At 46.6% G+C, this 57,671-nt stretch carries 59 protein-coding genes and 1 riboswitch (1 of these 60 running past the window's edge); of the genes, 46 read left to right on the top strand and 13 right to left on the bottom strand.

Features of this window, described 5'->3' with window-relative positions; genetic code table 11:
• Nucleotides 1-397 carry the end of a YcdB/YcdC domain-containing protein gene (locus BUA17_RS27190; RefSeq protein WP_072735557.1) on the top strand. Its footprint begins 2,003 nt before the window's first position, so the window shows 397 of its 2,400 coding nt (coding positions 2,004-2,400); the start codon falls outside the window, past its left edge; the stop codon is at nt 395-397.
• 198 nt (nt 398-595) lie between these two features.
• Nucleotides 596-1,723 (top strand): transglutaminase domain-containing protein, encoded by a 1,128-nt coding sequence (locus BUA17_RS27185; RefSeq protein ID WP_072735556.1) that lies wholly within the window; start codon nt 596-598, stop codon nt 1,721-1,723.
• Nucleotides 1,724-1,889: 166 nt separating this feature from the next.
• Here the strand turns inward: BUA17_RS27185 and BUA17_RS27180 are convergent, their stop codons facing one another.
• Together BUA17_RS27180 and BUA17_RS27175 are read right to left on the bottom strand one after the other, a co-directional pair.
• Nucleotides 1,890-3,356 (bottom strand): amino acid permease, encoded by a 1,467-nt coding sequence (locus tag BUA17_RS27180; RefSeq protein ID WP_072735555.1) that lies wholly within the window; start codon nt 3,354-3,356, stop codon nt 1,890-1,892.
• A 114-nt stretch (nt 3,357-3,470) separates the two neighbouring features.
• Nucleotides 3,471-3,688: riboswitch (Lysine riboswitch) on the bottom strand.
• Nucleotides 3,689-3,830: 142 nt separating this feature from the next.
• Nucleotides 3,831-4,973 (bottom strand): virulence factor, encoded by a 1,143-nt coding sequence (locus BUA17_RS27175; protein WP_064640596.1) that lies wholly within the window; start codon nt 4,971-4,973, stop codon nt 3,831-3,833.
• A gap of 225 nt (nt 4,974-5,198) precedes the next feature.
• Here BUA17_RS27175 and BUA17_RS27170 point away from each other — a divergent pair, with 225 nt between their 5' ends.
• Nucleotides 5,199-5,639 carry a hypothetical protein gene (locus BUA17_RS27170; protein WP_064640595.1) on the top strand — a complete coding sequence of 147 codons (441 nt, stop codon included), beginning with the start codon at nt 5,199-5,201 and terminating at the stop codon, nt 5,637-5,639.
• Between the two features lie 40 nt (nt 5,640-5,679).
• On the opposite strand, the gene BUA17_RS27165 is transcribed toward BUA17_RS27170, so the two are convergent.
• Complete coding sequence (locus BUA17_RS27165) at nt 5,680-6,378, bottom strand: response regulator transcription factor (protein WP_064640594.1); 699 nt, start codon at nt 6,376-6,378, stop codon at nt 5,680-5,682.
• Between the two features lie 380 nt (nt 6,379-6,758).
• On the opposite strand from BUA17_RS27165, the gene BUA17_RS27160 reads away from it, so the two are divergent.
• From BUA17_RS27160 to BUA17_RS27135, 6 genes are all read left to right on the top strand, one after another.
• Entirely contained in the window at nt 6,759-9,569 is a 2,811-nt protein-coding gene (locus tag BUA17_RS27160; RefSeq protein WP_072735554.1) for an ATP-binding protein, read from the top strand.
• Between the two features lie 327 nt (nt 9,570-9,896).
• Complete coding sequence (locus tag BUA17_RS27155) at nt 9,897-11,243, top strand: cytochrome ubiquinol oxidase subunit I (RefSeq protein ID WP_063566586.1); 1,347 nt, start codon at nt 9,897-9,899, stop codon at nt 11,241-11,243.
• Nucleotides 11,240-12,274 (top strand): cytochrome d ubiquinol oxidase subunit II, encoded by a 1,035-nt coding sequence (locus BUA17_RS27150; protein WP_063566587.1) that lies wholly within the window; start codon nt 11,240-11,242, stop codon nt 12,272-12,274. The genes BUA17_RS27155 and BUA17_RS27150 overlap by 4 nt, the downstream gene beginning before the upstream one ends.
• Before the next feature lie 8 nt (nt 12,275-12,282).
• A complete protein-coding gene (locus BUA17_RS27145) occupies nt 12,283-12,480 on the top strand; it encodes a cytochrome bd oxidase small subunit CydS family protein (RefSeq protein WP_063566588.1) in 198 nt (65 codons plus the stop codon).
• A gap of 71 nt (nt 12,481-12,551) precedes the next feature.
• The gene (locus BUA17_RS27140) at nt 12,552-13,616 is read left to right on the top strand and encodes an MBL fold metallo-hydrolase (RefSeq protein ID WP_064640592.1); all 1,065 of its coding nucleotides are present in this window, start codon (nt 12,552-12,554) and stop codon (nt 13,614-13,616) included.
• Nucleotides 13,617-13,831: 215 nt separating this feature from the next.
• The gene (locus BUA17_RS27135) at nt 13,832-15,457 is read left to right on the top strand and encodes an ABC-F family ATP-binding cassette domain-containing protein (protein ID WP_063566590.1); all 1,626 of its coding nucleotides are present in this window, start codon (nt 13,832-13,834) and stop codon (nt 15,455-15,457) included.
• A 167-nt stretch (nt 15,458-15,624) separates the two neighbouring features.
• Here BUA17_RS27135 and BUA17_RS27130 read toward each other — a convergent pair whose 3' ends face one another.
• Nucleotides 15,625-15,813: a hypothetical protein gene (locus BUA17_RS27130; RefSeq protein WP_063566591.1), complete on the bottom strand. Its 189-nt coding sequence runs from the start codon at nt 15,811-15,813 to the stop codon at nt 15,625-15,627.
• Nucleotides 15,814-16,105: 292 nt separating this feature from the next.
• Between BUA17_RS27130 and BUA17_RS27125 the strand changes: the two genes are divergently transcribed.
• A complete protein-coding gene (locus tag BUA17_RS27125) occupies nt 16,106-16,996 on the top strand; it encodes a cation diffusion facilitator family transporter (RefSeq protein WP_063566592.1) in 891 nt (296 codons plus the stop codon).
• Nucleotides 16,997-17,101: 105 nt separating this feature from the next.
• Here BUA17_RS27125 and BUA17_RS27120 read toward each other — a convergent pair whose 3' ends face one another.
• Entirely contained in the window at nt 17,102-17,605 is a 504-nt protein-coding gene (locus tag BUA17_RS27120; protein ID WP_090954767.1) for a hypothetical protein, read from the bottom strand.
• 397 nt (nt 17,606-18,002) lie between these two features.
• A complete protein-coding gene (locus BUA17_RS27115; RefSeq protein WP_017692264.1) occupies nt 18,003-18,167 on the bottom strand; it encodes a DUF1328 domain-containing protein in 165 nt (54 codons plus the stop codon).
• A 219-nt stretch (nt 18,168-18,386) separates the two neighbouring features.
• On the opposite strand from BUA17_RS27115, the gene BUA17_RS27110 reads away from it, so the two are divergent.
• The 11 genes from BUA17_RS27110 to BUA17_RS27060 all read left to right on the top strand — a co-directional run bounded on the left by BUA17_RS27110 (nt 18,387) and on the right by BUA17_RS27060 (nt 30,675).
• Nucleotides 18,387-18,899, top strand: coding sequence for a DUF948 domain-containing protein (locus BUA17_RS27110; RefSeq protein WP_063566593.1), 513 nt, complete (start codon nt 18,387-18,389; stop codon nt 18,897-18,899).
• A gap of 66 nt (nt 18,900-18,965) precedes the next feature.
• Entirely contained in the window at nt 18,966-19,499 is a 534-nt protein-coding gene (locus BUA17_RS27105) for a hypothetical protein (RefSeq protein WP_072735553.1), read from the top strand.
• Between the two features lie 93 nt (nt 19,500-19,592).
• A complete protein-coding gene (locus BUA17_RS27100) occupies nt 19,593-19,937 on the top strand; it encodes a YflT domain-containing protein (protein WP_064640589.1) in 345 nt (114 codons plus the stop codon).
• Nucleotides 19,938-20,328: 391 nt separating this feature from the next.
• The gene (locus BUA17_RS27095) at nt 20,329-21,498 is read left to right on the top strand and encodes a PP2C family protein-serine/threonine phosphatase (protein WP_063566596.1); all 1,170 of its coding nucleotides are present in this window, start codon (nt 20,329-20,331) and stop codon (nt 21,496-21,498) included.
• The gene (locus BUA17_RS27090; protein ID WP_072735552.1) at nt 21,495-25,214 is read left to right on the top strand and encodes a response regulator; all 3,720 of its coding nucleotides are present in this window, start codon (nt 21,495-21,497) and stop codon (nt 25,212-25,214) included. The genes BUA17_RS27095 and BUA17_RS27090 overlap by 4 nt, the downstream gene beginning before the upstream one ends.
• 71 nt (nt 25,215-25,285) lie before the next feature.
• A complete protein-coding gene (locus tag BUA17_RS27085; RefSeq protein ID WP_063566598.1) occupies nt 25,286-26,158 on the top strand; it encodes a CheR family methyltransferase in 873 nt (290 codons plus the stop codon).
• 16 nt (nt 26,159-26,174) lie between these two features.
• On the top strand, nt 26,175-27,851 hold the full coding sequence (locus BUA17_RS27080; RefSeq protein ID WP_072735551.1) for a response regulator: 1,677 nt from the start codon (nt 26,175-26,177) through the stop codon (nt 27,849-27,851).
• Nucleotides 27,852-27,937: 86 nt separating this feature from the next.
• On the top strand, nt 27,938-28,276 hold the full coding sequence (locus BUA17_RS27075) for an STAS domain-containing protein (RefSeq protein WP_063566600.1): 339 nt from the start codon (nt 27,938-27,940) through the stop codon (nt 28,274-28,276).
• Nucleotides 28,277-28,294: 18 nt separating this feature from the next.
• Nucleotides 28,295-28,747 (top strand): anti-sigma B factor RsbW, encoded by a 453-nt coding sequence (rsbW, locus tag BUA17_RS27070; RefSeq protein ID WP_063566601.1) that lies wholly within the window; start codon nt 28,295-28,297, stop codon nt 28,745-28,747.
• Nucleotides 28,744-29,517, top strand: a complete 774-nt coding sequence (locus tag BUA17_RS27065; RefSeq protein ID WP_024631358.1) for a sigma-70 family RNA polymerase sigma factor — start codon at nt 28,744-28,746, stop codon at nt 29,515-29,517. The genes rsbW and BUA17_RS27065 overlap by 4 nt, the downstream gene beginning before the upstream one ends.
• A 129-nt stretch (nt 29,518-29,646) precedes the next feature.
• Nucleotides 29,647-30,675: a magnesium transporter CorA family protein gene (locus BUA17_RS27060; protein ID WP_240321509.1), complete on the top strand. Its 1,029-nt coding sequence runs from the start codon at nt 29,647-29,649 to the stop codon at nt 30,673-30,675.
• Between the two features lie 25 nt (nt 30,676-30,700).
• On the opposite strand, the gene BUA17_RS27055 is transcribed toward BUA17_RS27060, so the two are convergent.
• The 4 genes from BUA17_RS27055 to BUA17_RS27040 form a co-directional block, all read right to left on the bottom strand.
• A complete protein-coding gene (locus BUA17_RS27055; protein ID WP_063566638.1) occupies nt 30,701-31,051 on the bottom strand; it encodes a DUF5665 domain-containing protein in 351 nt (116 codons plus the stop codon).
• A gap of 96 nt (nt 31,052-31,147) precedes the next feature.
• Nucleotides 31,148-31,555: a YtxH domain-containing protein gene (locus tag BUA17_RS27050; RefSeq protein ID WP_063566603.1), complete on the bottom strand. Its 408-nt coding sequence runs from the start codon at nt 31,553-31,555 to the stop codon at nt 31,148-31,150.
• Between the two features lie 65 nt (nt 31,556-31,620).
• Nucleotides 31,621-31,878 carry a GlsB/YeaQ/YmgE family stress response membrane protein gene (locus BUA17_RS27045; RefSeq protein WP_063566604.1) on the bottom strand — a complete coding sequence of 86 codons (258 nt, stop codon included), beginning with the start codon at nt 31,876-31,878 and terminating at the stop codon, nt 31,621-31,623.
• Nucleotides 31,879-32,012: 134 nt separating this feature from the next.
• On the bottom strand, nt 32,013-32,708 hold the full coding sequence (locus tag BUA17_RS27040) for a phosphatase PAP2 family protein (protein ID WP_072735550.1): 696 nt from the start codon (nt 32,706-32,708) through the stop codon (nt 32,013-32,015).
• 179 nt (nt 32,709-32,887) lie between these two features.
• Between BUA17_RS27040 and BUA17_RS27035 the strand changes: the two genes are divergently transcribed.
• Complete coding sequence (locus tag BUA17_RS27035; RefSeq protein WP_064640583.1) at nt 32,888-33,907, top strand: asparaginase; 1,020 nt, start codon at nt 32,888-32,890, stop codon at nt 33,905-33,907.
• Between the two features lie 143 nt (nt 33,908-34,050).
• Nucleotides 34,051-34,776, top strand: a complete 726-nt coding sequence (locus BUA17_RS27030) for a pirin family protein (RefSeq protein ID WP_063566607.1) — start codon at nt 34,051-34,053, stop codon at nt 34,774-34,776.
• 122 nt (nt 34,777-34,898) lie between these two features.
• Here BUA17_RS27030 and BUA17_RS27025 read toward each other — a convergent pair whose 3' ends face one another.
• Nucleotides 34,899-35,123 carry a DUF1128 domain-containing protein gene (locus BUA17_RS27025; protein ID WP_063566608.1) on the bottom strand — a complete coding sequence of 75 codons (225 nt, stop codon included), beginning with the start codon at nt 35,121-35,123 and terminating at the stop codon, nt 34,899-34,901.
• A 160-nt stretch (nt 35,124-35,283) separates the two neighbouring features.
• Here BUA17_RS27025 and yyaC point away from each other — a divergent pair, with 160 nt between their 5' ends.
• The 5 genes from yyaC to BUA17_RS27000 all read left to right on the top strand — a co-directional run bounded on the left by yyaC (nt 35,284) and on the right by BUA17_RS27000 (nt 41,441).
• Nucleotides 35,284-35,826, top strand: coding sequence for a spore protease YyaC (gene yyaC / locus BUA17_RS27020; RefSeq protein ID WP_083584881.1), 543 nt, complete (start codon nt 35,284-35,286; stop codon nt 35,824-35,826).
• 76 nt (nt 35,827-35,902) lie between these two features.
• Nucleotides 35,903-36,694, top strand: a complete 792-nt coding sequence (locus tag BUA17_RS27015; RefSeq protein WP_072735549.1) for an alpha/beta fold hydrolase — start codon at nt 35,903-35,905, stop codon at nt 36,692-36,694.
• A gap of 240 nt (nt 36,695-36,934) precedes the next feature.
• Nucleotides 36,935-37,624, top strand: coding sequence for a DUF6483 family protein (locus BUA17_RS27010; RefSeq protein ID WP_063566640.1), 690 nt, complete (start codon nt 36,935-36,937; stop codon nt 37,622-37,624).
• 90 nt (nt 37,625-37,714) lie between these two features.
• Complete coding sequence (locus tag BUA17_RS27005; protein WP_072735632.1) at nt 37,715-38,992, top strand: class I SAM-dependent methyltransferase; 1,278 nt, start codon at nt 37,715-37,717, stop codon at nt 38,990-38,992.
• Nucleotides 38,993-39,266: 274 nt separating this feature from the next.
• Nucleotides 39,267-41,441 carry an O-antigen ligase family protein gene (locus BUA17_RS27000; RefSeq protein WP_072735548.1) on the top strand — a complete coding sequence of 725 codons (2,175 nt, stop codon included), beginning with the start codon at nt 39,267-39,269 and terminating at the stop codon, nt 41,439-41,441.
• A 186-nt stretch (nt 41,442-41,627) separates the two neighbouring features.
• On the opposite strand, the gene BUA17_RS26995 is transcribed toward BUA17_RS27000, so the two are convergent.
• Nucleotides 41,628-41,975 carry a dehydrogenase gene (locus BUA17_RS26995; protein WP_072735631.1) on the bottom strand — a complete coding sequence of 116 codons (348 nt, stop codon included), beginning with the start codon at nt 41,973-41,975 and terminating at the stop codon, nt 41,628-41,630.
• A 160-nt stretch (nt 41,976-42,135) separates the two neighbouring features.
• Between BUA17_RS26995 and BUA17_RS26990 the strand changes: the two genes are divergently transcribed.
• The 17 genes from BUA17_RS26990 (at nt 42,136) to BUA17_RS26910 (ending at nt 55,769) form a co-directional block, all read left to right on the top strand.
• The gene (locus BUA17_RS26990) at nt 42,136-42,750 is read left to right on the top strand and encodes an undecaprenyl phosphate transporter UptA (RefSeq protein WP_063566612.1); all 615 of its coding nucleotides are present in this window, start codon (nt 42,136-42,138) and stop codon (nt 42,748-42,750) included.
• A gap of 2 nt (nt 42,751-42,752) precedes the next feature.
• Nucleotides 42,753-43,322, top strand: coding sequence for a thioredoxin family protein (locus tag BUA17_RS26985; protein WP_063566613.1), 570 nt, complete (start codon nt 42,753-42,755; stop codon nt 43,320-43,322).
• Nucleotides 43,323-43,328: 6 nt separating this feature from the next.
• Nucleotides 43,329-43,961: an MBL fold metallo-hydrolase gene (locus BUA17_RS26980; RefSeq protein ID WP_072735547.1), complete on the top strand. Its 633-nt coding sequence runs from the start codon at nt 43,329-43,331 to the stop codon at nt 43,959-43,961.
• Between the two features lie 341 nt (nt 43,962-44,302).
• Entirely contained in the window at nt 44,303-44,554 is a 252-nt protein-coding gene (locus BUA17_RS26975; RefSeq protein ID WP_139295747.1) for a hypothetical protein, read from the top strand.
• 107 nt (nt 44,555-44,661) lie between these two features.
• Nucleotides 44,662-45,189 carry an RNA polymerase sigma factor SigY gene (sigY, locus tag BUA17_RS26970; RefSeq protein ID WP_072735630.1) on the top strand — a complete coding sequence of 176 codons (528 nt, stop codon included), beginning with the start codon at nt 44,662-44,664 and terminating at the stop codon, nt 45,187-45,189.
• Between the two features lie 2 nt (nt 45,190-45,191).
• A complete protein-coding gene (locus tag BUA17_RS26965) occupies nt 45,192-45,527 on the top strand; it encodes a YxlC family protein (protein ID WP_072735545.1) in 336 nt (111 codons plus the stop codon).
• Entirely contained in the window at nt 45,520-45,756 is a 237-nt protein-coding gene (locus tag BUA17_RS26960) for a hypothetical protein (protein WP_072735544.1), read from the top strand. The genes BUA17_RS26965 and BUA17_RS26960 overlap by 8 nt, the downstream gene beginning before the upstream one ends.
• Before the next feature lie 126 nt (nt 45,757-45,882).
• Nucleotides 45,883-46,266, top strand: coding sequence for a hypothetical protein (locus BUA17_RS26955; protein WP_024631336.1), 384 nt, complete (start codon nt 45,883-45,885; stop codon nt 46,264-46,266).
• Between the two features lie 304 nt (nt 46,267-46,570).
• On the top strand, nt 46,571-46,858 hold the full coding sequence (gene gatC / locus BUA17_RS26950) for an Asp-tRNA(Asn)/Glu-tRNA(Gln) amidotransferase subunit GatC (protein WP_063566618.1): 288 nt from the start codon (nt 46,571-46,573) through the stop codon (nt 46,856-46,858).
• A gap of 27 nt (nt 46,859-46,885) precedes the next feature.
• A complete protein-coding gene (gatA, locus tag BUA17_RS26945) occupies nt 46,886-48,343 on the top strand; it encodes an Asp-tRNA(Asn)/Glu-tRNA(Gln) amidotransferase subunit GatA (RefSeq protein WP_063566619.1) in 1,458 nt (485 codons plus the stop codon).
• 26 nt (nt 48,344-48,369) lie between these two features.
• Nucleotides 48,370-49,809 (top strand): Asp-tRNA(Asn)/Glu-tRNA(Gln) amidotransferase subunit GatB, encoded by a 1,440-nt coding sequence (gene gatB, locus BUA17_RS26940; protein ID WP_063566620.1) that lies wholly within the window; start codon nt 48,370-48,372, stop codon nt 49,807-49,809.
• A gap of 120 nt (nt 49,810-49,929) precedes the next feature.
• On the top strand, nt 49,930-50,394 hold the full coding sequence (locus BUA17_RS26935; protein ID WP_063566621.1) for a GNAT family N-acetyltransferase: 465 nt from the start codon (nt 49,930-49,932) through the stop codon (nt 50,392-50,394).
• A gap of 32 nt (nt 50,395-50,426) precedes the next feature.
• A complete protein-coding gene (locus BUA17_RS26930; protein WP_063566622.1) occupies nt 50,427-51,137 on the top strand; it encodes an MgtC/SapB family protein in 711 nt (236 codons plus the stop codon).
• A gap of 146 nt (nt 51,138-51,283) precedes the next feature.
• Entirely contained in the window at nt 51,284-51,877 is a 594-nt protein-coding gene (locus BUA17_RS26925; protein WP_063566623.1) for a hypothetical protein, read from the top strand.
• 26 nt (nt 51,878-51,903) lie between these two features.
• The gene (locus BUA17_RS26920) at nt 51,904-53,304 is read left to right on the top strand and encodes a DUF4097 family beta strand repeat-containing protein (protein ID WP_072735543.1); all 1,401 of its coding nucleotides are present in this window, start codon (nt 51,904-51,906) and stop codon (nt 53,302-53,304) included.
• A gap of 174 nt (nt 53,305-53,478) precedes the next feature.
• Nucleotides 53,479-53,901, top strand: coding sequence for a peroxide-responsive transcriptional repressor PerR (gene perR, locus BUA17_RS26915; RefSeq protein WP_024631328.1), 423 nt, complete (start codon nt 53,479-53,481; stop codon nt 53,899-53,901).
• A gap of 137 nt (nt 53,902-54,038) precedes the next feature.
• On the top strand, nt 54,039-55,769 hold the full coding sequence (locus BUA17_RS26910) for a glycosyl hydrolase family 18 protein (protein ID WP_083584880.1): 1,731 nt from the start codon (nt 54,039-54,041) through the stop codon (nt 55,767-55,769).
• A gap of 124 nt (nt 55,770-55,893) precedes the next feature.
• Here BUA17_RS26910 and BUA17_RS26905 read toward each other — a convergent pair whose 3' ends face one another.
• Nucleotides 55,894-56,298, bottom strand: a complete 405-nt coding sequence (locus BUA17_RS26905; protein WP_053778954.1) for a YgzB family protein — start codon at nt 56,296-56,298, stop codon at nt 55,894-55,896.
• Nucleotides 56,299-56,420: 122 nt separating this feature from the next.
• On the opposite strand from BUA17_RS26905, the gene BUA17_RS26900 reads away from it, so the two are divergent.
• The gene (locus BUA17_RS26900; protein WP_244552237.1) at nt 56,421-57,302 is read left to right on the top strand and encodes a nucleotidyltransferase-like protein; all 882 of its coding nucleotides are present in this window, start codon (nt 56,421-56,423) and stop codon (nt 57,300-57,302) included.
• Nucleotides 57,303-57,671: the final 369 nt, after the last annotated feature.

Raw genomic sequence — 57,671 nt, 5'->3', positions numbered from 1 at the left:
TGCTGACATTACCCCGGAGAGCCCTTATTACCAAGCTGTGCGGACATTGATCGATCAGCGCTGGTTAGCGGGTGCTGATTCTGAAACGAAGCTAAGTCCAGAAGAGGAAATGACTCGTGAAGAGTTGGCAGTATTGCTCGTGCGCATTTTGCGCTATGAGAAACTGGCCGGATTCTACACATTGCCATCGGATCTTCCCAACCTGGCAGATGCCAGTGCAGTCAACAACAAGGGAGCGGTCTCCCTCAGCATCAAGCTGGGATTGTTGCCTTCGATTGAAGGACGATTCATGCCTGCACGCAAAGTGACGGTTGCCGAGGCGGCTCAGGTATTGGAACGTCTGGCCAAGCTTCAGGGCAAGACGGATACCTTTATGAGCGGCAATCGTTTATATTGATTGGAGTTTGTTGCATAAATGCCCGGAAGAGTCATATGATGAGGATAACGGGTAGGTTAGGGTGTTTTGCTGAAGACAGGGGGACCTTCTACGGAGGGTCTCTTTTGATGCTTTTCGACAAAACTAGAAGCCTGCCGTCAATCCCTTTTGTGATACAATGAGGCATGAGAACTTTGCAAAGAGAGGTGGTATCCTTTCATGGGCAAGCACGGAAAACGAGTGATAACCCTGCTATTGGCTGGTTGTCTTGTTGCTGTGGCACTGCCACATGCAGTCGATCTGGATCAGCTGTACGCGGCGTCGGGAACATCGGACATATCCACGAATACGGATCTGCGCGAGACGTTGCTGAATGCGATGTCCCAGCGTACGGAGGAACTTGTTTTTACATACAAAGGCAATGTGAAAGGCCTCAAAAAACAGTTGCAGAGCTCCATTGACGAAGCAATGACCAGTGATCCTTATATTCAATATACCGTTAAAAGCTATGCATTTAATTATAAAGGCTCCAATGTATCCGCAGAGGTGCATGTGAAGCTGGCATATCGGGAAACGAAGGAGCAAACCGACTACGTGAACCGCAAGGTGACCAACGTGCTCAAAGAGATTATCGTGCCTGGCATGACGAATCATGAGAAAGTTAAAGTCATTCATGACTGGATTGTACTTAACCTTTCCTACGATACATCCTTGCAGAAATATACTGCATACGATGGACTTGTTACCGGCAGTACCGTATGTCAGGGATATTCATTGCTGGCTTATCGCATGCTGGAGCAGGTGGGTATAGAGAACCGGATTGTGGAAGGAACGGCTGGTGAGCAATTACACGCCTGGAATCTCGTCAAGCTGGATGGCAAGTGGTACCATATGGATACGACGTGGGATGATCCTACTCCTGACCGTAAGGGCAAGGTAAGTCACAATTATTATTTGCTCAGTGATGATGAGATGGCACGTGACCATGTATGGACAGCTAAAGGCAAGTATCCTGCTGCATCTGCTCCCTATCGTGAAGCTTTGCAAACTTTGGTGAAGGCGGGAGGTAGCAAGGCAAACGCGTACCAGAAGCTGTATCATACACTGGAATACTCGCTCTACGACGAAAGTGATGCGATTAGTGGTCATTCCGCGCTGAAAACTAAAGTTCAGAGTGTGCTCAAGGATGGCGGAACCTCGCTGACTTTCAGATACAAAGGTACCGAGACGGGACTAGTAGAGGATTTGCAGGATCTGTATCAGCTTGGCATGAAGTCGATATCGTATTACGTATCCAACATGGAGGATACCGTGGATCTGCGTGTGAAAATTACCTGGACCATGTGACATCAAACTTTGTATGAATGATTATAATAGGACACACCTTATGGTGAACAAGGACGCTCATGGATGAGCGTTCTTTTTTTACGTGGATGATGGCTATCCCGAAACTTGGACGAACAAAAAAGGCAACCTTCTCTCCAGTGGAAAGAAGGTTGCCTGTGCAATATCGTTATTCGTTTGTAGTTGTAAAATCACATTCCTGTAATGGTACAACTTTTGTTTTCTTAATAAATTTATAACCCAGCCATAAGATCAGGAACAGTGGAACGCTCAAGTAAGCGACGAGGGCTCCGCTCCAATCGATCTGATCACCCGTGAACGCCTGATAGTTCTGTCCAATAATGACGATGATACATAACACAAAAGCAAAGATCGGACCAAATGGGAACCAGCGTGCACGGTAGGGCAGATCGTTCAAATCCCGACCTTGGGCCACATACGCACGGCGGAAGCGATAATGGCTGATGGCAATGCCGAGCCAGGTGATAAAGCCACACATACCGGATGCATTAAGCAGCCAGGTGTATACAATGCCATCACCGAAAAGGGAGGCTAGAAAGGCGAGCATACCTACCGCTGTGGTCAAGAGCAGGGCGTTCATTGGAATGCCCTTTTTGTTCAGCCGACCCAAGAAGCGAGGCGCTTTGCCATCCCGGGCAAGAGCATACAGAACACGACTTGAAGCATACATGCCTGAATTCCCGGCAGACAGTACAGAGGTCAGAATAACGGCATTCATGACGGAAGCAGCAATGGCCAGACCGGCTTTTTCAAAGACAAGAGTAAACGGACTAACTCCGATGTTGTTCAGATCACCTTTAAGCAGATTCGGATGTGTGTAAGGAATGATCAGACTGATGACTGTAATTGCCAGAATGTAGAAGATCAGAATACGCCAGAACACTTGCCGAATAGCACGAGGGACATTTTCACGCGGATTTTCGCTCTCACCGGCTGCTACGCCAATGAGCTCCGTTCCCTGGAATGAGAACCCGGCAGCCATAAATACACCGAGAACCGCAAAGAATCCGCCATGGAATGGGGCGTCTCCTATAGTAAAGTTACTGAATCCAACCGCTTCTCCGCCGATAATGCCGAAGATCATGAGCACACCAACGGTAAGGAAGATGATCACTGTAGCGACTTTGATAATGGCAAACCAGTATTCCGACTCTCCGTACCCTTTAACAGACAGTACATTTAGGGCAAAGATTAATACGAGGAACAACAGACTCCACAACATGGATGAACTGTCAGGAAACCAGTATTTGATGAGTACGGTTGCTGCAGCGAGTTCTGCTGCAATGGTGACGGCCCAGTTGTACCAGAAGTTCCAACCCATGGCGAACCCGAGGGCAGGATCGACGAAGCGGGCCGCATACGTATTGAATGAACCGGAGTCAGGCATGAAGGTAGCCAGCTCTCCGAGACTGGTCATAAGAAAGAAGACCATGATGCCGACGGCAACGTAAGCAATCAGTGCACCGCCGGGGCCTGCATTGGAAATAGCGGTTCCGCTTGCGAGGAACAGTCCTGTACCAATGGATCCACCGAGTGCAATCATGGTCATATGCCTTGCGCGTAGTCCTTTTTTCAGGGTAGGTCCTGTGTTAGTTTGGTTGTTGCGGTCTTGCATGGAAACACTCCTTCTTTCAGCGTACTAATGGGTTCAGAACAATGGAAATAACCAAAAGACCGCAGGCATTAGCCTGCGGTCTTTATTATCAATCGTCCGCACCTCGTCCCAGATGTTTAAGATAGCTCAACACAGAAGAAATCATACCCTCCGAGGAAGGCATCATACATCTGTGACAGTTCTGCACCTTTCGGCAACAGCCCCAGCCGCGCTGGACAACGTAAGGAACCGTCCTGCGAGCTTCGGCGGGTGCACCTTTCGGCTGAATTCATAAGCGGCTCCTTAGCGCCTCCTTCAGCGTACTGATCGCACCCGCGACCTCTACCTCATCATCATGGATGAGGTGTATCTATTGTCTATGAAATTATAAATCACAGAACGTAACACTCAATGTCCTGTTTAGTAAACAGACAATCAGTATAACCCCCATGGTATTCCAGTGCAATAACAATTGTTGGATATGAATCGAAAGGACTATTCCGACGTCTTGTTACGCCCAGCCATCTGCTGCCATACGGTTCCAGCTGCCTGTTCCCCGGATTCAATCCGTTCCAGTGCCATTTTGGCTTGCAGGCTGACTTCAAACTCAGGATCTTCGGCTGCCTTCCGCAGAGCTTGCTCTGCTTCTTCGGTTCCCACTTCGTACAGGAAGCGGGCCGCACGCCAGCGTACAAGCTTGCTCTTGTCGGATAACGTAGCTGTCATGGCTGCCGTTGCTGCAGAATCACCGATATCGGAGAGGGTATCTCCGGCAGTTCGACGTACAGCAGGCGAACTATCCTGCAGAGCTTCGTACAGCAATTCCATCGCTTCCGGTGTACGGATATCACCAAGATATACAACAGCCAGCCGGCGTATCTGCATTTTATTGTCATGGAGTGCATGAGCAACGAGTGGCAGCCGTTCTGCTGTAGGTTCCATGCCATCAAATGCAGCATAGCGAACATTCCAGTCCTCATTATGCAGAGCCTCTTCAAGCTCGGCACCATCCAGCTGGCGGCGACGTTCCACGAATTCTTCGGCATTGGAGCCGTGCTCAATGGCTTGTTGAATCACGCGTTCCAGACGCTCAGGCGGATATGCTGCTTCCAGCTCCTGTTCAACTTCCCTTGCGATTTCAGGCAATTCACCGTAGCGAACGCCATAGTCACTCAGTTTCCGTTCCTTGATCAGCGTTGCACTGGCGACTTCAGTAACGGCTTTGACGAATCGATCCGAGAGCGAAATGCGCTCTTCCTTGGCGCCGGCTTTGACCCGAATTTGCATCGGTACACCTCTGAAAAATTGAACGAATACCTGTGCTTCACCGAAGTGCTCGCCAGAGGCATCTTCAGATTCAATCCAGTCCAGATCAATTCCCTGTTGGCCAAGACGGCTTTGGACTTCGCCAAGTATGACGGACCAATCCGCATTTCCCTTGCGGTCAAGAGCTACGAAGTCGGTCGTGTGGAATACACTTTTTACTCCGGGAATATGAAGCATCTGGCGAATAAACGCCGGAGCAGACCGTTCGTTATCCAGTGTATATGTTCTGCGGATCCCGTCCTCCAGACGTTCGTCCAGATGCAGCATCATCGTATTGGGACTGGGTGTTGGTTCAATGGAAACAATATTCATCGGTTCATAACCTCCTGTACCGGATTCATTCTTAAAGTTCCCGCAATGGACACGGGCATATCCCTATTTTACATGAATTGCCGCAAACTGCGAAATGGGTAATGAACCTTACACAGTTTGTTAAGACGTACGAAGATAGTTAACACTTCTTTTATGTTCACACACGAACATTTTTAAATGAAGATTGGCACAATAAGAAGAGAGAATGAACTGGAGGTTATACCTATGGAACCCATTACCGTACTTTCGGACGGAAGTCGTGGTATTGATTATGACAATATGATTGAATTGTTGAATGAATGGATAACAGACGAGCAGAGGGAGCCCGCAATGAGGAGAGAAAAGAACGTGAATAACGAGGAGGGGGAGGAATGGGGCACAGCTCACTATTGTATTGTGGATTATCAGGACGCTGGACAAGCCGTATCAGCAGCCAATGCCATTCGGGCATTTATGCCTCAGATTCCTTTGCTGGTGATTACGGATTTTCAATCGTTGATTCGCAAGCGCCATTTGCAGCTTATTACGGGTACGGGCCTGATAAAGATGATCCTCTGGCAAGAGGAAGAACCAGATCGGCTGATCATGGAAATCCAGCGGTTGCTGCATTCTTTTGCATACAAAACAAAAACAGCTCAGCCCTCAACCCAGTCGATTAGACGATGACAGAGAGAGGACATGAGCCATTATTTCATTTCGGCGTGTACTAAATGACGTATTTATATCCCGTTCCCCAAACCGTCTTGATATACCTTGGATTTTTGGGGTCGGGTTCAATTTTTTTACGCAGGCTGGAGATGTGCACATCGATTGTACGGTCCAGATATGCCCGTTCTGAGCCTTTAATACGATCCATGAGTTCATTGCGGGTGAACACTTTGCCGGGATTTCGGTACAATTCCTTCATAATTTCAAACTCAATATGTGTGACCTCAATTTCAAGGCCATCCACAAACAAAGTTCTTCTGTACTCATTCACACTGACATGTCCGACAATTTCAGCCGGTTTGTCCTCTTTTATCGGCTTGTCCGGGTAGGAGATGGCCGATCTGCGCAATAATGCCTTAATTCGTGCGTCAAGCTCTTTTAGACTAAAGGGTTTACAAAGAAAATCATCCGCACCATTGTGCAATGCTCGGAGCCGATCATTCAGCATGGTGCTGGCTGAGATCATTAATATGGGTACAGTCGAGTGTTGGCGAAACGCATCAACCAGATCATTACCGTCTGTTTCAGGCAGCATCAAGTCAGTCACTACAATATCGGGCTGGAATCGTGGGAAAAGTTGAAGTGCTTCGCGTGCATGATGGACCCGTTCAGTTATGTAACCCTCCTCCTCAAGAAAGAAAGCAATCATGTCGGCCAGATTTTTCTCATCTTCTATAAGAAGAACTTTGATAGACATTGAGGTCACACTCCTGATGAAATGAATTTGTTAAGAAACTTCTTAGAAAAAGCCGTAATATGTGTGGAAATGCTGCAAATTTTTTAATGTTTGTATTCCAGAATATAGGATGCATATGTAGTAAGTTCTATAGGGTTTCAGCTAAACTTCAGTATTTTACCATGAATGCAGCTCAATTGCCGATCATTCAAAATTTCCCAAAGCTACATCGAGTAGTTATTACAGTATAATGTATCAGAACGGTTTGAGGGAAATAAAGTAGATCTTACGAGCTTTAATCCATAGGAGGTACCAACGTTGTTGTTGAATGCAAACATAGAAATCAGTCATAAGGCCAGCTGCCTATGGACTACATAAAGGTAAATAAGGTGTTGGAGTGGATGGTAATCAAACTCCGTATTCCGTGGTTGGGTACGGCCATTCTAATTATCCTTGGTACGCTGGGAACGATATTTCCGCTGACTCTGTTTTATGGGGTTCAGCTGTTGTTCGGCACAGCCGCAACTTTTATTGCCTTGCGCTTACATGGAGCCATATACGGATTCACTTCTTTGATAGCAATCTGTACCTTGGGTGTATTATTCGGGGGTCTAGTCCCAAATAGTTTTTTTATGATTGGCGCTCATACTATTGAATTAATCTGGATGCTGGGATGGCAGATCCGATGGAAGAATGGAAGTGTCATGAAGGCCAATGCTGCATTCTGGGTCGTGATGTTATTGCCAGTGACCTTTTATGGATATTTCATGATGAGCATGAATCTTGAAGAATTAAAGTATGGATATATGCATGTTGCTGTGACTAGCATGGTGAATGCACTAATTGCAGGTATTGTGGTGGACTTCTGGATTACCAATGGCGAGCTGAAGTCGAAACGGACAGGAACCATTCCGCTCACACGGATTGCTTTTAAATACGTCGTAGCTTTTGTAGTCGTTGTCTCTCTTGTTCTGTTATCGGCCGATAGCCGAAGACAGCTAGGTCAGATCAATGACACCATTGTATCTAATCTAAAACATGCTGCGAATGCTGTGATCAAGGATTTAAATGATCGATATCTAACCCAAGAGAACATGCATCAAAGTATTGAGCGTTATCATCATCTATTGGGTGTGAATGTCATCATTCTTGACCCAAATGATAAGGTCATTGCTTCTGGGTTGGATACGCTCCAAGTGGGAGAATACCTGGATATCAACAAATATCGTGTTCTCAAGCCAGGCGAGAACAGCATACTATTTCATTCCGGGGATGCTTATTATAGTGATGTGCTTACTCATTGGAAACAGGCATCATTCATGTACGAAGCAGATATGACCACAAGCACTCCATATCGAGTATTTGTTGAGACCAACTCAGCCAATTATTACACTCGGATTGAGGCGATCTACTTGACCACACTTCAATCTCTGTTCATCATTTTTGTGGCTTCCATGATTGTCGCCGCTCCTCTCAGCCGAAAAGTGATAAGTCCATTGAAGCGTCTTACACGCATGACTGGTTCTCTTCCGAGGCTGTTATTTCGTAATGGGGAGATGGAATGGCCAACCAGCCATGTAACAGAAGTACAGATACTGATTGGTAATTTGCGCAAAATGGCTGATGTGCTTCTAGAGCAATTCGAACAGATTCGTCAGGACAAGCTCACCCTGGAGGACAGGGTTAGAGAGCGAACTAAAGAACTGAAGAATAGTGAGGAGATCAAACGCGCCATTATTGATTCATCCATCGATGCCATTATTGCTGTAGATTCAAACGGACTGATTATCGAGTTTAATCCCGAAGCCGAAAGAATGTTTGGTCTGAAACGAGAAGAAGTAGTATTCGAGAAGGATGCCCCTTCCCTTTTTCAGGGAGCGAGCTGTATGGAAATCAAAGAAATGCTGGAAAGATTCGAATATATCCGGGGTAAACGGCATGTCATCGTGGAAGAGATCTCAGGTATCCGTTGGGATGGTTCGGTTTTTCCGATTGAGTATAAAATTGTAGAAATTCAATTGGGCAATAACGAAACGCTGTATAACTTGTTTATCAAGGATATTACCGAGCGCACAAGGGCTGAAGAAGATCGTGTACGTCATGCGCTGGCTCTGGAGAAGCTGAATGCGGAGCTGTTTCATGAAAAAGTTGCCATTCAGGAACAGCGTGACATCAGTGAGCATTTCATTGAATCCGTTCGGGAAGGTCTGGTCATGTCAGATCGTTCCGGCACCATCACAATAGTGAATAGAAGAATGGAAGAAATGTTTGGCCTCGGAGATTTTTCGGGCAGATCGATCGAAGATTTAGCCAATGCCATTGATACCCTGGTGTTAACCGCCGATTTCAATTTGGTTGAGCAGACTCGTGCTTTTCTGAACGGAGAACTGGCCTTTGTGGAGACTGAATTTATATTCAATGATGTGGAAAAGAGTGTATTTTCCCTGTACATGAAGCAAATGGATGTTCCCGGTAAAAACCATGGATTTCTTCTGGTATTCCGTGATCGTACGGAGGAAGAACGCCTGAATCGGATGAAAAACGAACTGATCAGCGTGGTGTCCCATGAGCTTCGTACCCCTGTAGCAACCATTATGGGCTATGTGGAACTAATGATGATGTATGATCTTCCCGCCTCACAGCGTCAGGACTTCATGGAGACCATTTCTTCGGAAGGCGCACGGCTGAGTAGTCTGCTGGATGATGTACTTGATATTCAACGTCTGGACAATGAAGGAATGACCTATCATAAGACGTATGTACCGTTGCTTGAGTTGGTTGAGGGTGTTGCTGAGCAATGGAATATGCAATCCATTCAGCGCATTTATGTACATGCGTTTAATGGAGACTTTTTTGCTTACGCGGACCAGAATCGGATGGTTCAGTTGCTGCATAATTTGGTAGGTAATGCAGTCAAGTACTCACCTGGAGCAGACCGAATTGATATTACGTTGTGGGAAGAAAAAGAATGGTTATGCATCGATGTACGTGATTATGGAATAGGTATTCCAGAGAACGTGCAGGACCTGCTATTTACGAAGTTTTATCGTGTGGACAATTCGGATCATCGTCAGATTGGCGGGACTGGACTGGGGCTTTACATTTCGCGCAAAATTGTAGAGGACCACCAGGGAACGCTTACCTTTATATCCGCGCCGCACAAAGGAAGCACGTTCAAGGTACGATTGCCTAAGCAAGACGAACTTTTGTAAGGCAAGAGAAGCCTTTATCTAATAGGATGCTTTTATCCTGAAATAGATAAAGGCTTTTTTTGTTTTTCAAAATTTCCCGGATAAAAAAACAACTTCTTTTGCAAACTGTCTATAGAGCCATAATTTGCATGCCATGCAAAAGGAGGACGGCAGGTCTATGTTCCGTAAACAAGAGAAAACCCTTATTATCGTCTGCCTGGTCGCAGCCGTGATCGTGCTGTATGCCGTTGTCAAAAGTATTATCCGGATCATGAGTTATTGAGGCATATCGTCACACAGGCGGTATGAAGTCGTACATAACGATTATGTGAAAGAGGAGTGTAACCCATGTCATCCCTGGATCCTGTTCTGCTCAGCCGGATGCTGACCGGTCTTACCCTGTTTGTGCACATCATTTTTGCTTCCATCGGTGTAGGCGTTCCACTCATGATCGCCTTGGCTGAATGGCGCGGACTGCGCACCAATGATATCCATTACACCTTGCTGGCGCGCAGATGGGCGCGAGGTTTCGTTATTACCGTTGCAGTTGGTGTAGTTACAGGCACCTCAATTGGTTTACAGCTCAGCCTGCTGTGGCCGATGTTTATGCGAGTAGCGGGGCAGGCGATTGCCTTGCCGCTGTTTATGGAGACGTTCGCCTTTTTTATAGAGGCCATCTTTCTTGGAATCTACCTTTACACATGGGACCGTTTCAAAAAGAAATATACCCATATGCTGCTGTTGATTCCGGTGGCTCTAGGATCCTCTGCCTCCGCGATATTCATTACAACGGTGAATTCTTTCATGAACCAGCCTCAGGGGTTTACCCTGATTAATGGCATCATGAAGGACATCCATCCAATTGCTGCGATGCTGAATCCGGCTACCCCGACCAAGGTATCTCACGTGCTCGCCTCGTCATACACATTGAGTGCGGGTATATTGGCAGGCATCGCCGCATTCAGCTTGCTTCGGGGTCGGGATCATGTGTATTACAAAAAGGCGCTTAAACTCACAACGGTATGTGCGCTCGTATTTGCGGTCAGCACCGTCATGATCGGAGATTCTTCCGGTAAATTTCTGGCGAAATACCAGCCGGAGAAGCTGGCCGCCGCAGAGTGGCATTTTAAAACGATGACGAAGGCGCCGCTAGTGTATGGGGGTATCCTTGATGAGAACAATGAAGTGAAATACGCCATTGAGATCCCCTATGCACTCAGCATACTGGCGGGAAACAGACCGGACACGGAAGTGAAAGGACTTGAAGAATTTCCGGCCGATCTGAGGCCACCGTTGTCCATTCACTATATGTTTGACCTGAAAGTAACGACCGGCGTGATCATTCTGCTGATTCCGGTGCTTTATGTGTTCCGACGCTGGCTGCCGGGGCGCAAGCCTTATCCCAAATGGCTCTTGCTCGGCATCGTCCTGCTTGGACCCCTGGCCATGATTGCCATTGAGCTCGGCTGGATGTTCGCCGAGGTCGGCAGACAGCCGTGGATATTGCGCGGGTACATGAAGGTGTCGGAAGCAGCAACAACATCATCCTCTGTAGGCTGGATGCTGGTTCTGTTTATTCTGCTGTACCTGATCCTTTGCTTTTCAGCGATTCGGGTACTCAGCAAGCTGTTCCGTAACAAGGAAGCAGAGAAGGAACTGGAGTCTCTTGGTCTGGAAGGAGGGATCGTGCATTGAGCTTTGAAATTGCAGGCATCGCGATCTTGTGGACGTTTCTGTTTGGATATCTGATCGTGGCTTCGATTGATTTTGGGGCCGGATTTTTCAGCTTTTACAGCATATTAACCGGACACGAGAACAAAATCCATAACATTATTCAGCGCTATCTCTCACCCGTGTGGGAAGTGACGAATGTGTTTCTGATCTTTTTTGTTGTTGGTTTAGTCGGATTTTATCCGGATAGCGCTTTTTATTATGGGACAGCGTTGCTTGTTCCAGGTTCGTTGGCGATTGTGCTGCTTGCGATCCGGGGCGTGTACTACGCCTATAATACCTATGGGAACAATGGTCAGAACAGCCGGATTTACATGGCATTGTATGGAGCGACGGGATTGCTGATTCCGGCGGTGTTTTCCACCATTTTGGCGATATCCGAAGGTGGAATTATTGAGCAGGTGGGAGATCAGGTATTTTTTCGCTGGCGTGAGTTTTTGACGAATCCGTATACCTGGTCTGTTGTATTGCTTGCACTGGTAAGTGTGCTCTATATCTCAGCGATGTTTCTTTCCTACTATGCCAAGCGGGCGGAGGATGAGACAGCGTTTGAAGTTCTTCGGGAGTATGCACTCTTATGGAGTCTGCCTACGATTTTTGCCAGCTTTCTGGCATTTTTACAGATTAACAAACAGAATCCCGCACACTTTGAGCAGATGTTAAATATCTCATGGATGTTTATCGCATCTTTTATCTGTTTTGTGATCGCCGTCTCGCTGGTATGGAAACGTAAATATTTGGGCTGGTGTTTTATCGCCGTCATGCTGCAATTCGCCTTTGCCTGGTACGGCTATGGGCGCTCGCATCTTCCATACATTCTGTATCCGTACATTAATATTTTCGACAGCTTTACGAACAAGACGATGGGTATTGCGCTCATTACGGCGTTCAGCCTGGGACTGCTGGTGCTCATTCCTTCACTCGTGCTCATTATGAAGCTGTTTCTGTTTGATGCCAATTATGTGCGAGGTAATGCTGGCAAAAAGAAAGGATGAGTCCGTTCATGCTTCCCAACAAGCTGTTCATCATGCTTCCACGGTTACTTCTCAGCTCTGACGAGGGAGTGAGGGGTATTCCCGGTATAACGGGATTAAGTTTTTTTGAGACCTTTACGATTATGTACGCCCCGCCACTGATTATCGTGGCTGCAATTGCGTTTTTGTTCGTCTACTTGGCGAAGTGCAAAAATCCAAAGGATTGATTCGTTGGTACGTACTTTCCAATTCGGGGTAATCTTTTGTTAAGATACGAGGAAGGGAGGAGGGCCCTTTCATGCCGAAAATCCGTTATAACAACATTGATAATGTAAGTACGGACAAAACGCTGAAGGAATTCAAGCAATGGAGGGAGCAACGGCGCAGCAAAGTTAAGGATTATTCCTACACCGTGCCCAAGCACCCACCTGAACTGGATTATCTGCACGCCAACCGGGCTGAAACCACGATTACCTGGATTGGTCATTCCACGTTTTTCATTCAATATCATGGACTAAACATCGTGACAGACCCGGTCTGGGCGGAAAAAATGGGGTTTCAGCGCAGACTCGGTGCCCCTGGCATTCCGATTCAGGATATTCCGCCTCTGGATGTCATTTTGATCTCGCATTCACACTATGATCATTTGCATCTCGCATCGCTGCGGAAGTTGGTCACAGCCAAGACACTGCTCATCGTTCCCGATGGTCTCAAGCGCAAAATGGTGCGCAAAGGTTTCCATCGGTGTCATGAGATGAAGTGGTGGGAACATATTACGCTTGGCGGGGTCAAAATAACCTTTGTACCCGCGCAGCACTGGACACGCCGAACCCTATTTGATACCAACACGTCCCATTGGGGCGGTTATGTATTGGAACAAAATCACCCGGCAGTCATTCCGTCGGAGGAGAGTGCCGCGACGAGCGAAGGACATGGTCATGAAATTTCCCGAGCAGCAGGAACGGATGAGTCAATAGAGGCATCGGCTGATCAATCTTCTGGCGGTCCGCCAATCATTTATTTTGTAGGGGATACAGGATACTTTCAGGGATTCAAAACGATTGGAGAACGCTTCGACATCGGTGTTACCCTGATGCCAATCGGTGCGTACGACCCGGAATGGTTCATGACATCCCAGCATGTGACGCCGGAAGAAGCGTTGCAGGGATTTGTAGAAACGGGTTCCCAGCTTATGGTTCCCATGCATTATGGAACATTTAAGTTAGCGGATGACACACCTAAGGAAGCGCTGGATCGAATGGAAGTTGAACGAGAACGACTTGGAATCAACGCAGAGCGCATTCGGGTGCTCGGACATGGGGAAACATTGCGTATTCGACACGAAGAAAGCAAACAGGACTAACAAAAGTGATCCAAATATGCTAATGTAAGGGTATATCCGCATGAATAAACGATTACCAAATCTTTAACGAGTTAAAAGCGGCCAATTTTCGAATTTGCCGCTTTTTTGTGTTATAATATGGTGCCAGAATAGGCATCGGGATATTGAATCCAAGATTAATGCAAGTTGCTATTCATGCAGTATGCAGATTAATAAATAAAGGATGGTAATGCTTAATGATCAGTACAAGCGGCATCACGCTTCGCTACGGAAAACGTGCACTCTTTGAAGATGTGAATATCAAATTCACACCAGGCAACTGTTACGGCCTGATCGGCGCCAATGGAGCCGGCAAATCAACATTTTTGAAAATTTTGTCCGGTGAAATCGAATCGAACTCGGGAGAGGTGCACATCACCCCGGGCGAACGCATGGCCGTATTGAAGCAAAACCACTTCGAATATGATGAATATCAAGTGCTCGAAACGGTAATTATGGGCCACAGTCGCCTCTATGCCATTATGAAAGAGAAAGATACGCTGTATGCCAAAGCGGACTTCACTGAAGAAGACGGCCTGCGTGCCGGAGAGCTTGAAGGCGAGTTTGCTGAGCTGAACGGTTGGGATGCTGAGCCGGATGCAGCGGCACTCTTGATCGGTCTGGGTATCGATCGTGATATGCATGAGAAGAAAATGGTTGAACTGAGCGGTAACGAAAAAGTTCGTGTCCTACTTGCACAAGCCTTGTTTGGTCGTCCAAACAACCTGTTGCTCGATGAGCCTACCAACCACTTGGATCTCGAATCCATTCAATGGCTGGAAAACTTCCTCATGGACTATGAAGGTACCGTTATTGTAGTATCCCATGACCGTCACTTCCTGAACAAAGTATGTACACACATTGCAGATATCGATTTCGGTAAAATCCAGCTGTACGTAGGTAACTACGATTTCTGGTATGAATCCAGCCAATTGGCACTTGCTTTGCAACGTGATGCTAATAAGAAAAAAGAAGAGAAGATTAAAGACTTGCAAGCCTTTATTCAACGCTTCTCGGCGAATGCTTCCAAATCGAAGCAAGCGACTTCGCGTAAGAAACAACTCGACAAAATCACGCTGGATGACCTTCGTCCATCAAACCGTAAGTATCCGTTTATCAACTTCAAGCCTGAGCGTGAAGCCGGTAAACAATTGTTGACCGTTGACCGTATCAACAAAACAATTGATGGTGTGAACATGCTGAATGATCTCAGCTTTGTGGTGAATAAAGGGGATAAGATTGCCTTTGTTGGCCCGAACGGTAATGCCAAATCATTGTTGTTTGATATCCTTATGGGTGAAACAGAAGCGGATAGTGGCGAATACACTTGGGGTATCACTACAACCCAGGCTTATTTCCCGAAAGACAACTCCAAATATTTTGACGGAGTAGATATGAGTCTCGTGGACTGGCTTCGTCAATATTCCAAAGATCAGGATGAAACGTACCTGCGTGGATTCTTGGGTCGTATGTTGTTCTCAGGCGAGGAATCCCTGAAAAAAGCAAGTGTACTCTCCGGGGGAGAGAAAGTTCGTTGTATGTTGGCGAAAATGATGCAAACAGGCGCTAACGCTCTGATTCTAGATGAGCCAACGAACCACTTGGATCTGGAGTCCATTACCGCACTGAACAACGGTATGATTGATTTTGACGGCACCATGCTGTTTACATCCCATGACCATCAGTTCATTCAAACCATCGCTAACCGGATTATTGAAATCACGCCAAACGGCGTTATTGATCGCCAAATGAGCTATGATGAGTACCTGGAAAGTGACGAAATTAAAGAATTGCGTAACAAAATGTATCCGGTAGAAGCTTAAGATAAGCTATTCTGTCTACATTGAGTATGGTTAACGTAGTTAACTATACGTTCTTATAAAAGATAAAAAGAACCGGAAGCTCTCCAGAGGAGGCTTGCGGTTCTTTTTTGGTCATACAGGGTGATCCTGTAACCATAGAAACATCTCATACAAGAGCTTCTTGCGGTCTAGGATCCGCCAGTACGGCGGCGCTGATTGTTAGGCTTTTTGTTGTTTTGGCTCTTCATTGCTTTAGGGCCGCCTTCAAAATAGGCACTGGATTGGTTACCCGTGTTTGCCTGTTCTTTCTTCTGTGCCAGTTTCTGGCGTATGGCATCCTGCAAACTGACCTTTTTCGGTTCGTTATTATCGCTCATCGTTATTTCCCTCCCGGTCTTACAGTAAGCCGTCCAAATTGGACGGGATGTACTCATTTTATACGTTTTACAAAAGCCCCACAAGGGCAACCTGATAAAATGCTGAAAACCTTCACTTTTTTGACTGAGCCAACATTTTTTCTCTTCACCTACAGCCCTGCGGTCTGGCAACTTTGTTTCGGCTTCCCTACAGCAATGCAGCTTGGCAACACTGTTTCTATAGACCCACACGGTACGCATTTGGTAACATGGAACAACCGTAATACGAAACGTTAAAGGAGTGTCGCCCGGTTTGAACGCCTACGAAGAAATACGCAAAGGAGAGCGCGGGGCTTGGGTCAGTATTGTGGCCTATCTGGTCTTGTCTGCTTTTAAATTGATCTGCGGATATTTGTTTGCTTCCAGCGCTTTGCTGGCGGATGGTTTTAATAACCTTACAGATATTGTTGCGTCGGTTGCTGTATTGATCGGACTTCGCATATCCCAGAAGCCACCTGATTCCGATCATGCCTATGGTCACTTTAGAGCGGAAACAGTCGCTGCCCTAATTGCTTCATTTATTATGGCCATGGTTGGCCTGCAGGTATTGGTTGAAGCAGTTCGTTCCTGGTATGAAGGAAACTTTGTAGCACCAAATCTGTGGTCAGCAGCAGTTGCCGTTGTCTGTGCGCTGGTAATGCTGGGCGTATATCGTTACAATCATCGTCTTGCCAAACAAATTAACAGTCAGGCCCTGATGGCTGCGGCCAAAGATAATCGTTCGGATGCCTGGGTCAGCATAGGGGCTGCGATCGGGATCATCGGTGCACAATTTGGCCTTCCTTGGTTGGACAAAGTAGCTGCAATTGCTGTAGGTCTGTTGATTTGTAAAACAGCTTGGGAGATTTTCCGTGATTCAACACATCGTCTGACAGACGGATTTGATCAGAAAGAACTGACAGACCTAAGATCCTCTGTGGCGCGGGTTCCTGGTGTAGAAATGATCAAGGACGTGAAGGCGCGTGTGCACGGCAGTCATGTACTGGTGGATGTGGTTATTGAGGTGGATGGAGGACTGAGCCTGATCGAAGGTCATCAGATCTGTGACCGGGTCGAAGAGCGCTTGAAACGTTCACATAACATTATGCATGTACATGTGCATGTGGAGCCGAAGATGGAAGAAGGAACGACGGAAAGTCCTTGAAATGGGTAGGGACAAACCGGAAATAAGCGCATTTTCAAATGAAAAGAGGACAGCCGCTGCCTGCGTGCTGTCCTCTTTACTTATCGTTAGAACGATTATACGATACTATTGAATAGCAACATGGATCCAAGCTTTACCTTTCCATGTATACACTTGTACCCATTGACCACCATCGAATCCATCTACAACTTCACCTGTCGTATCGATGACTTGGGAACCCAGTGCACCGATTGGTTTGCCATTAGGTGCATCGTAGAACCATGTGCGCTCCAACAGGTTGAGCAGCATTGTAGGGACCAGAACCTCATCTCCTGCTTTCACAACAGGCTCATCAAAGATTTTGTCATCCTTTGTTGAAGTTGTTGTTTCAGTAGTCGTTGAAGTACCTTCTGTACCCGTTGTGTCTACTGTTGTGCCAGTTACGGTCTCAGCTGTGCCTTCTACAGTGTCTACAGCAGGTTTGTTCACTTCAACAGCTGGCGTTGTTGTGGTTGTAGGAGTTCCTGTTTCTGGAGCTACCGTTCCGGTAACCGCTTCCTCAGCACCTGCGGCAGCAGCCATGGATCCCATCAAAGTCAGAGCAGCGGCAAAACTTACGATTTTTTTCATTTGTTTTTCCTCCTCGGTTAGGTATGTAGTTTGTTGTCCTGTGTTAAAAGTAACCAAGCAAGCTCACTTGTGAATCACAAATTATAACAATATTTTCTTGGATTCTCCAGTGTCAACTGGAGCATATGTGGGTATAAGGAGAGCCTGTAAATATCATACTTCGGTGGGAGAAAACCGGGTTGGCTATGTCATAATGGTCCTGTTTTTATGATGTAATCGGGGAGAAGCGATGAATAGACCAGAAGGGAGCGTAATACATAATAGAGAGAAGTCGTAATGTGCTTGGGGAAGAATTGTTGCAAAAAAGATATTATGAACGCACAAAAGCCTACCGGCTTTTGCAAGCGCGATAGGCTTTTGTATGTATCGAGTGCTGTTCATAATTGGGAAGCCCTATTCATCGCATTCGACTGCGTCCCGTAATCAGGGAGATGACGAACAGTACAACAAAGATGAAGAAGAGTACTTTGGCAATCGAAGCAGCTGCTTCAACAATACCGAAGAATCCGAAAATACCTGCAACAAGAGCAATAATTAGAAATAGTACCGACCATTTCAACATGTGTATCATCCTTTCGTTTATAGAACTTGGTAGCGAGAAGTGTTCGTCTCACTGCCGTGTGTAGTTGTTCTTTAACCGAGGCCTTTAGGGTTGAAACATTGCGATATTTTACCAGGAGGAGTTGTTTTTACAGTTCATATCCTATTTGTTTCGCCTCGGAATGGGTCGGGTAACTAAGCAATAACAAAACCGATTTATACTGGAAAGTGAGGTTCTTTTATGATCTATCAAATTAGTGTGGCTTTAATTGCAATTGCATTTGCAGTACTTGTATTCTTTTTAATTCGTACCTTGAAGTCCGCTCAGGGTTCACTCGACAATGTGTCACAGACACTGCAGGAAGTTCAGAAGACCATTGATGAGCTTAGTTATGAAGTTAAACAGACGGTAAGGCATGCCAATGATATTACAGTTGATGTGCAGCACAAAATGAAACAAATTGATCCCGTTATGGAATCTGTACAGAATCTGGGTGAAGTGCTGAACGAAGTGACGGAAGCAGCAAAGCAGGTGTCATCCACTTTGATGGCCAAGTTTCAGACGAAACGCAGCAGCACTGAACAGAACAAACGTTCAGAAGTAGCGAATGTAGTACAGACGCCGCCTGCTACACCGACAGATCGGACACTGCAATCCTATGAAGCTACATATCATGATGATGCCAAAGGAGGAAAAGGCTGGCTGAAATATGTGGATGTAGCCGCTAATGTATGGCAACGTATGCGGAAATAGCATGACCGTTTTGTAATGAATAGAAGTCTTCAGAGCGGTGATGAACCTGATGAAAGGGTGAGAATCATGATGAAACTACTGCTTGTTATGTTTAGCGTAATTTCTCCCTTTTCCGTTCAACCGGCAGCGGTACCCGCTGCTCATGATATGCAATGGACGGTAGTGGAAGAGGAGACACCAGAGATCATTCTGGCTGCTGATCGATCCGGACCTGTCCAGCACTTTCGGACTCTGAATGACATTTCTCTGGATGACAGCATAAATGATATTTTAGCCAATAAAGGCAAACCGGTTCATAAGGAACTTGATCCATACCTGGGTTGCCCTGAGTATCAATTCAAAGATGTAACGGTTGGGGTCTGCGAAGATACAGGAGTGGTCAATTATGTGCATATTGATGCTTCCGAGAAGCGTCTGAAGCTTAATCAGGAATGGATTGATATGAATATTGAGGCCATTCGAGATGTTTTGGGCAAGCCGTATTATGTAGCAGAGGATGGAGAAGTATTTCTTCGAGGAAGTCAGGCGCTGAAGGTATATATGAAGCCAGGCTCCAATCATATTGAAGGAATAGACCTTTTTGATGAAGCGGTTTCCTAGGATTGGTTAATCCAGAAACGTTTCAACCCGATATCGTATGGTTATATACTAAGTAGCTCGATAAAGAAGAATAATCAGAGGAGAGTGGAAACGATGAATTCAACCAATGCGCAAGCTTATGCAAAAGTGGTAGAAAACGGAGTCCAAGCGGTAGAAGCGGTGAAAGAATTGCAGATTACCGGATACCTTGCTGATCATATCTTCGTTCTAGCCCATGAAAAGGATCGTACAGATCGGATTGCCGATACGGCAGATGCCAAAGAGATTGGCATCAAGGAAGAAGGCGTATTTGATTCCTTGGCGAATCTGTTCCGCTCCCGCGGTGATGAACTCCGGGCCAAAATTGTTTCGATGGGCTTCACTGAAGCTGAGGCAGATTTTTACGAGAGTGAACTCGATAAAGGCAAAGTACTTGTGATTGCCAAAAAGAAAGAATAGCTTAGCCGATACAAACACGTAAGCTGGAGCCTTCTGAGAATGGACAAGCTTCAGAACCAAGTATTTTGCATCATTCAAAAGAGCTTTCAAGTTAATGACGCAGAATGCTTAACCAAAAACATAGATAAGGAATGGGGATATCCCCATTCCTTATCTATGTTTTTGCAAGTTTGGAAGCGGGATCAGGACGCAGCAAAAACAGGGTAACAAGCGGGTGAATTCTCCTGCGATGGTGCCATTTACTGATAGAAGTTTTTTAATAATACGATTATAGTTATACTAGGAATTATTATGTCTACCGCTGTGTTGTATGCGAAATTTGTATAATTAAGGTTGTTAGATGACCTGATAAGAATCGACAAACCCGGACGCCACAGATAAGGAGATAGAAATGAGAATACTTATTGTTGACGACAATCCGACGAATGTCATTATCATTCGAGAAATTCTGAAAAAAGAAAACTATCGTGACATTGTAACGGCAAGTTCTGCCATGGAGATGTTTGAAGTCCTTGGGATAGGTGAGGAAAACAATGAACTTCGTCCCAAGCCGTCGGATATTGACCTGATTTTGCTAGATATGATGATGCCAGAGATGGATGGAATCGAAGCATGCAGTATTGTGCAGAAATTTGAAAATCTCAAGGATATACCCATTATTATGGTAACCGCGATCGGAGATTCCAAGAAATTGGCCGAGGCGCTGGATGCAGGTGCATCCGATTATGTGACTAAACCTATTAACAAAGTCGAACTGATGGCTAGAATTCGTCTTGCGCTGCGTCTGAAACAAGAGAAGGATTGGCATAAAGAGCGGGATCAGCGGATTCAGGATGAACTGAAACTTGCGGCTATGGTACAGAATGCTGTGTTAAGCCCTGCTATTGAAGATCCATTGTTCCACGTTAATGCTATTTACAAACCTTCGTTTGAACTTGCGGGTGATCTGTATTCGTGGTACCCGCTTGGTGAAGGCAGATATGGAGTCCTATTGCTGGATATGATGGGGCATGGGATATCTTCATCCCTATTTACCATGTTCATTGCTTCCGTGCTGAAAGACACCGTTACAACGTATGTAGACCCGGAGAAGGTTATTCAGGAGCTGAATCGTCGCTTTAATCAGTTGCATCTGGAAAAACAGCTGGTGCAGTACTATTTTACAGCGATATATCTGGTCGTAGATACACGAATGAAGCGAATTGATTATGTTAACGCGGGTCACCCGCCAGCACTCTTTTTCCGCCAGGACGGAAGTGTGACAACGCTTGACAGCGTCTGCTGTCCTGTAGGCCTGTTCGACAAGATGGATATTGAACCACAGACCATTCACTATGAAGGCGAGGGGCATATCGCCCTTTATACGGATGGTTTGACTGAAGCCGTCCAGGGTGATCAGGAAATGCAGCAGGCATTTTTGAAGGAAAAACTGGCGGGTTCCCATCAGTGGGATGAAGCGGCCATGCAGGCGTTGTTCTTCGATGATGAGATTCCGCAGGAGCGGGATGATGATAAATGTTTGGTATGGATTACCTTAAATAAAGGGGTCGAAGCTGAATGAAGATCAGAAATAAACTGCTGATTGGCTTTACAGCTCTGATGGCCATTATGATTGTGCTTACGTTTGTGAGTTACGAACGGCTGAACAGCAGCAATAAACAGATCGATCAGATGTATCAGGAGCGGTACCTCAAAGTCAGATATACTTCTGCTACACGTGGAGAGGTCAATGATATAGCCAAAGTGCTGGCTAACTTGTTGCTGAATCCCAACAATTCGATAAGTGCTGCAGACGGCGATTTGAAGGAGATGCAGAAAAAAGGCGAAGGCTACCTTGAGGAAGTGCGGGATCGGGCGGACAGCGCACCAGAGCATCAACTGGTGGATCGTGTGAATACGGCCTGGGAAGCTTATAATGCTTATGCTGAAAGACAGGTCAGTTTGATGTCTCAGAATCGGGCAGAGGATGCCAATAACTACCGGAACTCAATCGGTTTGGCAGTGCAAAAGGAAGCTGTAGACAGCCTGAATGCCCTATCCCGTTATCAAGACCAGGAGATAGATACCGAGATTAAGGATGCGAACGCAGCCTATATGCGCGCGGTACAGATTACAGTAGCCATCATGATTGCCGGATTACTACTCGCGTTGGGTGTCATTATGTGGGTGCTGCCAAGTATTACACGCGGTCTGAATACCGTGTCCATGATGATTACCAGTTTTGGCAAAGGGCGTTATCGAACCATTCGCCGCATACAGGTGAAGTCTACCGACGAGATTGGTCAGATTGCCAGTGTGTTCAAGGATGTATCCAATGATTTGGAAGAAAAACTGGAAATCGAGAAAGCTTATTTACAAGCACAGCAAGATCAGAATTGGATGAGTTCGAACATTGCTAGAGTTCCAGAATTGTTGCGGGGTATAGGGTCGATTCGTCAGATCTCGCAGATGTTTATCAGCGAATTTACACCTGTGCTTGGAGCTCAACTAGGTGTCGTATACCTGATCGATGAAGAGAAACATCCAGACGAACTGAGACGTTATGGGGCTTATGCGTTTGAAGAGAATGAAGATGTTGGCAAAGAGGTTTACCGTATCGGCGAGGGGTTAATTGGTCAAGCCGCATTGGATATGACACCAATTATTCTGGAAAAAACTCCAGAGGATTATGTGAACATCGGGTCAGCAACGGGATCATCGCGTGCTTCTGGTGTGATGATCTATCCTGTCGTATTTGAGGATGAACTGATTGGCGTTGTCGAACTGGCTTCGTTTGAAGGGTTCACGAATCTGCATACACAGTTGTTCTCACAACTGATTATGAATTTGGGCGTTATTCTTAACAACGTTCGTCGTCGTTTGCGGGTGGAGGAATTGCTGCGTGAATCCCAGGCGCTCACTGAGGAATTGCAGGTGCAATCCGAAGAGCTACAGACACAGCAAGAGGAGCTGCGCCGTTCGAATGAGAATCTGGAAGAACAGACGGGAGCTCTCAAACGTTCTGAAGAGCTGTTACAGCGTCAACAGGAAGAATTGGAGCACTTCAATACTGAGCTGATTGCCAAGACTCGTGCACTGGAAGAACAGGTACGTGAAGTGGAAGAGAAGAACGACGAGATTGAGAAAACCAAAACTCAGTTGGAACAGCAAGCCATGCAATTGTCGATGACGAGTAAGTACAAGTCAGAATTTTTGGCAAATATGTCGCATGAATTGCGCACACCACTTAACAGTCTTCTGATCCTGTCCCAATTGTTATCGGAGAATAAGGATGGAAACCTGAGTGTTAAACAGCAGGAATATGCCCAGACGATCTATATGTCCGGTGCGGATTTGCTGAAAATGATTGATGAAATTTTGGATCTGTCCAAGGTGGATGCGGGCAAAATGGATATCAATTATGAGACGGTGCGCATGGAAGAACTGACCAGCTTTGTTCAACAAAATTTTGGCCCAATGGCGAACAAAAAAGAACTCAACCTGAACATTGAGTTCGACAGCAATTTGCCGGAATGGGTATATACTGACAGCCACCGCGTCAAACAGATTTTACGGAATCTGTTGTCGAACGCGTTCAAGTTTACGAACCGTGGATCTGTAAGCCTGATTGGGCGGAAGATGAAAATGGAAGAGCTTCCTGGGTACCTGAATACGAACCAGGAATACGTAGGCTTCACCGTGAAGGATACCGGCATCGGAATTCCATCGGACAAGACGGATCTGATCTTTGAAGCATTCCAGCAGGTAGACGGTACAACCAGCCGCAAATATGGCGGCACGGGCCTGGGATTGTCCATAAGTCGCGAACTTGCCCGCCTGCTTGGCGGTGCTATTCAGGTAGAGTCTTCTGAAGGTGTGGGCAGTAGCTTTACCTTGTTCCTGCCGGATAATCACGAAGAGGAGGTTCAGGTGGACGACGCGGCAAGAGAAGCTGCTGCTGCTTCTGAGATTGAAAGCTTCGGAAGAGAATCACATACGATGCGTTCAGGCAGACAGACCTTGCTGACACCTGATACGGAAAGCATTTCAATTATGGAGCTGCCTCAATCCGACTCCCCTGTACCTGTACAATTGGAGGATGATCAGGAAAACCTCTTGGAAGGTGACAAGATTCTCCTCATTATTGAGGACGATGTGAATTTTGCGCACATTTTGATGGATATGGCGAGAGGCAGAGGATTTAAGGCTATTGTGGCGCTTCAGGGAGACATAGGACTCGAAATGGCCCGTCAATATTTGCCGGATGCGATTATCCTCGATATCCAGTTGCCTGTGATGGATGGCTGGGCGATTCTGGGTGAGTTGAAAAGCAGCTCGGCGACACGTCATATCCCGGTACATGTCATTTCGGTTATTGATGATATGAAACAAGGTTTGATGATGGGAGCCATTGCTTATCTGAAAAAACCTTCCAGTAAAGATTCGCTGGATAAAGCTTTCTCGCATATCGAATCCTATACAGAGAATCAATTGAAACGCCTATTGATTGTGGAAGATGATGAAATACAGCGGAAAGCCATCATTGAACTGATTGGCCACGATGATGTTGCAATCACAGCAGTCTCCACTGGCAGTGAGGCCTTGAATGAATTGCATAGTCAACGCTATGATTGCATGGTTCTGGACTTGATGCTGACAGATATGACCGGATTCGAGCTGCTTGACCAGATTCGGGACGATCAGTACTTGAATGATCTTCCGATCATTATTTATACAGGCAAAGAGCTGGACAGCAAAGAAGAGATGAAGCTTCGCAAATATGCGGAGTCCATTATTATCAAAGACGTGAAGTCACCTGAACGTCTGCTCGATGAGACGACCTTGTTCTTGCATCGGGTAGAAGCTAACCTGCCGGAAGACAAGCGTCGAATTCTGCAGAAGCTGCATAATAAGGAAACCTTGTTTGAAGGCAAGAAAATATTGCTAGTAGATGATGACATCCGTAATGTATTTGCCCTTTCAAGCGTGCTTGAAGGCTATCGCATGGATGTGACATTTGCGGAGAACGGCCGTGAAGCTCTGGAGATTCTGGATAAGAACCCGGAGATTGATCTAGTATTAATGGATATGATGATGCCGGAGATGGACGGTTATGAGGCCATGACACGGATCAGACAGATACCGAAGTTTGAAAAATTGCCAATTATCGCCTTAACCGCAAAAGCCATGAAAGAGGATCGTGGCAAGTGTATCGAGGCTGGAGCGTCCGATTATGTAAAAAAACCGATCCAAACGGATCAATTGTTATCCCTAATGCGGGTATGGCTGTATTCGTAACCCGATAGTTTGGGTAATGAAGGACAATACATCTATTACGTAAGTAACAAATGAAGAAGTGGAGAGAAGATATGACACCGTGGGAACCTACCGAGGCGGAGGCAGAATCGATCCGCATGCCGCAAGATGAAGAGCGTGAACTGATCGAGATCGAGTTGCTATTGGAAGGTATGCACCGTTTATATGGATATGATTTCAGGAACTACGCGTTACCGTCGTTAAGACGTAGAATCTGGCATTATGTACATGCCGAAGGACTAAAGACCATTTCAGGTTTACAGGAAAAAGTGCTTCATGACCGTTCTGCATTTGATCGTTTTGTACAGAATCTGTCCATCCCTGTAACAGAAATGTTTCGTGATCCAACCTTGTTTCGGTTCTTTCGGGAACAGATTATTCCTGTACTGAGGACTTATCCATACATCCGGATATGGCATGCTGGCTGTTCTACAGGAGAGGAAGTCTATTCCATGGCGATTATGCTGCATGAGGAAGGACTATACGACAAGGCAAGAATATACGCAACAGATATGAATGATCGCTCATTGCAGCAGGCCAAGGAAGGCGTATATGGCATTGAGAAAATGAAATTATATACTACAAATTATCTGGAAGCCGGGGGCACCCGCGCTTTCTCGGAGTATTACACTGCGAAATATAATTCCGTTATATTTCATCCTTATTTACGGAAAAATATTATTTTTGCCGAACATAATTTGGCAACAGACCGGTCATTTAACGAGTTTAATGTGATTTTTTGCCGCAATGTCATGATTTATTTCAATGATGAATTGCGAAACCATGTGCACGGACTTTTTCATGAAAGTTTGAGCCACTTCGGCATCCTTGTTCTGGGATCTAAAGAATCGATACATTTTACGGAATTCAGCGATGCCTACGAGCCGTTAGACCGGACGGAAAAAATATACCGGAAGATTAAATAGGGGGTTAAGCTTAGTCATGGGGCTCAATGAACCAATCCACATATTATTGGTAGATGACCGCCCCGAGAACCTGCTCGCTCTCGAAGCGGTTCTGGAATCGGAACAGTACAAGCTCGTCAAGGCAACCTCCGGGGAAGAGGCACTTCGCTGTTTGCTGAAAGACGAATTTGCGGTCATTGTGCTGGATGTGCAGATGCCTGGGATGGACGGAATTGAGACAGCAAAGTTAATCAAGGCGCGTGACAAGTCCAAGGACGTGCCGATTATTTTCATCTCTGCAAATAGCAGAGAGGCAGAGCACTTATTTGCAGGTTATTCCGCAGGAGCCATTGATTATATGGTCAAGCCGTTTATCCCTCAAATTTTGAAATCCAAAATCGAGGGCTTTGTAGAAATGTTTATCACGAATAAACGTTTGAAAACACAGACGATGCTGCTGCATCAGAAGACGCAGGAACTGGAGAAAATGAACCAACAGCTCGTTCAGGCCAAAGAGGAAGCGGAAATTGCTGCAAATGCGAAGACCGAGTTCCTTGCCATGATGAGTCATGAGATTCGTACGCCGATGAATGGCGTTATCGGTATGGTTGATCTGTTGATGGAAACGGATCTGAAGGAAGATCAGAAGGAATACGCGGACATTGTACGTCGTAGTGCCGATGCACTCGTTACGGTGATTAACGATATCCTCGATTTCACCAAGATGGAATCCGGCAAAATGGAGCTGGAAGAGCATCCGTTCGAACTTGTGTCCTGTATACGTGAAGTACTGAGACTCTTCGCGGTTGAAGCTGGCAAAAAGAATATTGAGCTGGAATATTTCCTGGAAGATTCGGTACCCGAACTGATCTATGGAGATATGGCAAGGCTGCGCCAGGTTTTATTGAATCTGATTGCCAATGCCATCAAGTTCACGGACCATGGCGGCGTGTATCTGATCGTATCCGTTAATGAGGAAAAAGACGGGCGAATGACGCTGGAGTTTGCTGTAAAAGATACAGGGATAGGCATAGCGCCAGACAAAGTTGATCGTCTGTTCCAGCCGTTTTCCCAACTGGATACATCCATGACGCGTAAGTATGGTGGAACGGGTCTGGGGCTGGCTATATGCAAAACGCTCGTTGAAATGATGGGTGGAAAGATATATCTGGATACGTCGGAGCTGCGTGGTGCTACGTTTGTATTTACCATTCAAGCGCAGCGGTATGTCGAGACTGAGCTGACCACAGGTATGGGGGAAGATCAGCTTACGGACATTAAAAAAAATTATGAAATGCATCCAAGCGTATTAATCGTCGATGATCATCCTATTAATCAGAAACTAATGTCTATTATGCTGGGCAAGCTTGGACTCGTCGCAGATATCGCCGAAGATGGCAAGAAGGCGCTGGAGATGGTTTTGGCGAATCGCAATTATGATTATATATTTATGGATTTGCAAATGCCCGTGATGGATGGATTGGAGTGTACTCGCAGAATTCGTGAGAGCCTTCCTCAAGACCAGCAGCCAATTATTGTAGCGATGACCGCCAATGTCATGGATGGTATTCAGCAGCGATGTTCCACTGTAGGTATGGACGATTACATCAGTAAACCTGTGAAAATGGGCAATGTGAAACAGAAGTTGTCCCGATTTCAGGAAGAAAGACAAGGGTTCAAATCCAACGCATCGGCCATAAATCAGGCGAATTGAAATATTTGCTAATTCGATTACTGTTTCATATGTGCTGTAGATGGGTTATTAGGTAAAGAAACCATTGATCAGGAGAGAGATGTCTAATGAATACAAATAAAAATGAAAAATTCAATGCAAGAACAGAAACACTTGATGGCGTGTGCACGGTGTATCTGACTGGCGAACTGGATTTGTCGGTTGCTCCTGAATTCCGTTTAGTGATGGAGCCGCTTGTGGACAACAAGGAACAAGATTTGATTATTAACATGCAAGACTTGAAGTACATCGATAGTACAGGGATTGGTATCCTGTTATCTGTTCTGAAAGCACGGCATGGAATGGAAGCTCGCTTTGAAGTACAGGAAGTTCCTGCGCAAATTCAGAAACTTTTTGATATGACGGGTATTGCCAAATTCTTTGTCTCACAGAAGAATTCCCAATAGGAAAGGATCGAAAAAGGAATGAATGCAGAAGTTCAAAGAGTCACCCTTAATTTACCGGCGACAGCTGATTACGTTGATATTGTAAGACTCAATCTTTATGGTGTTGCGTCCAAAATGGGATTTTCTTATGAGGACATTGAGGATATGAAGGTTGCTGTATCCGAGGCCTGTAATAACTCTGTACTGTATGCTTACTCACACGAAGGCGGCATGGTTGAGGTTGTGTTCGAAGTGGATAATGACACGCTGGCTATTACCGTCAAAGATGAAGGAGCCAGCTTCGAGAACATTAACCCGGCGGTATCCCGTGCAGGCCTTCATGACAAAGAACTGACAGATGCCCAAATCGGTGGACTTGGATTTTACCTGATGCAAGCTCTGATGGACGATGTCAGTGTGGAAAGTGAGACGGGCAAAGGTACGAAAGTAGTACTCGTAAAACGTCTTGCAAGAAGTGAGGAGAAAGTATGAATGAAAAAGTGACTCCCCCAGAGTCCATGTCTGAAGCAATAGGTTTGATCTGGGAATACCAGCAAACCCAGGATAACGAAATTGCAACAGTTCTTATCCGCAAATATGAACCGATGGTGAAGATGGCAGCAGGTAAAATTGCGCGGAACCGACCCGATCTGTACGAGGATTTGTATCAGACCGGGCAGATGGCCCTAATTCGTTTGCTCAAGCAATACGATATTAATCTGGGTATTCCGTTTGAACCTTATGCCATGAAGAGCATGATCGGTCATATGAAGAATTATTTAAGGGACAAGTCCTGGTATATTCAGGTGCCCCGTAGAATTAAGGAAAAGGGAGCACTTGTCCAGCATGCCATTGATGAATTGACAGTGAAGCTGGAGCGTTCACCAGGTGTGAACGAGATTGCTGAATACCTGGATTTAACCCCTGAGGAAACCATCGAAGTCTTGGCTGGTCGGGAATGTTACCACTATGTGTCACTGGATTCTCCGCTATCACAGGATGAGAGTGCAGCCACTTTGGGCGAACTAATCAGTTCTGATGTGAATGACTTCGATTCGGTTGAGAAGCGGATGGACTTGCAGCAGGCATTGGGACAATTGAAGGAACAGGAACAAAAAGTGCTTATTTTGGCATTTCAGGATGGTCAGTCGCAGCGGGCAATTGCTCAGAAATTGGGAGTATCCCAAATGAGTGTATCTCGTATCCAGAAGCGAGCCACTGAGAAATTAAAACAGATTATGTCGAATGCTTCATTATTATGAAATGTAGATCGGTGACGATATTGAGCACGGCATAGAGAAGGACACGTGATTCCAATGGAATGCATACGTGTCCTTTTTTTGGGATCAATGATTTTCTAATGAACAGTATGAATGCAGGAGTGGATGTTTGTGATTGTGGATAAAGTCAAGCTGGAAGCGCGTCGGGACAAACTTACCTACTCAGACCATTGGGAATGGTGGGATTGGGTTGCACCTGATCAGGAGAGTATGGCTGATGCCTTGGAGGAACTAACGAACGCATTTCCAGAAATGCAGTATTGGCTTCGCAAAATACCGGAGGTAGAGTCCAACTACCTGTCCGTCCGCTTCATGAACGGCACGGAGCCCGTGATATTCGGGTCATTATTATATGCGGTCAAGAATGAAAGAAACGATCCACGTAAAGATAATCAGATGTTTTTCTATGTGGATCAAGAAAGACTGGTTACCTTGAATGTAGATGATAATACCAGAGGTATTATGAATACAGGTGAACGTGCAGCCATGTTACAACAGTGCAGTGAAGCAAGGGACGGCATGTTTGTGCTCTTTCGCGCGATATTGCATTATTACCATGTGGGTATGGACCATTTTGAGATGAACCTGAGGGATTTGGAGCGGACGATGGAATCCCGCAATGCACGCACGTTGATGGATCAGATTCTTGCGGCTAGATTTGAGCTGCTGTATTGGAGTAACCTGTTCATTCCGTATTCCGAATTGATGGCTGCTGCCAGGGAAGCCTACCTGGATGAATTGAAAGAGAATCGCTTTTTCCAGCAGCTCCAGCACCGGATCGAACGGATGGAGCGTTTGTTCAAACATTATGAGACAGAGATTGATACATTGATCTCCATCGATAATGCCATTTCAGGGGTGCGGGGCAATGAGATTATGAAGACACTGACCCTTGTAACCTCGGTATTCACGCCCGCAACGGCTGCAGGAGCCATATGGGGAATGAACTTCGAGAATCTGCCTTGGATCGACAAAACATGGGGTGTTGTACTCGTCCTTGCGCTTATAATCATTAGCATGATCGGCATGTATGTATGGATGATGATGAAGGGCTGGACAGGGGATCTGCTCAAAGTGAAGTCTTCCCAGCCGTCGGCCAAAGAAACAGAGAAGCATGCCAATGGCAAACGAAGGCGATGACTTTGTCAGCCTCACCCTGTGCCTTTTATTTTTTATAATCTTCAATATATCCCAGTAAGTCAGCAATATATTGTCCTACAATTGGCATGTTCACGAATTGACTGAGAATAAAAGCGAGCAGACCAAGAACGACGAAGGTACCTACCGTCAAACCCAAACCACGTGCCATACCAGCGGTGAAGTTGGTAATGATACGTTTTTTGGGACTGCTGTAGTTTTCGATAATATCCTTGATTTGAGATTTTTCCAAACTGTCTGCAATCTGATCCAGCCGAGTATTCAGACGTTTGACCTCATGTCGCAATTCAAAAGGGTGTTCTGTTGTATCATACTGTTGTGCGGGTTTTCCTCCGGTTATGGGCGTATTGCCGTTCATTGTGACTTTACTCATGTTCTTCCTCCTTTAATCTCGCCGTGGATAAAAAATAGCCAGCTGGAATACAGCTGGCTATTGGTCACTCGATCCAAAGCCTTACAGGCTGGTCGAGTTCAATTCTTTACGTGCATCTTCCTTCGCTTCTACAGAAGCGGTAGCCACTTCGTCCGACGCTTTGGATGCTTCATTCGCTACATCAGCGGAAGCTTTTCTTACGGAGTCCATAACGTCATTACGGCCTTGGTTTACCGTTTTTGCAATATCAGAAGTTTTGGAAGAGACCGTTTTAGCCAGTTCGGAAGCTTTATCACCGACAACCGCTGCAACTTCTTTTGTGCGATCTGTAACGATCCCCACTTTCTCGGAAAGGTCATCACGCAATTCGCGTCCTGGTTTAGGGGCAAAGAGTAGTGCTGCAGCTGCTCCCAGCAAACCTCCGATGAAAATACCTTTGGCGAAAGTGGAACCGCTTTGTACAGGATATTGTTCTTCTGCTTTATTCATGTCAAATCACTCCTTCTTCAAATTTAAGAAACGAATACGAAACAACGAACACCTTGTTGCACCGATCAGGCAGCCTGTCTGAACAGTCTGGACACAAGCCCCAGCAAAAAGACAAAGACTGCTGTTCCAATGATAGCAGGAATTACGGCAAAGTTACCGATGACCGGTCCCCAGTTACCAAGCAAGAGTGCTCCCAGCCAGGCTCCGGCAAATCCGGCAACCATTGCACCAATAATTCCTCCAGGCATGTTATGACCGGCAAGTGCATCACCGATTACACCGATAATGACTGCCATCACAATGCTGATAATAATACCCCACATAACAACCGCCTCCTTTGTACTTGATGTAGGATGGTGCCTGTTCGCGTTTGCTTACTTCGTATATAAACGCCGTGCTTCCAGGTGAAACAATCAATGTAGGGAGATCTATACTGGAAATTATAGGATAGTACAATTCAGACGGAACGTTGAATCCCTTTAATCATACAGAAGATCCAAGCCAGTCCTGCAGCAAATCCGGTGAAAACGTCGGTTGGAAAATGTACACCCAGCATGATGCGGCTGAGGCCGACCAGAAATATAAATGTGATTCCGCAAATGACAGGCAGTGCAACTCCAGACATACGTTGATGTCGTTCAATCGCCCAGATGACAAAGAGCATGCCATAAAACCCCATCGAGATCATCGCATGACCACTTGGAAAACTATATCCATGAACAACCAGCAGATGTTCCAGCTCAGGTCTACTACGCCTGAATATTTCCTTCAATAAGGTGTTGAGAATCCACATCATGGCAAAACTGCTGAGTAACGCATAACCATATATGAGGAAACGGGGACGACGCTGCCACAAGAAAAGAATTGAAAAACCGATAGCTGCCATGGCAGAAAGTCTGAAAGAACCGAGCGCAGTAATGAATGAAATGAAAGGCAACAGATGAAGACGTGAATCTGAGTTCAGATAAAATAACTGCTGGATCCTGTCATCCAATGAAAGGATAACATCGTTACCCAGCAACGCTCCCAGAGCCGCCAGCAAGAAGACGACCGAAACGCTGGCTATAATTCCGACACCAGCCCAGTTGAGCAGTGGACGTACTGAAGTTTTGCGAGCTAACCCGGAAGTGGGTAATTGCGTTTTGCGCAGCATAAATAAGTATCTCCTTCAGTAATGGTAGTAGGTAGATAAAGATTGATAAAGGATTACCCGAAATGTCTGTCGAAAAAACTGTAAAAACGTCGCTTTTGTACTATACTATTTAAGATATCCCATGCGGCGTCGTGACGCAAAGCAGAGATGAATTCGGGAGTATAAAGGAGAGAACTCGCATGGAGAGTGCCCTGTTAATTAAAGAATACCGTGCGGGCGTTATGGAATGCGCCCATTACGGACACATAAGCATTACGGATGAGAACGGCAATGTTGTATATTCAGCCGGAGATCCGCATTTTAGAGCGTTTACCCGTTCATCTGCCAAGCCCTTTCAGGCCATTCCGGGGATTCGTGCTGGTATTGCTGGGCATTACGGTCTGACAGCTCAGGAGATTGCCATTATGTCTTCCTCACACCGTTCGGAGCCGATGCATATTCAGGTGTTGGAGCAGATAGAAAGCAAAATAGGGTTGGGTGAAGAGTGCTTGATTTGCGCACCGAGTTACCCCCTCAATGAAGAAAGCCGAAATCAATGGCTACGATCTCAAGGAGAGAAGCGTCGTATTCTCCACAACTGCTCCGGTAAACATCTGGGCGTTCTCGCATACACTCAGATGAAACAGGCCGATTTGGGAAGTTATGCAGAACCAGAACATCCGGTACAGCGTGAAATTCTTGAGACCATGGCCTATATGGCAGGGATTGAACAGAAAGAGATTAAACTTGGGACGGATGGCTGCGGCTTTCCGGTATTTTCGTTGCCGTTATCGGCATTGTCGAACGCATATCTGAAGCTGGCTTGCCCGGATCTGATCGAGGACCCATCTACACGTTCGGCGGTAGAGACCATTACTGGAGCCATGAACGAATATCCGTTAATGGTAGGAGGAACGCAGCGTGTGGATTCCGTGCTGCTTGAAGACAGCAACATTGTAGCCAAAGGTGGCTTCAAGGGTGTATTTGGTTTTGCCCTGAAAAAGGAACGCCTCGGAATTACGTTCAAAGTGCTTGATGGTTCGGAAGAAGAATGGGCCTATATTGCCCAATCCATTCTGGAGCAGATTGGCTACAGCAATCGAAAAACCATCGAACGACTGGCAGAAGTATATCCACCTGACATTCGGAACGACGCAGGTAAAGTCGTAGGGCGGGCAGAGATCGAATTCAAGCTTCACTCATCTGAAGAAAGCGTATAACCATAAGCAAGGGGCGTGATTAGAATTCCCTGACCAAGGGTAAAGATGACATACCAACTGGTATTGATCTATAGAATTCTAAATATACACGCAAGAACTGCTGCGATAGTGCTGCAGCTCTAAACCCTTGGAGGTGGATGAACATGATTAAAGTAGTGACATCGGAAGAAAGGCACACGTCGGATCGAGGTTGGATACACAGTGAATTCAGCTTTTCCTTTGCGGACTATGATGATCCAAGCAATGCCCATTTTGGTTGTCTTCTGGCTCATAATGACAACACACTGATGCCGCAGGAAGGCTTTAAGCGACATCCACATCATGACTTAGAGATTGTTAGTTATGTCATATCAGGTACGTTGAAACATACGGATAGCATGGGAACGGAGCAATTGTTGGAACCGGGAACAGTTCAGGTCATGAGTGCGGGCACTGGCGTAGAGCATTCAGAGACTAACCCGTCAGAGGATGAACCGGTACGCTTTCTACAGATGTGGTTCCTGCCATCCCAGCGCATGTTGAAGCCCTCGTATACTAATCGTCGTGTAGAGGCTCAGGAGCATCTGAACCGTCTTTGTCCGATTGTATCGGGGCAAGGGGGAGAAGGAGCCGAGGGAGCATTGCCTATTTCACAGGATGTAACTTGTTATCTATCCCATCTGGAATCCGGTCAAAAATTAATGTACCCTCAACATGAAGATAGGCGTACACATCTCTTCCTGATTAGTGGCCATATCGAGATTGTATGTTCAGACGGCAATTTCAATCTCAAGCCGGGTGATGCTGCACGAATCCGCAAAAGCTGTGATCTGCAAATTACAGGTACAGGCAGCGAGACGGCTGAATTTGTATTGGTGGATTTGCCTTGACGAAAAAAACAAACGCAAGAGGACCTGTCTCCACTGTGATGTGGAGAACAGGTCCTTTTTGTACGGCTTGTTGTAGCTGCCTTCGTAAAAGAGTCTCTCAAAGTTTGGTGGGCGATGCCGCCCTAGGATTTGCGGAGATTACCCAGTTCGGAAGCGACAGCTTCCACTTCAGAGATACTCAGATGTTCCTTGCTTAGGACCATTTCATACAGGTCAAACAAATCTTCATACTTCGCAAGTGGGAAAGACGAAGCCTGCATGGCAGCTCCACTGGCCATCCGCAACTTCGTTTTGATTGCTTCAATCATATATTCCATGTTGGCTGCGCTTGCTTGCGTTAAATCCATCGTTATGTCCATCCCTTCCGTATCGGAAACTGTTGTCATTGTATCATGATTGGACAGGCTCAGGCCAATGCTTTTGCGACGAAATCAAGCATCGGGTAAAATGAGGAATATAACAATAGAGATTCAGGCAGGAAGTACATGTGTATAAGGAGGTAAGAGATTGGCCGTATATAAGCGGGAATTGGTTCGTCATCAAAGTAGGCAAGCCCGCCGCAATGTGCAGGGAGAAGACTTGGTATTATTTTTCAAGCACATCTATAAGCTTCATTCACCGGATGAAATCACCTTTGTCTGTATCGGGACGGACCGTTCCACCGGAGATGCTCTGGGCCCACTGACAGGCAGTCTACTGCAGGAGTATGGAGTGAATCACGTTGTAGGAACTCTGGCTTCTCCTTGTGATGCAGATACACTGGAGAAGAGGCTGGCGCTTGTCCCGTCACATCATGCCATCATCGCCATTGATGCTTGTCTGGGTCCAAAACAGGCAACAGGTACATACTATCTTGCGGAACATCCACTGATTCCGGCAAAATCGGTTGGAGGCAAGCTGCCGCCAGTTGGTCATTACAGCGTGGCTGCTGTAGTGAATGCTAATGGACCGAGACCTTATTCCATTCTACAGATGACCTCGCTTCATTTCGTTATGGGCATGTCCAGATCGATTGCAGAGGCGGTCGCCGAAGCAGTGAAATACAGATAAACGTTTCATTAATGATATGCAGGCTTAATAATATACAACTTGAATTAATTTAATTCGCGCAGAGAGAGGGATTTATATGGAAAAAGTGATGTGTGACGGAACGACGATTTGTTATGCCGAACAGGGTAAGGGAGAAGCACTCATTTTGCTCCACGGATACTGCGGCAGTTCATCCTACTGGGATGAAGTGGTGCCTGAGCTTGCACGCAGCTATCGTTGCATCGTACCCGATCTGCGTGGACACGGCAAAACGGACGCACCTGTAGGTAGTTATACCATTGATCAGATGGGCAATGACGTATTGCAATTAATGGATGAGCTAAAGGTCGTCAAGGCTTTCCTGCTCGGTCACTCCATGGGCGGATATATCGCACTTTCTATCGCACAGCGCCACCCAGAACGATTGAATGCCTTCGGCTTGATTCATTCCACAGCCTATCCGGATAGTGAAGAAGGCAAAGAAAAACGCCTTCGTGCAGTATCCACCATTCAGACGGAAGGCATTGTTCACTTTGTAGATGGGCTGGTTCCCGGTTTGTTTGCACAAGAACATTTGGAATCGCTATCGACGCAAGTGACTCGTGTGAAGGAAATTGGTTACCAGACTGCGCCACAAGGGGCAACTGGAGCTGCACTGGCTATGCGGGAACGACCGGATCGTCGTGATGTATTGTCCGCTACACCGCTTCCTGTCCTACTGGTTGCCGGAGAGAAGGATGCCGTCATTCCGCCGGAACGTACATTCACAAGTGACAAACCACATATTACACAAGCCGTGATTCCTGGGGCAGGACATATGAGCATGTATGAAGCTCCGGAAGATTTAATTCAGGTCATTAAACAATTTTTGACGGGATTATCGAAGTAATAATGGAACATGAATAGAGTATCGGATGATTTCGCCTCCTTGGCGGAGCGTCGGTATTTTGCTAAACCCCTGCAACGTTCGCTCAAGAACGGCAGGGGTTTTATTTGTTCAGGGCCAGAGCATAGGACGAGCCATAGACCATGTTTTGGCTTTTTGTCATGGCATGAATTAAAATGATGAGAATGGATCATGCAAGTGAAACTGGAATGTACACGATCGAATGATGAGGGGGCACATAGCATGTTCAGGAAAGATTATCTGCTCCGCATGATGGAGGAAATGACAGAAGCGATCGGCAAAGTATTTACACTTAAACAACAGCGAAAACACACGGAGGCTCTGTCCGAGCTGGACGAGCTGCTGCGTAGGCAGTTTGGACTGAATTTATCTCTGCTGAACTCACTGCCGGCCGAGGATGTCATTGAAATGTTCCGTTTTCGCGGCGTCATTGAAGTGGACAATCTGCAACAAGCCGCCAGGCTGATCGAAGAAGAGGCGTACATTTATAATGAAAAGGCCAAAGTAGAGGGCATAGATGACCAGGAAAAAATGGAGTCGGAGAATGAAGCACTTATTCGTCTGATGAGATCACTTCATTTTTACCTGTACGCACTGAATAATGGGGCTAATCCGAAGCTGCTGGATGCACCAGATCGTGTGGAGGGAATATTGGAGCAGACGAAACAATACGAACTTCCGGCACGAACGGAAAAGCAGCTTGCCCTGTATCGTGAACAGCAGGGGCGTTATGATCAGGCTGAGAATAGCTGGTACAGACTGCTGCAGGTAGATGACAGCCATCCCATTCAGTATCGGGGTGAGGTACAGGCTTTCTATGAAAGGTTAAGACAACTGGAAGATGAGCAATTGCAACAAGGTGGTTTGCCTCGTGAGGAAGTGGAAGAGGGGATTGCCGAGCTGAACCGTTAAACCGATGAATAGGCCGTTAACTTGGAGAGGGAACGGAATTGTGTTATGGTAACGGTTGACCAAACCAAACCGAAAGTGAGATGTACCCCCGTGGATTCATTGCGAAAGCTTATACAAGACATCTTTGAACAGAATTCGCTGATTACAGCGACCTGGAGCCAGCTGCGCAGACGGGACAATGTCTCGTATACGAAAGTGCAAGTCAAGCCGGTAACGCTCAAGAATCAGCTTCATTATCAATTCGCATTTCATTATACCAACAAAGTGCTGCACGAGAATTTGGCTCCGGATGAAGCGGCAGAGCGCATGACTTTGCTATGCGAAGAGACGTTTCGTCAAGGACTGCTCTGTACTACAGACGCAGACTATCAAATTTTGATCAGCAAAAAATATAAAGTGTCCATCTTGACCAAGTCGCCTTCCAAGACTGCGGTGGACCTCTCGCATAATCGCAAAAAGCAATATGTGCTGGAAGATGGAGTTCCCGTTTCATTTCTGGTGGAGCTGGGGATTATGAGCGAGGAAGGCCGCGTTTTGGCTCGCAAGTACGACAAGTTCAGACAGATCAACCGTTTCCTCGAAATGGTTCAGGACGTCATCCCGCATCTGCCGGAGGGCCGTCCACTTACCATTGTTGATTTTGGTTGCGGGAAATCTTATCTCACCTTTGCTTTATATCACTATTTGTCCGTACAGCAGCGCAGATCGCTTAAAATTATTGGCCTCGACTTAAAAGCCGATGTTATTGAACACTGCAATGATCTGGCAAACAAATTGCATTACGGTGATCTTAAGTTCCTCGTTGGAGACATTGCTGACTACGACGAGTTGAATGAAGTGGATATGGTTGTAACGCTGCATGCCTGTGATACAGCAACCGATGCTGCTTTGGAGAAAGCCGTTCGTTGGGGCGCTTCGGTCATTCTGTCTGTACCGTGCTGTCAGCACGAGCTGTTTGATCAGATTGAATCCAACGTGATGAACCCGTTGTTGTCACACGGTATTCTGAAGGAACGTTTCTCCGCTTTGGCAACCGATGCCATTCGGGCCAAGCTGCTCGATCTGATGGGATACAAAACGCAGCTGCTTGAATTTATCGACATGGAGCATACGCCGAAAAATATTTTAATCCGTGCCGTACGAGGCCAGGCTGGGCAGACTGCTGACATGTGGAACGAATATACCGCATTCCGTGATTTCATTCACGCAGATCCTTATTTGGAGCGGGCTTGTGCGGACTTGCTCCCAGGTGGTGGCAAGCTGAAAGAAGCTGCACCGAACCAAGGGGCAGATGCGAGCCAGGAGAATTCAAATGGAGAATCGACCAAAGGTGTCACCCAAGATGCCAGCCACTGTGATCACTGTTGAATGTGAATGTCTATGGAACAATGAAAAGTGATGCATAATGTTTGATGGCAGATGGCAAGAAGGATGATACATGATTGAGTTGCTTGATCCTTTGAGACGATGCAGTTCGTCTGCCATCGCCGTTGACGGGACATACTGATAAGAGGGTCCCGTGAAAATAAATATAATGTGCCAAAGGCATGAAATCAGGCAGAAGACCCTAATGGGGCTTCTGTCTTTTTTTGTTTGAAATTCATTAAGAGGAATACGGAGACGGGAGAAAGGAGAGGGACATATGAAGGGAGGAAAATCAGATGAGAAAGCCAAGTGGAGTTCAGAATCGGCATTAACGGCAGTTCTTGGTTTAATTGCAGTGGCTTTACTGTTGACAGGATGTCTATGTAGGGGATTGTTTTATGCTACGGACGTATATCCCATGGTACTCATGGCATCAGGAAGTGTACTTATTTGGTTTGTTTTGTTCATTATGTGCTTTAATGCACCGAAGACGAGAGGGCAGTTAGGGATTGCTCAGTGGTTGGATTACCTCAAACGACTATATGGGGCGATTATGCAGTATGCTCACTTCCGCTGGATGCTTTGGCCCCTGGCAATAGCAGTCTGGTTTGGCCTGCATATAGGGCTGGGCTCTGTCAGTGTACAGGGAAGCTTGGAGGAGATGCTGCGCTGGAGCCTTCTGGCGATATTTGCATTGCTAACAGTTATGTTGGCCGCACGCGCGAACGGAGCGAAATGGTTTGCCTGCGGCTGGCAATTGGCAGGCGGCCTGCTTGTTCTAAGCGGAGTGCTAGCCGCGTGCGGTGTGCTGCCGCTGCCTTATGGGGTCATGCGAACCGCTGACCCTGAGATCAGCTCCGCCGGAGCCAGGCTCGGCGGATTGCTGCAGTACCCTAATGCGTACGGTGCCATCGTTGGCATGTACGCATTGGAGCGGCTGGCTGCCGCCGCGCGCGCTATGGCCCGGCCGTTGTCGGCCGGGCGGCTCATCGCGGCAGCACTGCCGCTCATGCCCGCGCAAGCCGCGCTCCTGCTGAGCGAGTCGCGCGGCGCTTGGCTGGCGACCGGCTGCGCCGCGGTCGCCGCCTTCGCTTTGCAGCGGCGCGGTGCCCGCCTGCCGCTGCTGCTGGCCACAGCCGCGCCCTTGGCGTGCGCGGCCTGGCTCTACCGCCAGCTGGCTGCGGCCCAGCTGGCGCCTGCACCCGTGCCCGGCCTGCTGGCACTGGCCGGAGCATGGGCAGCTGCGCTGCTCGGCACGCTGCTGCTGTGCCGTTTGTGGCACAGCGGCGCTCGTGCACGCGCCGCTGCCCTCACGGCCACAGTGCTGGCGGGAATCGCCGCCGCCACTGTGGCCGTGGCCTCCACAGCCGACCGCATGGCGGCTGGTGTCGGCACAGGGCTGTCCCGCCTTCAGATGTGGCGGGACGCCCTGAAGCTCTGGACCGAGGCCGCATGGCTGGGCCACGGGGGAGAGACATGGCGCAATATGTTTCGCGCCATCCAATCCTCGCCTTATGTCGGAGGCGAGGTCCACAACGGCTTCCTCGATCTGGCCCTCGATACAGGCGTGATCGGGTTGCTGCTCATCGCCGGATGGTTCTTTTCCACCCTGCGAACGGTGTGGAGGCATGCACCGCAGCTGCTGCCTTCGGTTATTGTTTTTGTCCTCCATGGCGCTATGGACTTTGACTGGAGCTTCACCTTCAATTGGATGATGTTCATTTGGCTTGGGGGCTGGGCCCTCTCGTCGTCAACTCTTCAGGAATCCGTGGCTGACAAAAAACGGTCTCGTTTTCTCCGTCCGTTAAGCCCGTGGCCTCAAGGGATATTAACGGGACTGTTCGTCATGTTTTGGCTTGGCGGCACAGTCTGGCTTGCTGGACAACAAGTGGCGGCAGAACAACAATATCGTTTAGCCATGTCAAAAAATACAGGAAGTGCTGAACAAAAGGTGCTGCTTACTGCGGCGTACAAGTTCAACCCCTACAGACCGGATATCGCCATCTCCCTGTCCCGTACGCTTCCAGCAAAAAAGGCTGACTCCATATTGGTGCAGAGCTTGTCCTTTTCCCCTGTTTCACCCCAACTCTACGGAGAGCTGGGGCGGTTAGCCGCTCAATCGGGTAGAGGAGAGTCGGCCGGGAACTATTTTGAACAAGGCCTGGCCCAGAATCGTTTTGACGCGTCCAGCCAGTCCCAAGCCCTGTATTGGATGGAACAGGCATCACGGAGGGAACTGGCGTCAGGGTATGCTGAACAAGGAAGGCAGACCGCTGCTGCTGGAGTAAGGATATATGAACGTTACAGACAACTGGCCGAAAAAGTAGCATTAGAGAAGGATAGAAATGATCGGCGTTTTGAGCTTGGAGAAGACGCATTACGTTACGGGGATAATCTGCGCCTCCTTGCTTTTGATCCACTTGCTTCAGAGGTGACCAGAAAGATTCCCTGAATATCTGACCTCATCCAACGCTAAAAGAGAACGAGATCCATGAAAACAATGATTCAACTTTTAACGGCATGAACGATCTCGCATTGATCCATTGAAAGTATTGCTTTACGCCTCAGTTCGGGTTATTCAAAATCAAGCAATATGCTGTACTATAAGCTGTTCGTCTACCTGTCCAGTACTCCGAATTTACAGGCGATATCCGCCAAACGCATTCTTAAAGGCAGCTTGCAGTGGTTCTACCTCCACACCCCATAGAGTCGCAATCTCTAAGCTGACATCCGCGTTCCACCATTCGCATAATTTTTTGCGATTATCCCGATTTTCTCCGATCCAGAGCAGATTGGTGATGACCTTCCCATAATACAATTCTTCCGCCTGCTTCATCAGCTCTGGGGAGATATATACCTTTAGCTTTTTGGCTGTTCGATACAGCTCTTTGCTGCATGCTCTTCGGATACCGCGGGCAGAAGGCAGTTTCTGGCCTGGGGTGTTATGTTTGACCGGGGGAGTACCGGGTGCTGATTTGAATGACATCTTCTCACGCTCCTCTCCCGATACCATATGCAAACGCCTGCCTGCGGGACACTATCCCAGACGGGTGAAGTAGCAACAGCTACAGGCCTGTGATAAAATAGGGACGAACATCCATGGTGCGGAAGGGCACTGCCAATCAGGATGAAGAAAGAGGGTCGAGATGGACGTTATTCATAACATTGTCAATCAATTATTCGATTGGATTCAGAGTCTTGGATACTTTGGAATTATGCTTGGACTAATGCTTGAAGTTATTCCGAGTGAAATTGTACTGGCATATGGAGGTTTTCTCGTTTCACAAGGCCATATTAATTTTTTCGGTGCATTGATTTTTGGTACCGTGGGCGGTGTCATAGCCCAGCTATTTATTTACTGGATTGGCCGTTATGGCGGAAGACCTGTACTTGAACGCTACGGAAAATACATACTGATCCAGAAAAAGCACATCGACCATTCCGAAGAGTGGTTCCGCAAGTATGGGACAGGGGTCATTTTCACGGCGCGTTTTGTTCCGGTCGTAAGACATGCCATATCGATTCCTGCCGGTATATCCAAAATGCATACGGGTCGATTTATTTTGCTGACAACCCTCGCTGTTATACCGTGGTCTGCATTGTTTATATATTTAGGGATGATACTTGGAGATCAATGGCAACATATCAACGAGAAAGCGGCACCTTATATTATGCCGATTCTGCTCGTTGCTCTCGCACTTATGATTGTTTATGTACTTATTAAATGGATGAATGCTCGTAAAAAGAAGGGAAGTGTCTAGTTATGGGAAAACCAAACTTGTCTCACAAATTCGGTAAAGGTCTGCCACCGAAAGATTTCATTGAGAGCATGACGAAGAACCAAAGTGAGTTTCAGGCAAACTATGACAGCTTTGTATGGCCAAGTGAGGATGATCGTGGATTTTTCGAAAGCCTGAATCACCGCGATGACTTGCGTGTGTTAATTTTGGCTGCTGACTGGTGTGGCGATGTGGTACGCAATGTTCCAGTCGTATTCCAGGCGCTGGAAATTTCCGGCATTCCGACAGAAGTTCTTATTTTGGAAAATCACCCTGAAGTGATGGATGAGTTCCTTACGATGGGCGGACGCTCTGTTCCTGTCGTTATTTTTGCAGATACGGGCGGACATGTACTGGGTCAATGGGGACCTCGTCCGCAACATGTGCAGGAAGTTATGGTTGAATTCAAACGTCTCAACCCGGACCGTGAAGCAGCAGATTATCAGGATAATTTGGCTGTAGCACGTCAAGAGATTGGTAAACGTTATGGGGAAGGAACGGAGTCAAATGCAGCTATTATTCGTGAGTTGCGTGAACTGATTTCGGGTTACTGAGCCGATATGCTTAACATTCGTACATTTTCTTTGGGACCGCTCCAGACCAATGCGTATCTGTTGCAGGGTGATGATCCAGGTAAAGCCTTAATCATTGACCCTGGAATGAATCCGGGCTCATTACTCAAAGCCATTCAGGACCTGGAGATCGAAGCGATCCTGCTTACTCACGCGCATTTTGATCATATGGGCGGCGTGGATGAAATTCGCAAATTGAAAGGCTGTCCCGTTTATTTGCATGACTTGGAGAGTGATTGGCTTACGACGCCGAAATTGAATGGTTCTTTGAACTGGCCGCAGGCTACCCCGCCGCTTTCGACAGATCCAGCTGAATATGCCATGGACGAAGGGCAGACTCTGAACTTTATTGGTCATACGTTCAAAGTGTACCATACACCGGGACACTCCCCAGGCAGTGTAAGTCTGCTGTGTGGTGACGATCTCTTTGCTGGTGATGTTCTGTTCCGTATGGGTGTAGGCAGAACGGATCTGACCGGAGGCCGTGAACGGGATCTGATTGATTCCATCCAGAACAAGTTATACACCTTCGCGGATGAGGTCAAAGTGTATCCAGGTCATGGTCCCAAAACGACAATCGGTTATGAGAAGAAGAACAATCCTTACGTGTCTGCAAGATGATCCGACAATTTATGTGAAGAAAGTCTGGACAAGTGACAACTTTTTCATTAGAATAGCAATTAGTTGTTACAAGCGTTAAAGCACCATCTAACTGAAGCAATACAAAGAAACACCCTAACTTGCGAAGCACGCAGACTGTGGTCTATACCCGGTTTGCGTTCTTTTTTTGTTTTCAGCCACTTTTTTATCAAAGTTACATTCGTTTAACCCTACATACAGATCGTTGACAAGTATCTACAGAAGATCGTTCAATCTATTTAGCAAGTCGAATTATAATAAGCTTGAGATGATAATAGTCAGAAGAATATGAAACAATAGCTAATGAGAGCGAGGAATTAGAAGTGGAGAAAAAGCGAGTGATTCAGTTTGGACAACGTGCCGAGAACCTGATCATCGAAGAAAACCGTCTAGCAATTGAAAGTGGCAGAATAGAAGCAGTTACCCAGCGTCCTCAACTACATAACTACATGAATAATGAGATGAATCCAATCAAGGATCAACAGCAAAATATATGGAAAAGTCGTTTATTAAGCAGTGGAGCCCGCAACCAACCGTGGTTCGACAAACTGCAAGATTACCGAAATGAAGTCTGATTGCCCGGGAAATTGTCGGCTTCAGATTTTTTTTGGATTGAATTGAACGTTTCTGCAGAGCCTGTCGTAATAACATAAGACTGAGCGGAGAGCAGGTGATGATGCAGATGGAGGCAGCCGAACTGGAAGAGGTACAGAGAGCGATACATGGGGATGACAGTGCACTGGCAGAACTGCTGCAGCGTCACTACGCCTTTGTGTATAAGTATCTTGTCAAAGTAACGATGGACCCCAACGTTGCTGAGGAGACGGTGCAGGATACGATGATTCGATGTATGGAAAATATTTATAGATACGATGGCTCGTCTGCCTTTTCGTCATGGATGATTACGATTGCCACCCGTATATATATCGACAAGTCCAGGCGCAGGCGAAGAGAACAGATTTGGCTGGAAGCCATTCGGAATCAGGCTGTACGGAAATTGCGGTGGCAATTTGAGAGCCGGAATGAAGAATGGACAGATGTTATGGATGCCATGACAAGGTTAACCCCAGAACATCGTATTGCCGTCCTGCTGAAGCATTATTATGGTTATAGCTATGATGAAATTGGTGAAATGCTGGGTATTCCATCCGGAACGGCGAAGTCTCGAACTGCCTATGGCCTTCGTCAATTGAGAAAGGAGCTGGGTTGAGCATGAGCAGATCTGAGGAACAGGATGAACAAGAGATTCTGAAGCGGATGCAACAACAGATGAGAGTGCTCGATGATGCGTATGAGCCTGTAAACATTCCTTCATTAGCCTCCATTGAAGCCCAAGTCAAGGAACGAAAACAAATGAGACGACGAGCCAATCGGATCGAAATGATTTTTTTCTGGATTGTGGGATTGTTCATTATAGCTTTTGGTGCCTTATTGTTCCATTCGGCTCCAGCTCTATATTTGGGTATCCAGGCGATTAGCTTGTGCGCAGCGATTGCCGTGGGAGTAATCTGGTCAGGGAGACGCCGGAAGGAGACTCGTCATGAATGATCTGCATTATTCTTTAAATGAGATTCCTCTCATATGGCTTATTCTGATTGCCGTTCTTTTGCTAGTACAGGGAACATGGATCTTTCAGGATGCACGCAGACGTGCCCGTTTCCCCTGGTTATGGGGATTGTGGGGCATTACCGGATTCCCAACACCTTTGATCATATATTGGTTCATTGTGGTGCGAGCAGATCGCAGACCCCCTAAGCAAACGTCGGACAAATCATAGAGTTCACGGGTTGGAAAAAAGATTTTGCACAAATGTTTTGTTTAATTCTAGTAATCGTAGACAGCGCTATTCTTTTCTAGTAGACTATACAAATAATAAAAAGATAGACTACCAGGAGGTTAGACGATGCTGCGATTAGGAGAGAAGGTTGTCATCGTCGCGGATGCGTTTGAGCAGAATCTTCCTGTGGGGGAATATGGTTTCATCATCGCTTATGACCGGAATCCGGACAATGCGTTCGATTACGTGCTTCGAGTGCCGCAGGTGAATCGGAACTTTTTTGTTCCATCCGGCGACGTCGATCTAGAAGAGGTTCTGCTGAAGCAGGAAGCTGAGCGGGTCGAGCGAGAAGCGTTGATAGATTACGCCCTTGCGACACACAATGAGAAACTGTTTCATCATCTGATGAACGGAGATTTTCAAGCTGTGGAAGAGGAAGAGGAAACCGCGAACGATGTTATGTCCCAGGCGGATTTTATAAAGCAGGTTAACCTGCGTGCATGGATTTAGAATTTTAAGAGTCGGCTGATGCCGGCTCTTTTTTGATTAGACTGGAACATATGAACGTTGAAGCTCCTCATTATCCTGGTTAACGCGTAAAAATTCAGTTAATAGGTTTTGATAATTCGCATTAAAGGAAGACTCCCCTGATGTGGTGTTATTTTGCATATTCGGTAACTCGGGTCATTTGCATTGAATTGTCGAACTATCTCACCTATAATGAAAAAAGTTATCTTGGGACTTTAGCCCGTTAAACGGACGATTCGTTTTCGGCGGTTTCAGGAATTAGAACGAATGAAGGAGGCATCCGGAAATGAGTATTTCGAATAATGACGTTCAGCATGTGGCCAAGCTGGCCCGGCTTAATTTGACTGCTGAAGAAGAGCAAACCCTGACAGGGCAGCTGAACGCGATTTTAAAATATGCTGAGAAGCTGAATGAACTGGATACAGAGAACATTGAGCCTACCACTCACGTGCTGCACGTCAGCAATGTGATGCGTGAAGATGAGACGAAAGAAAGTCTGTCGATTGAACAGGTCATGCGCAATGCACCAGATGAAGAAGACGGGCAATTCAAAGTGCCTGCTGTAATGGAATAACGGATAACCGGAAGGAGGACGAATTACGTGAGTTTATTTGAACAATCGTTGCCGGAGATACATAACAAGCTGCACGCCAAGGAGCTGTCGGTCAGCGATCTGGTGAATCAGGCATATCAGAACATTGGTGAACGGGATGAAAAGGTTAAGGCTTATCTGGCGCTGGATGAAGAACAAGCACGTGCTCGTGCACGTCAACTGGATGATCGTCTCGTCAGCGGTGAGGAGAAAGGTTTGCTTTTCGGTCTGCCAGTCGGCATTAAGGACAACATCGTTACGAACGGACTGCGTACAACATGCGGCAGCCAGTTTTTGCGCAATTTCGACCCGGTGTATGATGCAACGGTTGTCGAGAAGCTGAAAGCGGCGGATACCGTGACGATCGGGAAGCTGAACATGGACGAATTCGCCATGGGCGGCTCCAATGAAAATTCAAGCTTCTACCCTGTACGTAACCCATGGGCACTCGATCGTGTTCCAGGCGGCTCCAGTGGTGGATCTGCTGCGGCTGTTGCGGCAGGAGAAGCTTATTTCACATTGGGATCAGATACAGGGGGCTCGATCAGACAGCCTGCATCCTATTGCGGCGTTGTTGGTTTGAAACCTACCTACGGACTCGTTTCCCGCTTTGGTCTGGTTGCATTCGCATCTTCCCTGGATCAAATTGGACCTTTGACGAAAAATGTCGAGGATTCTGCCTATGTGCTGCAAGCCATTGCTGGTTATGACGCCAAAGATTCGACATCCGCGAAAGTGGATATCCCGGATTACTTGAGCGGACTGACAGGGAATGTCAAAGGACTTCGCATTGCTGTTCCGAAGGAATACATTGGTGAAGGCGTTGATCCTCAAGTTAAAGAAACCGTCCTGTCTGCCCTGAAAGTCCTCGAAGGACTCGGTGCAACATGGGAAGAAGTATCGCTTCCGCATACCGAATATGCGGTGGCTACGTATTATCTGCTCGCTTCCTCAGAGGCTTCTTCGAACCTGGCTCGTTTCGACGGCGTGCGTTATGGTGTTCGTGCAGACAATCCGGAAAACTTGCTGGATTTGTACCACCAGTCCCGTAGTCAAGGTTTTGGTCCTGAAGTGAAACGACGCATCATGCTTGGAACCTATGCACTCAGCTCGGGTTACTACGATGCGTATTATTTGAAAGCTCAGAAAGTGCGTACGTTGATCAAACAGGATTTCGACGACGTATTTGCCAAATATGATGTCATCATTGGACCAACTGCGCCAACAACGGCATTCAAACTTGGTTCCCAAGTCGATGACCCACTTACGATGTATCTCAACGACATTCTGACTATTCCGGTCAGCCTGGCTGGTGTACCTGCAGTCAGCATCCCTTGCGGATTCTCGGATGGACTGCCTGTTGGCATGCAGATTATCGGTAAAGCTTTTGATGAAACGACCGTACTGCGCGTAGCGCATGCGTTTGAACAAAATACGGAATTCCACAAGCAGCGTCCGCAGCTGTAGACTGCCCGGAACGGAGGAATATAGAAATGTCCGCATCTAAATATGAAACGGTCGTTGGACTTGAAGTCCATGTCGAGTTGCATACAAACTCCAAAATCTTTTGCGGCTGCTCCACTGCCTTTGGAGCTCCGCCAAATACACATACTTGTCCGGTCTGTCTCGGACACCCAGGCGTATTGCCTGTATTGAATCGCCAGGCTGTAGATTACGCGATGAAAGCAGCCATGGCCCTTAACTGCACTGTTGCTGATGTCAGCAAGTTTGACCGCAAAAACTACTTCTATCCCGATTCTCCGAAAGCATATCAGATCTCACAATTCGATCAACCGATCGGTGAGAATGGCTGGATCGATATTGAAGTCAACGGTGAAACGAAGCGAATCGGCATTACGCGTCTTCATCTGGAAGAAGATGCAGGGAAGCTTACCCACGTGGACGGCGGCTATGCTTCATTGGTCGATTTCAACCGTGTTGGTACGCCGCTCGTGGAGATTGTCTCTGAGCCGGAGATTTCTTCTCCGGAGGAAGCTCGTGCATATCTGGAGAAATTGCGTGCCATCATGCAGTACTGTGATGTATCCGACGTGAAGATGGAAGAAGGTTCACTGCGTTGTGATGCCAACATTAGTTTGCGTCCGCATGGACAAGAGAAGCTGGGAACGAGAGCCGAACTGAAAAACATGAACTCCTTCCGTGGCGTTCAGCGTGGTCTGGAATATGAACAATTCCGCCAAGCGGAAATTTTGGACGACGGCGGCGAAGTGGTTCAGGAAACTCGTCGCTGGGATGAGGCTCAAGGGAAAACACTGTCGATGCGTGGTAAAGAGCAAGCGCATGACTATCGTTATTTCCCAGACCCGGACTTGGTGAAGCTGCATATCGATGCAGCCTGGAAAGAACGGATCAGAGCTTCCATACCGGAGCTTCCGGACGAGCGTAAAGCCCGTTATACCGCTGATTATGGACTGCCTAATTATGATGCTGAGGTTATTACCTCTTCCAAAGCGGTCGCTGATCTTTTTGAAGACAGTCTGAAATACACCAAGGATGCCAAAGCCGTATCCAACTGGATTATGGGTGATTTGCTTGGTTATTTGAATACAAGCAACCTTGAATTGACTCAGGTGCCACTGACTGGCCAAGGTCTGGGTGAGATGATTGGATTGCTTGAAAAAGGTACAATTAACAGTAAAATCGCCAAAACGGTATTTAAGGAAATGCTCGAGAGCGGCAAGCTTCCACAGCAAATTGTTGAAGAAAAAGGTCTGGTCCAGATTAGTGACTCAGGTGCCATTCTCGCGATTGTGGAGCAGGTTGTTGCGAACAACCCGCAATCCGTGGAAGATTACAAGGCTGGTAAGCAGAAGGCCATTGGCTTCCTCGTTGGTCAAGTCATGAAAGAAAGCAAAGGCAAAGCCAATCCGGGACTAGCCAATCAACTGCTTACAGATGTACTGAACCGCTAATCCATCCGGTGAGGCCGGACAGAAAGAGGCTCGTCCCTGTGACAGCCTCTTTTTGTTAGGGCATAAGTTTGATTTTATTGTCCTGGATTCAGTGGACGTACGAAGGAGATGAGGTAGGTTATGAAGATTCAATCTTTGTCATTGAATGATCTGGAGACCGTAGGGCAGCTCTGGCGACTGCAGCATGTAGCTTATCGGCTCGAAGCCGAGATCATCGGGTTCCAGGAAATTCCGCCTTTGATGGATACGATGGAGACACTTCAGAACTGTGGAGAGACTTTCTATGGCTATCTGGACACGGATGGGGAATTGCTTGGTGCGATTGCGGTGGATGAGGAAGAGATCAATACATTGACGATCACACGCATGATGGTGCATCCTGATCATTTTCGTAAAGGGATTGCTGCTGCTTTGATGACGTATGTGTTTGAACAGTATCCGGATCTTCCGCGTTATATCGTTTCCACAGGAACGTTGAACCAGCCAGCCGTGAAATTGTATACCAAATTCGGTTTTAAGCCCGTGGAGGTTGTACAGATTGCACCTGGAGTGGAATTAACGACATTTCATAAGAATAAAGATTAATGATGTGAACAACTGGAGGAGGAATACCGGCTTTGGGCAATCCCTGGTTAATAGATGAGTGGCACATTTTATTGCGATTATTACTGGCTATGCTGCTTGGAGGGCTTGTAGGCCTGGAGCGGGAGCGTTCCAATCATGCTGCCGGTCTGCGTACCCATATTTTGGTATGTCTTGGATCTGCACTAATCATGATGTTGTCTATTTATGGTTTTAAAGATTTTGCAAATGAATTAAACGTAAGAATTGATCCGGCCCGTCTGGCTACAGCCGTTATTACAGGCGTTGGGTTTCTCGGAGCGGGCACGATTCTTTTTACCGGCAAATCGATTACCGGACTGACAACGGCGGCTTCCATTTGGGTTGTGGCAGCCATCGGACTAGCAACAGGCGCAGGATTCTTTTTTGCCTCCATCGTGTCAACCGTCTTGGTATTACTTAATCTCTGGGTATTCAACAAGTTGGAGCTTAGGTATATACGAGGAAACAAACTGCATGTCGTTACACTTCATACTTTGTCTGAGCCCGGTTTTCTGGAACAGGTATCTTCTTTTATGGAGCAGGAGAAGATCAAAATCCGTAAAATAACGGTGAATGAACAGGATTTGGCTTATGCTGAAATGATATCGGTTGAACGCAAAATTGAAATTGTGCTGCATGTCTACATGCCACATGAATTGAGTGCAGTGCATCTCGTATCCAAGTTAAGACAGTGGGAACATGTAACGAAAGTGTCAGTCGAATAATTGAATTAAACCCTCTGAGGCCTTTAGTGCCGGAGGGTTTTTGCTCATAACCATATTTCTTCCAGTTACTCTCCCGGCTCTTTAGGGTACTATCTAACCAAATGCATGAAGAGCGGGAACATCAGCCCGGAAGAAAGGAGTCGTTTATGAAACGCAAACGTCAGTCGAACAACACTTCCAGCGGAACGCGCGGAAAACCTGTCCGAAATCGAACTCACAAGTTTATTGCCGGGTTACTAAGTGCGGTTATTCCGGGTCTGGGCCATATTTATCTCCGATTATACATGAGAGGTCTGACTTTCATGATGCTTGTACTTCTGGACTTGTCAGCACTCTTGTACTTCTCAACCATTGGAATACAGATCAATGTACCATTGCTTATCCTGTTGGCGTTGTTTATTCCGGTGATTTACTTTTACAATGTATTCGACGTATTGCAATCTGCGGACTGGGTGATGATGCGCAGGAGAAGAGCGGTTACCCACAATAGCTCGGACAAGCCCATTCCTAATGAACGTTCTGCAGGGGAAGCCATGATGGTGTGGGAAAGAGGCATTTCGTTTGGATTGCTCCTGATTGTAGGGGGATCGCTGCTGGTATTGTTCTTTCGTAAACCACGTTGGTTTAAAGAGTTAATCGCTGTGTATGGCGGATACACTTTTGCTGTTCTGATGATCGCAGGAGGACTAATCCTTTTCGGACGGGAAATCTGGGTCATGCTTCGCAAGAAGAAAATCTAATGTGAACTATTCAAGGAGGGATAGCCATGAACCGTAAAGTCCGGGTCGGCCGCTATACGGCTGCCGCCTTACTCGTAGCTGTCGGTGTGCTGTTGATTTTGGATAAACGGTGGGGAACGGACTATGTATATGAGATGGTCGATTGGTGGCCCCTCTTGCTCGTTGTGTTAGGTGTAGAATACATACTGTTGTTCTTAGTGACACGTCGAAGAGGGAATGCAGGTTCAGACAACCAAGGTGAGAAAATTAAAATGCGCTTCAGACCTGATGCGAAGGGCATCCTGACGTCCCTTGTCCTGACGGCTTCTGTATTTATCGTTTCTGAGCAGGATCATTATATGCATTTGTGGAACAGGGTGAGTCTTAATCTCGGAGCGGCATCCATGGACTATAGTCAGGCAGCAGGATATATGGAAGATAAGGGCACGATTCGGGTGCCTGTAGGTATGGATACATCGGACCTTGTTGTTGAGGGAGTGAACGGGGATATCTCGATACAGCGGGGGGATACGGAAGAGATTGAAGTGCGCACGGTAGTTTGGGTGGATCAGACAACTGAAGTACAAGCCAAAGCAGTGGCGGACGCTTCTTTTGTTGAGGCAGACGGGACAAAAGTGATTCATATCAAGACTACAGGCAAAACGTATGGAGAGAACGAGAAAACACAGCCGCGGATGAATATCACCATAACGATCCCGGATGATCGTCGTTTCAATCTCGATATTCGGACGTCCAATGGAGCCATATTGTTGAATCGTCCGGAAGCCATTAGTACCATTTTGGCCGAGACCGGAAATGGACGGATAAGAATTACGAATGCCGTAGGTGATATTTCCGGTAAAACGCTGAATGGTGATGTCGTTGTGGCAAATGCGATCGGAAATGTGGACTTGAACAGTAATCGTGGGGACATGAAGGCCCGTGGGGTTTCTGGAAATGTGAATCTGACTACACAAGTCGGAAGTATTAACATCACGGACTCCGTCGGAGAGATCACAGCGGATACCCGAAACGGAAATATCAATGTAGACGGCGCAAGTTTGGCAGTTAAAGCTCAATCCCTCAATGGGAGTATAAGTATTGTTTCCGCCAAAGTAGGCGGTGACTGGGACGTTTATAGCGCTGTAGGTGCTATTAACATTCTGCTTCCGGAGCGGGGGGATTATAGCCTCAGTGGTTCCAGCAGTTATGGAGATCTGCAAACGGATCTGCCGTTTAAAGTGAAGAATAAAACGATTGAGGGCCAGCTTGGTGAAGGAGAGTATACGGTTAAAGTTGAAGGTAACAGCGACCTTACTATTGATCGTAATCCTGCAGTGCCTCCTGTTGGAACGAATTCATTGGATTCGGAAGATACAGACAATAACTTGGAACAAATGACCGAAGACGGACAGAATTCCCAAGACCAAACGTCCGAAGTTCCCTGACTGGCGCGTTGACAATAAACTTGCAATCGCCGTACAATAAATATAAACTGGCAAGGTTACACGGCAGGAAAATGTAATGTCGTTGTTCCAGCCGAGGATCAACTCTGAATGAAGAGAACATGTGATCATACATTCTGTCTCTGCAGAGTAATGAAAGGTAAGGCGGTGGGTTTTATGGCAACACGTGTCCAACATGCGTTGGAGCATCTGAAAACGACCGGTGTCCGTATTACACCCCAGCGTCATGCCATATTGAACTATCTGATGGAATCCATGGGGCATCCGACAGCCGATGAAATTTACCGTGCGCTTGAACCCCAGTTTCCCAGTATGAGCGTGGCGACTGTATATAACAATTTGAAGATGTTTCTGGAAGCGGGCATGGTCCGGGAGTTGACATACGGGGATAACTCAAGTCGCTTCGATGCCAATGTGACGGATCATTACCATGTTATCTGTGATAAATGCGGCAAGATTGAAGATTTTAGTTATCCTTCGCTAAAAAGCGTGGAGCTCCAGGCGGAGTCAAGTACAGGATTTGAAGTACATGGTCACCGGTTGGAAGTATATGGTGTTTGTAAAAGTTGCAGGGATTAAGAGAGATGAATTACAATATTAACGTGCAGAATTCAGTTTGGATTCTTCACGTTTTTTGTTTTTAGGACGATAGAATGTATATAGTCTTCAGCAGTTTAGCTATTTCATGATTCAGCATGATTAACGGAGGTAGACGTTTGAGTAGAAAAAGCAGATATACACGTCAGAAGCGCCGCTCGTTCTGGCCTGGATTTTTGGCTGCCTGTGTTGTTGCAGGCGGTGCTTATTGGCTAATAACGAATGTTTGGCTTAATCAGATTCACGAAGACCCCGACTGGATTGGTATGAATCAACCTATTTTTGTAGACGGACAATTGATGGATGGCGAGGCTTCAGGAACGGGAGATCAGCTTAAATTGCCCGTATCGGTGCTGCAAGAGGCGATCGATTCCGGAATACGTTATGAAGCAGACACAGGAGATATCATTATTGCAACACCGCAGCGAGTACTCCATATGAAGGAAGGCAGTACGAAAGCGGAACTTAATCATCGAGATTATCCCATGACGGTTAAACCGGAGGTGGTTGGGGGGGAAGCTTATATTCCGCTCAAACCATTGAAAGAAGTATATGGGATAGCTATACAGGAAGATGTTACAACGGGTGCCGTTCTGCTGATGCGTGGAGGTGACACGATTCAGTATGCGGAGATTAATACATTGTCTTCCAAGGCAGACAAAACGGTTCCTTTGTACAAACGCGGGGGAGAATCTTCTCCCATCATCGCCGATATGGAGCAGGACGCACGAGTAAGGGTATGGCAGACAGGTGATGACCAGAGCTTTGTTCAGTTGGATAATGGTTATGCCGGTTATGTGGCTAATAAGTATGTCACTCTTACGGAGAAAAAGGAACTGGACAAGCCTAAATTTACCCTGACTGCGGCGGAGAAAAAGTGGCAGAATAAACCGGTCAACCTGGTTTGGGAAGCCGTATACAACCGACAGCCTGATGTGTCTTCGATTGGCAAGATGCCTGGAGTTAATGTGGTAAGCCCCACATGGTTCCATATTACAGATGGACAAGGCAACGTAAAAAGTAAAGGGGATAAAGCATACGTCAACTGGGCTCACCATTCCGGCATGGAAGTATGGGGCTTGATGGATAACAGCTTTGATCCGGATGTTACGAAAGAAGCCGTGGCCTCATATGAGACACGTACGCGTATTATAGAGCAGATGCTAGAGTATGCACAGACGTATCATTTGGACGGCATTAACATTGACTTTGAGAATGTCTATACAGACGATGGACCGAATATCACTCAATTTGTCCGCGAAATCAAAGCAATGGCGCGCATTCATGGTTTGATGCTCTCGGTTGATGTTACGCCGAAATCGAACAGTGAGATGTGGTCTGCTTTTCTGGATCGTCGCTCGTTAGGCTCTTTTGCCGATTATATTGTCGTTATGGCGTATGACGAGCACTGGGCTGCGAGTCCAAAGGCCGGTTCGGTTGCCTCGCTTCCTTGGACCGAGTCTTCTATGAGAAAGATCCTGGAAGAGGATGAAGTACCATCGAACAAATTGATTATGGCTGTGCCGCTATATACTCGAATCTGGACGGAAGAGACCAATGATCAAGGAGAAGTGAAAGTGTCCTCCAAAGCGGTAGGCATGAGCACCGTCGCAGACCTGATCAAGGAAAAGAAACTCAAACCTGTTCTGGATAAACAAAGCGGACAGAATTATGTGGAATATTCCGAGGATGGGGCCACTAAGAAAATCTGGATAGAAGATGCCGTTTCGCTTCAGGCACGTGTTGATTTGGTTGCTTCGTTGAAATTGGGTGGAGTAGCTGCATGGAATCGAAGCTTCGCCGATGCATCGGCATGGGAGACGCTAAAACAGGCAGGGTATTCGAAATAAACATGAAATAGCTCTCTTTGAACTTATATATTAATTAATTTAAAAGTGCTTCTGAAATTCAAAAAAAGGTCCGGTGAAGATACCGGGCCTTTTTTCTGTCTCTGGGCTTTGATGAAAAGAAAATCTAGCTGTTGGAACTCATGCCATGATCTGTGTCGGAAGGGGATGGAGGTGTGGAATGCGCTTTCAGTTGTGAACTGGTAGTATTGGCCTGATTAGGGTCCAGGGTAAGGATGGTGTGACAGAACATACAACGATCCGTCTTGCCGAGCATTTTGGTTAACTTGCCACATTCCGGACAGTCCACTTGTACTGCGCTTGTGGAAAGCATACCAGCCCAGAAATAAATGGCCAGACTAGCCATCATGGCTATCAGGCCGATGACGAGTCCCACAGCAGCAAATACTTTGCCTGCGTGTCCCCAGAACACAATTCCGGCCGTTCCCAGTACCATTAGGCCCATGCCTAGCATGGTAAGCAGTAGTCCCCAAGTGCGAAAAGCATTAATTTTTGCTGATTTAAAAATCATGAAAAATGCTCCTATCGTATGAGTAGTATCGGACCTGGATAAGAAGGAAACTTCAGCCTACATGTAGAATTACATTATAACTGACTTGGCGCTTATCTGCCATGAATTGTATGGAGGGAATCGTGGAACTAAAGAACCTTGCTTTTTTGTCCGAACAGTCGGAAGAGACAGGGGCAGTTGGGGCTATCGCTTATTCCCACCCGGGAGAGCGATTCCACGGCTCCCTAATCCAGGATTTTGAATTGCTCGTACTTGTTGTTCATAATACCGACCAGTTGATATCCAAGGTTGGACACTACAAATATGGTGATCTTCGTTATCAAATAATCTATGTCAGCCGTCATGAGCTGCAGAGCAGTGTAATCACGGGGGATAACAATAACATCATGCAGTGCCTAATTGAAGGTGAGATCATCTGGGAAGCGGATAACGCCTTGAGTGATTTGCGAGAGGAACTATCTGCTTTTGGAACCGAACTGCGTGAGCAAAAGCTGCTACATGAATTCGCCAGTTTTTTGAGAATGTATGTGGAAGCGAAACGTTACATTCAAGAAGGCCATGTTGTTGATGCCTATTACAATGTACTTGAGGCTCTGGGGAACTGGGCAAGAATTGTACTTATTGAACAGGGGATCTACCCAGATCATGCGGTCTGGACACATGTGCAGAGTTTGGATCGTGCTTTGTGGAAGCTCTATCAGGAGCTTACAGTAAGTTCAGAGACTCTGGAACAGAGAGTTGAGCTTGTGCTGCTTGCTTGTGAATTCTCAGTGATGTCCAAAATGAGCGATTGCTCTGGATTGCTTCTGCGTGTGCTTGGAAGTCGAAGAGAGCCATGGAGTATGGATGAACTTGTCCATCATCCACAGTTGAGATTCGTACGGGAGGATTTGCCGCTTATCCTTCGTAAGCTGGTGTTTCGTTCTATAGTAAAAGAATCGGCAGGATGGCCATCCTTTATAGGAGGAGATGGGCGGGAAATCCGCTATTGGATTGAGGCGTAGTTACTCGTGAAGCCTGACGTTATATGGATTATAAAGTGGGAGGGGAAACCTTCCTTTTTTGTTTGTTTAATAATTTATAAAAAGAGGTTGACTCTTATTCAGGAAATATGATACATTATATTTCGTTCCTCAAACGAGCTTATCGTCAACAAATGATAAATTCTGCATAGGAATTAGTGAAGAACGGAAGCTTCAAAAAAAGAAATTAAAAAAAGTTCTTGACGAAAACAAACGAGATGTGATACATTATTTAAGTCGCCGCCGAAAACACGGTTGAGACGAAAAAGAGTAACGCAAATCGAGTTTGATCTTTGAAAACTGAACAACGAGTGAGTAACGATCTTGCTTGCAAGATCGACGCTGAGAAAT

Origin of the sequence: Paenibacillus sp. ov031 (assembly GCF_900143165.1) — a bacterium.
Taxonomy (GTDB): Bacteria; Bacillota; Bacilli; order Paenibacillales; family Paenibacillaceae; genus Paenibacillus; species Paenibacillus marchantiae.
Note: the sequence above shows the minus strand (reverse complement) of the source record. Positions and strands in the feature narration are given on the sequence as shown.

Excerpts from the sequence above, each read along its gene's own strand:
- BUA17_RS27185 (WP_072735556.1), top strand. The coding sequence starts at position 596 with ATGGGCAAGCACGGAAAACGAGTGATAACCCTGCTATTGGCTGGTTGT.
- BUA17_RS27180 (WP_072735555.1), bottom strand. The coding sequence starts at position 3,356 with ATGCAAGACCGCAACAACCAAACTAACACAGGACCTACCCTGAAAAAA.
- BUA17_RS27175 (WP_064640596.1), bottom strand. The coding sequence starts at position 4,973 with ATGAATATTGTTTCCATTGAACCAACACCCAGTCCCAATACGATGATG.
- BUA17_RS27170 (WP_064640595.1), top strand. The coding sequence starts at position 5,199 with ATGGAACCCATTACCGTACTTTCGGACGGAAGTCGTGGTATTGATTAT.
- BUA17_RS27165 (WP_064640594.1), bottom strand. The coding sequence starts at position 6,378 with ATGTCTATCAAAGTTCTTCTTATAGAAGATGAGAAAAATCTGGCCGAC.
- BUA17_RS27160 (WP_072735554.1), top strand. The coding sequence starts at position 6,759 with ATGGTAATCAAACTCCGTATTCCGTGGTTGGGTACGGCCATTCTAATT.
- BUA17_RS27155 (WP_063566586.1), top strand. The coding sequence starts at position 9,897 with ATGTCATCCCTGGATCCTGTTCTGCTCAGCCGGATGCTGACCGGTCTT.
- BUA17_RS27145 (WP_063566588.1), top strand. The coding sequence starts at position 12,283 with ATGCTTCCCAACAAGCTGTTCATCATGCTTCCACGGTTACTTCTCAGC.
- BUA17_RS27140 (WP_064640592.1), top strand. The coding sequence starts at position 12,552 with ATGCCGAAAATCCGTTATAACAACATTGATAATGTAAGTACGGACAAA.
- BUA17_RS27135 (WP_063566590.1), top strand. The coding sequence starts at position 13,832 with ATGATCAGTACAAGCGGCATCACGCTTCGCTACGGAAAACGTGCACTC.
- BUA17_RS27130 (WP_063566591.1), bottom strand. The coding sequence starts at position 15,813 with ATGAGCGATAATAACGAACCGAAAAAGGTCAGTTTGCAGGATGCCATA.
- BUA17_RS27120 (WP_090954767.1), bottom strand. The coding sequence starts at position 17,605 with ATGAAAAAAATCGTAAGTTTTGCCGCTGCTCTGACTTTGATGGGATCC.
- BUA17_RS27115 (WP_017692264.1), bottom strand. The coding sequence starts at position 18,167 with ATGTTGAAATGGTCGGTACTATTTCTAATTATTGCTCTTGTTGCAGGT.
- BUA17_RS27110 (WP_063566593.1), top strand. The coding sequence starts at position 18,387 with ATGATCTATCAAATTAGTGTGGCTTTAATTGCAATTGCATTTGCAGTA.
- BUA17_RS27105 (WP_072735553.1), top strand. The coding sequence starts at position 18,966 with ATGATGAAACTACTGCTTGTTATGTTTAGCGTAATTTCTCCCTTTTCC.
- BUA17_RS27100 (WP_064640589.1), top strand. The coding sequence starts at position 19,593 with ATGAATTCAACCAATGCGCAAGCTTATGCAAAAGTGGTAGAAAACGGA.
- BUA17_RS27095 (WP_063566596.1), top strand. The coding sequence starts at position 20,329 with ATGAGAATACTTATTGTTGACGACAATCCGACGAATGTCATTATCATT.
- BUA17_RS27090 (WP_072735552.1), top strand. The coding sequence starts at position 21,495 with ATGAAGATCAGAAATAAACTGCTGATTGGCTTTACAGCTCTGATGGCC.
- BUA17_RS27085 (WP_063566598.1), top strand. The coding sequence starts at position 25,286 with ATGACACCGTGGGAACCTACCGAGGCGGAGGCAGAATCGATCCGCATG.
- BUA17_RS27080 (WP_072735551.1), top strand. The coding sequence starts at position 26,175 with ATGGGGCTCAATGAACCAATCCACATATTATTGGTAGATGACCGCCCC.
- BUA17_RS27075 (WP_063566600.1), top strand. The coding sequence starts at position 27,938 with ATGAATACAAATAAAAATGAAAAATTCAATGCAAGAACAGAAACACTT.
- rsbW (WP_063566601.1), top strand. The coding sequence starts at position 28,295 with ATGAATGCAGAAGTTCAAAGAGTCACCCTTAATTTACCGGCGACAGCT.
- BUA17_RS27065 (WP_024631358.1), top strand. The coding sequence starts at position 28,744 with ATGAATGAAAAAGTGACTCCCCCAGAGTCCATGTCTGAAGCAATAGGT.
- BUA17_RS27055 (WP_063566638.1), bottom strand. The coding sequence starts at position 31,051 with ATGAACGGCAATACGCCCATAACCGGAGGAAAACCCGCACAACAGTAT.
- BUA17_RS27050 (WP_063566603.1), bottom strand. The coding sequence starts at position 31,555 with ATGAATAAAGCAGAAGAACAATATCCTGTACAAAGCGGTTCCACTTTC.
- BUA17_RS27045 (WP_063566604.1), bottom strand. The coding sequence starts at position 31,878 with ATGTGGGGTATTATTATCAGCATTGTGATGGCAGTCATTATCGGTGTA.
- BUA17_RS27040 (WP_072735550.1), bottom strand. The coding sequence starts at position 32,708 with ATGCTGCGCAAAACGCAATTACCCACTTCCGGGTTAGCTCGCAAAACT.
- BUA17_RS27035 (WP_064640583.1), top strand. The coding sequence starts at position 32,888 with ATGGAGAGTGCCCTGTTAATTAAAGAATACCGTGCGGGCGTTATGGAA.
- BUA17_RS27030 (WP_063566607.1), top strand. The coding sequence starts at position 34,051 with ATGATTAAAGTAGTGACATCGGAAGAAAGGCACACGTCGGATCGAGGT.
- BUA17_RS27025 (WP_063566608.1), bottom strand. The coding sequence starts at position 35,123 with ATGGATTTAACGCAAGCAAGCGCAGCCAACATGGAATATATGATTGAA.
- BUA17_RS27015 (WP_072735549.1), top strand. The coding sequence starts at position 35,903 with ATGGAAAAAGTGATGTGTGACGGAACGACGATTTGTTATGCCGAACAG.
- BUA17_RS27010 (WP_063566640.1), top strand. The coding sequence starts at position 36,935 with ATGTTCAGGAAAGATTATCTGCTCCGCATGATGGAGGAAATGACAGAA.
- BUA17_RS27000 (WP_072735548.1), top strand. The coding sequence starts at position 39,267 with ATGAAGGGAGGAAAATCAGATGAGAAAGCCAAGTGGAGTTCAGAATCG.
- BUA17_RS26995 (WP_072735631.1), bottom strand. The coding sequence starts at position 41,975 with ATGTCATTCAAATCAGCACCCGGTACTCCCCCGGTCAAACATAACACC.
- BUA17_RS26990 (WP_063566612.1), top strand. The coding sequence starts at position 42,136 with ATGGACGTTATTCATAACATTGTCAATCAATTATTCGATTGGATTCAG.
- BUA17_RS26985 (WP_063566613.1), top strand. The coding sequence starts at position 42,753 with ATGGGAAAACCAAACTTGTCTCACAAATTCGGTAAAGGTCTGCCACCG.
- BUA17_RS26980 (WP_072735547.1), top strand. The coding sequence starts at position 43,329 with ATGCTTAACATTCGTACATTTTCTTTGGGACCGCTCCAGACCAATGCG.
- sigY (WP_072735630.1), top strand. The coding sequence starts at position 44,662 with ATGGAGGCAGCCGAACTGGAAGAGGTACAGAGAGCGATACATGGGGAT.
- BUA17_RS26965 (WP_072735545.1), top strand. The coding sequence starts at position 45,192 with ATGAGCAGATCTGAGGAACAGGATGAACAAGAGATTCTGAAGCGGATG.
- BUA17_RS26960 (WP_072735544.1), top strand. The coding sequence starts at position 45,520 with ATGAATGATCTGCATTATTCTTTAAATGAGATTCCTCTCATATGGCTT.
- BUA17_RS26955 (WP_024631336.1), top strand. The coding sequence starts at position 45,883 with ATGCTGCGATTAGGAGAGAAGGTTGTCATCGTCGCGGATGCGTTTGAG.
- gatC (WP_063566618.1), top strand. The coding sequence starts at position 46,571 with ATGAGTATTTCGAATAATGACGTTCAGCATGTGGCCAAGCTGGCCCGG.
- gatB (WP_063566620.1), top strand. The coding sequence starts at position 48,370 with ATGTCCGCATCTAAATATGAAACGGTCGTTGGACTTGAAGTCCATGTC.
- BUA17_RS26935 (WP_063566621.1), top strand. The coding sequence starts at position 49,930 with ATGAAGATTCAATCTTTGTCATTGAATGATCTGGAGACCGTAGGGCAG.
- BUA17_RS26925 (WP_063566623.1), top strand. The coding sequence starts at position 51,284 with ATGAAACGCAAACGTCAGTCGAACAACACTTCCAGCGGAACGCGCGGA.
- BUA17_RS26920 (WP_072735543.1), top strand. The coding sequence starts at position 51,904 with ATGAACCGTAAAGTCCGGGTCGGCCGCTATACGGCTGCCGCCTTACTC.
- perR (WP_024631328.1), top strand. The coding sequence starts at position 53,479 with ATGGCAACACGTGTCCAACATGCGTTGGAGCATCTGAAAACGACCGGT.
- BUA17_RS26905 (WP_053778954.1), bottom strand. The coding sequence starts at position 56,298 with ATGATTTTTAAATCAGCAAAAATTAATGCTTTTCGCACTTGGGGACTA.